Genomic DNA, 57671 nt, shown 5'->3' on the forward strand with positions numbered 1-57671 from the left:
CATGAATTACATTTTCGCCGCTTCGCCGGAGGGCACGATGCGTTGTGCTGGCGTGGCGGTTTGATCGACGGCTGCCGCTGGCTGCTGGCCGATTTTCTCTCCCCTACATCAACCTCTGAAGGTAACCACCATGTCTGAACAACAGAATCCGTTTGATAACGACGCGCTCGATTTTTTTGTGCTGCTTAACGCGCGCCAGCAATACAGCCTGTGGCCGGCTTTTGCCCCGGTTCCGGCAGGTTGGCACAACGTGGCGGGACCGCTGACGCGCAGCGCCGCCATTGAGTTTATCGAAGCAAACTGGCACGACATGCGGCCAGCGACGCAACAGACGTCGTCTACCGCGCATTAAATTTTTTTAACTTTCTCTTTTTTAAATTGTTTTTCTCGACAGGAATTGTCCTTTGGCATCGCTAAACAACTATTCTCCAGCCTATCCACTCGTCGCGGCGCAGCCCGGCATCTGGATCGCTGACAGCATTGCGCAGCAGCGCAATCAATTTACCGTGGCGCACTACAGCGTGCTGCACGGCGACATCAATCGCGCGGCGCTGGACAGCGCCATTCAGCAGGCGATGGCGGAAGCCGATACCGTGCAGGCACGCTTCGGCCTGGACGAACATGGCAATCCGGCGCAGTGGTTTGGTGCACAAGCGCCGGTCGCGCCGGAATGGCATGATTTCAGCCAGCGCGGCGATGCCAGCAGCCATGCTCAGAAACTGATGCAGGCCGATCTCGCTGCCGATCTGCCCGCCGACGGCGACAAACCGCTCTATCGTCACGCGCTGATGCGCATCGGCGACGGCAGCTGGCTGTGGTATCAGCGCTATCACCATTTGCTGGTGGATGGCTTCAGCTTTGAAGCGTTAACTCAACGCGTCGCAGCGATCTACGCCGCCCTTTGCGCCGGCGAAGCGCCCGCGCCCTCGCCGTTTACCCCGTTCACCACGGTGATTGACGAGATTCAGCAGTGGCAGGATTCGCCAGCTTTTGCCCGCTCCGCCAGCCACTGGCAAAGTTACGCGGCGGATTTGCCGGAAACCCTGACGCTTGCCAGTGAAAACGTCAGCGATCCCGGCGATCGCCCGATCAGCTGTCAGGTAACGCTGCCGCAACTGACCACGCTGCGTCAGCAGCATCCACTCGCCGACAGCAGCGAAGGCGATATCGTCAGCGCGCTGTTGGTGGCCTATCTGGCGCGCTTCAGTAATTGCCAACGTTTGTCGATTGGCTTCCCGTTTATGCGCCGCATGGGTTCGGCGGCGATTTCTGCCCTCGGCCCGGTGGTCAACGTGTTGCCGCTGATTTTCAGCATCAGCGATGAGATGACCTTGCCGATGCTGGTGCAGCAGGTGCAAGGCGAAATCCGCAAAGCGCGCCGTCATCAGCGTTATGAAGCGGAACAGCTGCGCCGCGATCTTGGTCTGGTCGGCAGCAGCCAGGCGCTGTATGGTCCGGTGATTAACGTCAAGGTTTACCACGACGATCTGCAGTTCGATGGCCATGCAGCTCCAACGCACACGCTGGCGATGGGCCCGGTCGACGATCTCGAGTTTGAAGTCGGCTTCCGCGCTGGCGCATTGCAGCTGACGCTGGTGGCAAACCCGCGCCGCTACGAGGCAAAAACGCTACAACGTCACGCCGAGCGCATCAGCCACGTGCTCACGCAATTTGCGGCGGATGCCAACACGCAAATCGGCGCGCTGTCACTGCTGGCGCCCCAGGAACTGATCGATCTGCAACGCTGGTCGACCGGACCAACCATCGTGCCGCCCGTCGCCACTCACACCATCGTCGATATCCTGCTGCAAGCCGCTGAGCACTACGGCGAGCAAACCGCGGTGGTGTGCGGCGCGCGCAGCCTGAGCTATCGCCAGTTAGCCGATCGCGCGATGCAACTGGCGCATCTGTTGATCGCGCGCGGCCTGCAGGCTGACGATGTGGTGGCGATTGGCATTCCGCGTTCGGTGGATTCACTGGTAGCGATGTTCGGCGTGCTGGCGAGCGGCGCGGCCTATATGCCACTCGATCTCGACTATCCGCGCGAACGCCTGGCGCTGATGTGCGATGACGCGCAGCCGAAGCTGCTGCTGACGCACTCCAGCACGCTGGCGCAAATGCCGGAGTTAACGCATCTGCTGATCGATCAGATTGCGTTGAGCACCCTTTCCACCGCACGACCCGATACCCAACTGTGCGGCGACGATCTGGCCTACATGATCTACACCTCAGGATCGACCGGCCGCCCGAAAGGCGTGATGAGCACTCATCAAGGTTTGCTCAATCTGTTCCTGTCGCACCGCGAGCATCTGTTTGGCCCGGCGATTGCGCGCTTCAGCGCCAGCAGCCCGCGCCGCATGCGCGCTGGTCACACCGCTTCCTTCTCGTTCGATTCCTCATGGGAACCGCTGTTCTGTATGCTGATGGGCTGCGAGCTGAATATCTTCGACGAAGAGCTGCGCCGCGATGCCTGGGGCCTGATTCAGCAGATGAACGCGGTGCCGGTCGATTTACTGGATATCACGCCGTCATTCTTCTCGCAGATGATCGACAGCGGCCTGCTGGAAGCCGATAACCATCGTCCCTCTTTCGTGATGATTGGCGGTGAAGCGGCCACGCCAACGCTGTGGAAGCTGATGCAGCAACAGCAGCAGATGGAGATCCACAACTATTACGGCCCATCGGAATACACCATCGATACGCTCGGTGCCAGCGTCATGGCGTCACCGCAGCCGGTGATTGGTCGTCCGGTGGGCAACAGCGAAGTCTATTTGCTGGATAACCAGTTGCGTCAGGTGCCAATTGGTTCTGCTGGCGAGCTGTATATCGCCGGAACCGGCATCGCGCGCGGTTATCTGCGTCGTCCCGATCTCACCAGCGGACGCTTTGTCGCTAATCCCTTCCGCGACGGCGATGTGATGTACCGCAGCGGCGACCTGATGCGCTGGCGTCAGGATGGACAGCTGGCGTTTATTGGCCGTACCGATCACCAGATTAAAGTGCGCGGTTTCCGCGTCGAACTCGGTGAAGTGGAAAATGCGCTGGTGGCGCTGCCGGAAGTCAGTACCGCTGTGGTGATCGCCGAAGTAATGGGCGCCACGCATCGCCTGATTGGTTACTGCTCGGTGCAGGATGATGCGCTGCGCGCCGATGCCGATCTCAACGCCCGTTTGCTGGCGCAACTGGCCACGCAGCTGCCGGATTACATGATGCCTGCGGTGCTGATGGTGATGGACGAATTGCCGCTCAACGTTAACGGCAAGATTGATCGTCAGGCGTTGCCGAAGCCGCAACAGGCGCAGCAAAGTCAAAGTCGCGCCGCCAGCACGCCGCAGGAGCAGCTGATTTGCCACGCGATTGCCAGTCTGCTGGGGCTGGAGAGCGTTGGAGCGGAAGATGATTTCTTCGCGCTCGGCGGCGACAGCATCTCAGCAATGGGGCTCAGCACCGCCGCCCGTCGCGCTGGCTATCTCTTGCGTCCACGCGAAATCTTTGCCGAACGTACCGCCGCCCGCATGGCGCGGGGTTTGCAGCCGCTGGCACAACACCACACCGGCACGCGCGTCGCGCAACAGGGCGCGATTGGCGGCTTGCCAATTCTGCACTGGTTCAACGCCCAGGCGGGCATCAATGCGCGCTTTGCTCACGGCGTGCTGCTGTCGGTGCCGCCGCAGTTGCAGCTCGCACAGGTAGAACAGCTGATCGATCAGCTGGCGCAGGCGCATCCGGCGCTCAACGCCTTTACGCGCGGCGATCAGCTGATTGTCGGCGAAGCGCTGACGACCCGCCCTGCCCGCGTGCGTGCGCTGGAGGTGCAGGACCGCGACCGCGCAGCGGAACGGGCGTTTAGCGAAGATGCTGAGGCGCTCGACCCGGCTAAAGGCGCGCTGCTGCACGCCACGCTGCTGCAGCAAGATGGCGCCAGCTGTGGGCTGGTGTTAACGCTGCATCACCTGATTGTCGATGGCGTCTCGTGGCGCGTATTGCTGGAAGAACTGCAACAGGCCGGTGACGCGCTGCTCAATAACACGCCGCTGGTGATCCCCGCCGAGGAAACCTCGCTGCACGACTGGTCTGCCGCGCTGCTGGCGAACCTTGCGGCGCGCGCCAGCGAGTTACCGTTCTGGCAGCAGATGCTGGCCGAGCCGCTGCCGCTTGTCGGTCAACGGGCGATTCAGTCCGGCGATCGCCAACAGCATCAACGCACGCTGCTGGATGCCTCAACCACGCACGCGCTGCTCAACACGCTGCCGCAGTACTATCGCGCCACCAGCGAAGAGCTGCTGCTGACCTTGTTGACCCTCGCTCTGCGCCAGCTCAACGGCAGCGCACAGCAGCGCGTCACGCTGGAATCGCATGGCCGTGCCGAACTACATGCGCAGCAGGATCTGGCGCGCACCGTCGGCTGGCTGACGGCAGAATACCCTTTACTGCTGCCGTTGCCAGAAAATCCACATGCGCCGCTCAATGAGTGCGTACGCGCGGTGAAAGCGGTACTGCGTGCGGTGCCGGATCGCGGCATTGGCTACGGGCAGCTGCGCTGGCTCGATGCACATCGCGGCGTGACGCTGGAAAAACTGGCGGCACAACACGCGCCGCAGGTGCTGTTTAACTACCTCGGGCGCTTTACACCGCGCAGCGGTGACTGGACGCCACAGCGCACCGCGCAACAGTTCCGTGACACTTTCGCGGTATTACAGGATGACGCGCTGCCGCTGCAGCACGCGTTGGAACTCAATGTCTTCGTTGAGGAGCAGCCACATGCGGCGCAGCTGGCGCTGAACTGGAGCTGGGCGGACGGCGTGCTCAACGCCGAAGCGATTGCCGATTTACATCAGGCAATGGCGGCTACCGCGCAGGCGCTGATCGCGCTGGCCCAACAGCAACCGCAGCACGCCGCCCACACGCTGGTGGCCGCCGAGGTGGCGCTGGAAGGCGTTGATGACGCGCTGCTGCAACAGCTGCATGCGCGTCACGGTGCGTTTAGCCATGCGCTGCCGTTGTTACCGCTGCAAAAAGGTTTGCTGTTCCACGCGCAAACCACCGCGCAGCAAGGCAGCTATAACTCATTAACCCGCCTGACGCTGAGCGGCGACATCAGTGCCGCAGCGGTACAAACCGCGCTCGACGCGGTGTTACAGCGTCATCCGCAGCTGGCGGCGCGCTTCGACGCCGAACTCAGCCTGCAACCGCTGCAGCTGATACCGGAAGGCGAATTGCACTGGCCGCTGACGCTGCTTCAGTTGGGCGAGGAAGAGGACATTCAGGCGTTGGAACATCAGGCGCTGGCGCAGGATCTGTTTAGCCAGCCAATCATGCTGCACGCCACGCTGATCGCCCATCGCGATGGCGCGCGCTGGACGCTGCTGCTCAACGCGCATCACTTGGTGGTGGATGGTTGGTCAACGCCGGTGATCCTCAACGATCTGCTCAGCGCGCTGCGCCAGCAAATCTTGCCCGCGCACAGCAGCAGCTACGCCGACATCGTGCGTCAGCTCAGCCAGCGCGACAGCCATGAAGCGCGTCAGCAGTGGCAAGCTTGCCTGAAAGACGTGCGTCCGACGCTGCTTTATCCGCAGGCCGCCGATAGCGCGGTCAACGAAAAGCGCATTACGCTGGATGCCACGCTGGAGCGGGAACTCCATGCCCTGTGCCGGGCGCGCGGCTTAACCCTGAACACCGTGATGCAGGGATTGTGGGGCTTGCTACTGTCGGTCGCCAGCGGCCAGCAAGACGTGGTGTTTGGTGCGCCGGTTTCTGGCCGTTTTGGTCATATTGACGGCATCGATCAGCACGTTGGCCTGTTCAGCAACACGCTGCCGGTGCGCGTGCGTTTCGATCATCAACGTCCGTTACTAGCGCAGCTCGCCGATCATCAGGCGCAGCAAATCCAGCTGATTGAGCAGGATTGCCTCGGCCTCGCCGAGATTCAGCAGTTGGTCGGCGCCGGTACGCTGTTCGATACCTTGCTGGTGGTGGAGAACTATCCTGACAACCAAACGCTGCTGGATGCCAAAGCCGCGGTACGCTGCGAAGCGATCCATAATCGCGGTTACACGCACTATCCGCTGACGCTGCTGGTGCTGCCGGGCGAACAGCTGACGCTGCTGATGGAGTATCGCGACTGCGTTAGCGAGCCGGAACGTCTGGCCGAGCGGCTGTTATTGCTGTTGCAACAGCTGGTCAGCACGCCGGATCTGCCGCTGACGCAGTGGAAGTTGCAAACGCTGGCCGAGCAATCGCTGCTCGCCTGGGTGAATAACACCGGCGTGCAGCTGGAAAATGAAACCCTGCAACAGGCGATTGCCCAGCAGGCGGCGCGCACGCCCGACGCGCTGGCGCTAATGGATGTCGACCACCGTCTGAGCTACGGCGAAATGCAGCGTCAGGCCGCGCTGCTGGCGGATCGCCTGATTGAAGCGGGCGTGATGCCAGGCGATATCGTCGCCGTGGCGCTGCCGCGCTCGGTGCGTCTCAGCATTGCACTCACTGCCATCCTGCAGGCGGGCGCGGCGTACTTGCCGCTGGATATCGGTTATCCCGATGAGCGTCTGGCTTACATGGTGGAAGATGCGCGGCCGTGGGTGCTGATCACCGAATCCGCGCTGGAAACCCGCTTTGCCACGTTTGGCACGCTGATGATGTTTGATGGTTTAGCCGGTGAACACATTCAGCCGCGCCATCCTTTGCCGCAGGCGGACGCCAGTCGCCCGGCTTACGTGCTTTACACCTCGGGCTCGACCGGTAAACCAAAAGGCGTGGTGGTGAATCAGCGCGCCATCGTCAACCGCCTGCGCTGGATGCAGGCCAGCTATCCGCTGCGCGCCGACGATGTAGTGTTGCAGAAGACGCCGTGCAGCTTTGATGTATCGGTGTGGGAGTTTTTCTGGCCGCTGATGACCGGTGCGCAGCTGATGATGGCGCCGCCGGAAGCGCACCGCGATCCGCAGGCGCTGTGGCAGCTGATCGACGATTATCGCGTGACCACCCTGCACTTCGTGCCCTCGATGTTAGCGGCCTTTGTCGGCCATCTCGCCGCGCAAACCGAGCAAGCTTGCCCAACGCTGCGCCGCGTATTCTGCAGCGGTGAAGCGCTGGCGTGCGACCTGGCGCGCAGCTATCAGGAGATGATCGCCGCGCCGCTGCACAATCTGTATGGCCCAACCGAAGCCGCCGTCGATGTCACCTGGCAACCGGCCAGCGGCAGCGCGCTGGATGGCCTCAACGGACCGGGCGTGCCGATTGGCCGTCCGGTGTGGAACACGCAGCTGCATATTCTCGATAGCCTGCTGCGACCGGTACCGGTTGGCGTGCCGGGCGATCTCTATCTCAGCGGCGTGCAGTTGGCCGATGGCTATTTGCATCGCGCCGACCTTACGTCACAGCGCTTTGTCGCCGCGCCGTTTGCCGAAGGCGAGCGCATGTATCGCACCGGCGATATCGCCAGCTGGCGCGCCGACGGCGCGGTGGAGTATCTCGGCCGCAGCGACGATCAGCTAAAAATGCGTGGACAACGTATCGAGCCGGGCGAAATCGAACAGGCGCTAGTGGCGCTGCCGGGCGTGGCGCAGGCGGTGGTGGCGGCGCGCGCGCTGACGCAGCACGCCACGCCGGGCGTCGATAACCGTCAGCTGCTCGGCTGGCTGGTGGCCGAAACGGGCGTGGCGCTGGATATCGACGCGGTGAAGCAGCAGCTCGGCGAACGTCTGCCGGCGCATATGCAGCCGGTCAGCTATCTGCTGCTCGACCATCTGCCGCTCAGCGCCAACGGCAAGCTGGATCGTAAAGCGCTGCCGGTGCCGCAGCTCAGCGCGCGCAGCGGCCGCCTGCCGCACAGCGCCAACGAGCGTTTGCTGGCGGATCTGTTCCAGCAGCTGCTTGGTTGCGACAGCGTGTTTGCCGATGACGACTTCTTCGCGCTCGGTGGGCATTCGCTGCTGGCGATGCGTCTGGCGGCGGAACTGCGTCGTCGTGAGGTGCCGCCGCTCAGCGTCGGGCAGATCATCGCCGCGCGCAGCGTGGATAAGCTGGCGGCGCTGCTTGACGGCGGTGCCAACAGTGAAAGCGGTGGCAACGGCGAACTGCTGCCGCTGCGCGCCGGTCACGGCCCGACGCTGTTCTGCATCCATCCGGCATCCGGCTTCGCCTGGCAGTACAGCGCCCTGCTGCACTATCTCGACGGCGACTTCCCGATTGTCGGCCTGCAATCGCCGCGGCCAAACGGCGTGATTGCTGCCTGTCACAGCGTGGAGGCGATGTGCGAACGCCATCTGCAGGCGATTCGCCAGCAGCAGCCGAGCGGTCCGTATTTCCTGCTCGGCTATTCACTCGGCGGCACGCTGGCGCAAGGCATTGCGTCACGTTTGCAGGCGCAGGGTGAAACGGTGGCATTCCTCGGCCTGCTGGATACCTATCCGGCAGAAGGTCAGGACTGGCGCACGCCGGATGCCGATGAAGCGGAACAGGAAGTGGCGCGTGAGCAAGCCGAGTTTATAGCTGCGACCGAAGATGAGCGCGATCCGCTACTGCGTGAAGAGAAGGCGGCGATGTTTAGCACCATCGTCGCGAACTACAAAGACGCCGTCGCACGCCTGGCTGAAGCGCGAACGCCGCGCTATGCCGGCCACGCCACGCTGTTTATGGCCGAGAAAACGCTGCCGCCGGAGATGGATGTGCGCGCCAGTTGGGCACCGTTCGTTGATGAATTGACGATCTTCCCGCTGGATTGCGAACACGCCGATATTCTTTCAGCAGATTCGTTGCAGGTGCTGGGACCGTTGATAAACCGTTTGTTAGCTCGGCGTTAATTAAGGCACATACCGTAGCGGCGCGATTCATCGCGTTTTGACAAAAAACGCGCAATAAGTTGCGCCGCTACGGGTGATGCAAATGTGATTCACCGTTGGAGATTTATGGCTAAGCCCTCGATATTCCTAGATTTCAGTTTGCTTAAAAACAATGCATCGTTCCGCGCGATATTCTGCGCGCGCATGCTCTCGGTATTCGCCCTTGGCATGCTGGCGGTTGGCGTGCCGGTGCAAATTCAGGCGATGACCGGCTCCACGTTGCAGGTTGGCGTGGCGGTAATGCTCGATGGCATCGGCATGTTCGTCGGCCTGCTGCTCGGCGGCGTGCTGGCCGATCGCTACGATCGCCGCAAACTAATCCTGTTCGCGCGCGGCACCTGTGGCATCGGTTTTGTGCTGCTCAGCCTCAACGCCTTCAGCCCAGCACCTTCGTTGCTGGCGCTCTACTTCCTCGCTTTCTGGGATGGCTTCTTTGGCGCGCTTGGCATGACCGCGCTGATGGCGGTGATCCCGCTAATCGTCGGACGTGAACATCTGGCGGAAGCCGGTGCGCTCAGCATGCTAACGGTGCGCCTCGGCGCGATTTTGTCGCCCGCGCTCGGCGGCATGATCATCGTTGCGGCGGGTGTCGGGTGGGCGTTTGCGGTCGCCGCGATTGGTACGCTAGCAACGCTGATTCCGCTGGTGCGTTTACCGTCGATGAAGCCCGAACAACAGGAGCCGGAGCATCCGCTGCGCGCGCTGGCGAGCGGCATGCAGTTTGTCTGCCAGCATAAAGTGGTGGGCGCGGTGGTGCTGGTTGGCTTGCTGCTCAGCATGGTTGGCGCGGTGCGTATTCTGTTCCCGGCGCTGGCGCTGACCTATCACGCCGATGCATCCGCATTAGGATTGATGTACTCGGCGGTACCGCTGGGTGCGATGATCGGTGCTTTTACCAGCGGCTGGGTGCGGCAGTTAACACGTCCGGGATGGGTGCTGATGGGCTGTGCGCTGCTGGCATTTGCCTGCATCGCCTCGCTCGGTCTTTACAGCCATCTGCTGCCCGCGCTGCTGGCGCTGGTGTGTTACGGCTACAGCAACGCCATCGCCTCGCTATTGCAGTTTATGCTGACGCAGCACCACACGCCGGATGCGCTACTGGGACGCGTCAACAGCCTCGGCACCGCGCAGGATGTGACCGGCGATTCGGTTGGGGCATTGGGTTTGGGGGCGCTGGCACGCGTGCTGGCACCGCTGAGCAGCGTGCTATGGTTTGGTGGACTGGCGGCGGGATTGCTGGTGCTGTTGTCGCTGGCGGCGCGCGGCCTGCGCACGGCGCGCCTGGGTGAACAACCGGACGCTCCGCAACCCGCCACCGCAGATGCTTAACGGGTAAACTGCCGCTCGATGCTGCTGAGCATATTGCTGGCGCTGTAGTAATCGAGACGAAAAGTATCGTTACCTACGGCAAAGATGTCGTGCTGCTGTACCGCCGGCAGATGGGCGAGGAATGGATTCTTCGCCACCTGCGGCACGGTTTTCTCATCAGCGGCGAACAGCAGTAGCGTGTTGCCGGTGATGCCATCGGCCATGTTTTCGCCATTCAGCTGAATAATGTCATTGCGCTTACCCATGCTGGTGCTGCCCTGAAAACTGGCGGGCGGCGCGGCCAGCGTAAAGCCCAAATCCTGTAATAGCGCGCCCTGCGCCGATGCTGGCGTCCACAAGTTCATTCCGCGTCCATCTTCGTAATAGACCAGCGCAGAGGTCGGCTGCGGCGGCAGCGTAATCTTGTGACGCACTGCTTCGACTCGTTGGTCGAATGCTGCGATCACCTTATTGGCATCAGCTTCATGGCCGGTAATCTCGCCCAGCTGCAAGGTCAATGCCTGCCAGCTCTTATCGCCGTAGTCGATCACTAACACCGGCGCGATGGTTTGCAGCTGATCGTAAAGGCGCAGCGCCGAATCGCCGCCGGTGGCGGCAATCACGATCAAATCCGGCGCTTCGGCGGCAATCGCTTCGGCATTCGGCTGTGAGATATAAAGCGGTTTAACCTGACGCGCTTTGGCCACCGCGCTCCATTGCGTAAAAAAGCCCTGCGCATCCGATACGCTGCTATTGCGACTGGTGGCGCCGGAGCCAACCAGCGGCGCGTTAATTGCCAGCAAAGTGCCACTCAGCGTAACGCTGGTCGAGACAATGCGCTGCGGCGGCTGTTGCAGCGTGAAGGGGCCTTTCGGTGTGGCGATAGTGCGCGGCCAGGCGGCGTCGGCTTGTACATGGGTGCAGATGAAAAACAGGCTAAGCAGCAGAGAAAGAGCGGGGAAACGCATCAGGTTGTCCATCACTTGATAGTTGAGAATAAATATCATTATCAAAAATAAGTGCGGGTGCAAGGGAAATTGTGCGTGGTTTCCCCTCTCCCGCAAGCGGGAGAGGGAATAATTAGGTGGAGAGAATGGTTAGGTGGGCGCGGCCGGCTCCTTTTCCCGCGCGCGGGAGAGGGCTGGGGTGAGGAGCAAACCGCACCAACTTACAACGAATAACGCGCCATCGGCGCCACAGCCTTAATCACGCCATTAGCTTGCATATATTCACCAAACGCCTGATAGCGCGTCCGATCAAACGCCGCACTGTGCGCGGCGAAATATGGCAGCGTGGCCTGCCACGCCTCGTGATTGAGCGGCGTATTCAGCTCGGGATATTTTTCGATAAACGCCTGCCATGCTTCCTGCGGATGCGCGCGTAGCCACGCCACGCCGGCATCCAGGCCACGTAAAAACGCCGGAATGCGTTTGTCCTGCGCGGCAGTTTTCTGGTTTGCCAGGATGATCAACTCATCATAAGCAGGCACGCCGTAATCTTCCGGCTTGAACATCGTTGGCTTCGCGCCTTTGTCTTTCAGATCCAGCAGCTCATAGTTGCGAAAGATGGTCATCGCGCCATCAATCTTGTGCGTTAGCAACGCGGAGGTGCCATCCATATTCAGGTTGATAAGCTTCACCGAGTCGGCATCAACGCCCTGCGCTTTTAGCATATTGCGGATCGCCACGTCTTCGGTGCCCGGCACCGCGTAGCCGATGGTTTTGCCAGCGAAATCCTTCAGCGAGTGAATATCGTCTGACACCGTGGTCAGCGTATTCAGCGGCTGATTAATCAACGTGCCGACGCGAATCACCGGCACCTCTTTATCCACCAGCGTGTAGAGCTGCGGCTGGTAGCTGACGGCGAGATCGACTTTGCCCGCCGCCAGCAGCAGCGGCACGGACGCCGAATCGGCGGGCGCGATCATCTCGACATCCAGCCCCTCTTTCTTAAACGCGCCGCTGTGCTGGGCAGCAAAAATCGCCGCGTGATTGGGGTTGATAAACCAGTCAAGCAGCAGGCGAACTTTCTCCGCCGCCTGCACGTTAGCGGTCGCCAGCAGCAGCAACGCGGTCAATGCCATTCGTAGGGTTTTCACGGTATTTCCTTATGTAGATTGCCAGAGGATTTTCTTGCGCATCAACGCCACGCTGCCCGAAAGCAGCAGCGCCAGAATCAGTAACAGCAGCAGCGCCGCGAAGCTGGTGGCGGTTTCCAGTCGCGCGTTGGATTGCATCATCAGATAGCCGAGCCCTTCGCTGGCGCCGACCCATTCACCAATCACCACGCCAATCGGGGCCAACACCACCGCCATCTGCAGGCCGGAGAAAAACTGCGGTAACGCGGCAGGCCAGCGCACGCGCCAGAAGATGCGGAAACGCGACGACGTGGAGGTTTGCGCCAGCTCCAGCCAACCGACCGGCGTACGGCACAGCCCATCAAACAGTGACAAGCACAGCGGGAAGAAAAGGATCAAAGCCGCCACCACCACTTTTGAGGCGATGCCAAAGCCGAGCCACAGCACCAGCAGCGGCGCGAGGGCAAACACCGGGATTGCCTGGCTGGCGGTGACCAGCGGAAACAGCACGCGACGCAGCAGCGTACTGGCGGCCATCAGCACCGCCAGCGTCACGCCCGCGCCGACGCCCAGCAACAGCGCCAGCACAATTTCCGCCAGCGTATAGAGCGCGTGATGCCACAGCAGTTGACGATGCAGCCACAGCGCCTCCAGCACCGCCTGTGGCGCGGGCAGCAGGAAACTCGGCACGCCGCTGTGACGCGCCAGTAACCAGCCGCACAGCAGCACCACGATCAGGTAGATCGCGCTAAACACTGTTTTCATGGGTATTCAGTCGGGAGAAGAGTTGCGCCTGCGCCTGCAGGACGTCGGGATGATCAAACGGACGCGGCGCGTCACCGCCGGGAACCGGCCAGCTTTCGATAGCCAGCGGCTGGCCTTGCAGCAGCAGAATGTCATCGGCCATGCGGCACGCTTCCAGCGGATCGTGCGTCACCAGCAGCACAGTTTTGCCCCGCAGTAATCCGGCGGTCAGCGTTTGCAAACTGAGTTTGGTCATCACATCCAGCGTGGCGAAGGGTTCATCCATCAGCACCACGTCGCGCTGCGCATAAAGCGTGCGTGCCAGCGCCACGCGTTGCCGCATGCCGCCGGAGAGTTGATGCGGGGGTGCATGCGCCACGTCGCTGAGTTTTACCTGCTCGAGCAGCGCTAGCGCACGTGGGCGATCCGGCTTGTCGCCGCTGAGCCGCGCCGACAGCATCACGTTGTCGAGCACCGTCAGCCACGGATACAGCAGATCCTGCTGGCCCATCCACGCCACGTTGCCGGTTAAGCCCTGCACCGTGCCCTGCTGCGGCTGAAGTAAACCGGCCACCAGCCGCAGCAGCGTACTTTTGCCGATGCCGCTGCGTCCCAGCATTACCGTGGTTTTGCCACCGCGCAGGTGCAGATTCAGCCGCTGACACAGCGGTTTATCGCCCCAGCTAAAGCTCACATCGTTGAACAGAATGTCCTGATTCATGGGCGATTGGCCGCCAGAATCGCCAGCTGATGAAATCCGCGCTGCGCCAGCGCGTTAGCGGCCTGCGCGGCGCGGATGCCGCTGGCGCACACCAGCACGATGCGCTGTTGGGCGGGGGGCTGCCACGCGGCGATCGCCTGCGGCAAGATGCGCTCAACGCCATCCGCCACGCTGACCGGCGCTTCTTCATAGCTGCGCAGTTCGACAATGCAGTCATCGGCGGCCAACTGTTGCGGATCGATAAACGGCACCGCATGTTCCGGCTCGTCAGCATCATCAAAGCGGAACTGGCGGAAGTGCCAGTTCACAAAATCGCAGTTCACCAGACAACCGAGCGGTGAAGGCTGTAATTCCAGCAGTACGCTGAGCACCATCTGCGCCTGCATCGCGCCAAGCGTTGCCACCGCCGGGCCCATCACGCCTGCGGTGTTGCAGTTCGCTGCCGATGACGGCAAGCGCGGGAACAGCGCGCGATAGCTCGGCGCGCCGCCACAGAATCCGCCGACGTAACCTTGCCGGCCCAGCACCGAGGCGCTGATCAGCGGCATGCCCGCCTGCATGCAAGCATCGGAAAGTTGGTAGGTGACGGCAAAGTTATCGGCGGCGTCGATCACCAGATTGCATCCCGCCAGCGCCTGCTGCAGATTACTGGCGCTCAGCGACTGTTGCAGCGCCTCGATTTGCACCTGCGGATTGCGCTGCTGCAAGGCGTGCTGCGCGCGCAGCACTTTGGGCTGGTCGATATCCTGCTGCGTAAACAGCGTTTGGCGATGCAGGTTATGCAGCGCCACCACATCGTCGTCATACAGCCGAATATGGCCGACGCCCGCGCCCACCAGCTGCGGCAGGAGCGTGGCGCCCAATCCGCCCGCGCCCGCCACCAGCACGCGCGCGTTAAGCAGCTTCTGCTGCCCTGCTTCGCCGATTTCCGCCAGCATCATCTGGCGTTGATAACGTTGCATGTTTGCCTGCCTCAAGTAAGATTTGCCAGGCCGAAGATCGGCGTGGACGCGGCGGCCATATCGCGCTTCTCCATCAGTCCGGCAGCGCGCGCGGCTTGTCCGGCCTCAATCGCCAGCCGGAAGGCGTGGGCCATGCCGATTGGATCGCCGGCTTTGGCGACGGCGGTGTTGAGCAGAATGCCATCGAAGCCCATCTCCATCGCCTGCGCCGCCTGCGACGGCGCGCCAATGCCCGCATCAATGATCAGCGGGATGTCGCTGAACCACGCACGCATGGCGCGCAGGCCGTCGATGTTACGCAAACCCTGGCCGGAACCAATCGGCGCGCCCCACGGCATCAACAGTTCGCAACCTGCTGCCAACAGTTTTTCGCCAACGATCAGATCTTCGGTGGTGTACGGAAATACCTGAAAACCCTCTGCGCTGAGGATGCGCGCGGCTTCCACCAGCGCGAAAGGATCGGGTTGCAGCGTGTCAGCGTGACCAATCACTTCCAGTTTGATCCATGCGGTGTTGAACAGTTCGCGCGCCATGTGCGCGGTGGTGACGGCCTCTTTTACCGTGTGACAACCGGCGGTATTCGGTAACACGCGGAGGTTAAGGCCGGTTAGCAGTTCGCGGAATGCTGCGCCAGCCGCACCTTCGCGCCGCAAACTGACGGTGATGATGTCGGTGCCGGAGGCGGCAATCGCCTGCTGCAAAATAGCGGGCGAAGGATAGCCAGCGGTGCCGAGCAGGAAGCGTGATTGCGGTTCAAAATCGTAAAACATCGCTTAACCTCCCTGCATCGGTGACAGCACTTCGAGCTGGCAACCTTCATCCAGCCGCTGCGTGTCGTACTGACTTTTTGGCACAAACGCACCGTTGTAGGCGGTGGCGACGCAGGCCACATCAATTTGCTGCTCGATCAGCAATTCGCTCAGGCTTGTTGCCTGGGTGTTGATGAGGCGGCCGTTAAGCTGAATATTCATTGTTGAGCTCCCCAGAAATGCGTTGCATTAGCTGCTCTGCCAGCATTGGCGCCAGCAGAAAACCGTGGCGATACATGCCGTTGAGATAAAAGGTGTGATTGTGATAGTCGATTTCCGGCAGATTCGTCGGATAGGCCGGACGCAGCCCGCTGCCGCTCTCAATCACGCGCGCTTCGGCTAACGCGGGATGGATGGCATAGGCGGCGCTGAGTAACTCCATCATGGCGCGCGCGCTGATGGCGCTGGCATCGTCGCTCTCGATCATGGTGGCGCCGAGCATAAAATGGCCGCCGCGACGCGGCACCAGATAGCAGGGAAAACGCGGATGCAGCAGACGAATCGGGCGGGAAAACTGTACTTCATCGCTGTGTAAAATCAGCATTTCGCCGCGCACCGCACGCAGACGCGGCAGTTGCGGCGCGGCGTGGATGCCGCGACAATCGATAATTTGGCCGCTCGGCGCGTGATTGCTGAATGACACGCCGCGCGCGATCAGCGCGTCACGCATCTCCTGCAACGCCAGACGCGGATCGAGATGCGCTTCACCGGCGAAAAACAGACCGCGCGCAAAGCGCCCTTCCAGCGCCGGTTCAATGTCGGCGGGGTCGACCCATTGATGCTGCTCGGTCATGCGGGCGAAACGGTTGAGTTCCTGGCTATCGCGCGGCGGCGCAACCACCAACGTGCCCTGATGCTCGACGCTGCTGACGCGCTGTTGCCACCACGCGGCGGCGTGTTGCCCAAGAGTGATAACATCGCGCGGCGCGCTTTCGGCTTCACACCAGGGCGCCAGCATGCCGCCAGCAAACCACGATGCCGGGCGGCGCGCGTCATCGCCAATCACCTCAACGTCTTCACCGCGTTCCGCCAGCAAAGTGGCTACGCATAGGCCCGCCACGCCGCAGCCAAGCACGCTCCAGCGGCTCACAGCGCCGGCTCCAGGATGTTCAAACAGGGGGAATTCACATCGGCCTCTCAGTGTTAGCTGAGACCCGCAGATACAGGAGAAGGGAAATGGCGCATCCATCGAGCTGGTTTGAGCGCCAGACAGCCCAATGATAAAGACTGTCAGTCTTCCTACGCCAGTATCAACTGGGTCAGGTTCAAAGGGTCGCTAAACCGCGCAGTGCGCTATTAGCCTCTCAGTCTCTTTGGTGAGACTCCCCCGACGCGTCTATTTGTATTGCAGCCGATGGTCGCCGTCAAGCGCGGAATAACCGGATGCTTTACGTGGCATTTAGCATCACGGCATTTATCGCTACTTAGGCTTTGTGGATCACAAACGTAACATATGGTATACAAACACATTATTTTATGCGCAAGAACAGATTACAGGTGATGTCGGAATAACCATGAACAATATTAAAATTGCATTTATTAAAGCCGGCTGGCACAAAGAAATTGTCCATAATGCCCTGGTGGGTTTTGAAAAAGAATTAGCCGATCAATCCGTAGAAGCGGAATTAAAAGTGCTGGAAGTGCCTGGCGCATTTGAAATGCCGCTGCTGGCTAAGCGTCTGGCCGAAACCGGCAAATACGATGCGATTGTCTGCGCTGCGCTGGTGGTTGACGGCGGTATCTATCGCCATGATTTCGTTGCCGCTGCGGTGGTTGATGGCTTGATGAATGTGCAGCTGACCACCAACGTACCGGTGTTCTCCGTTTCATTGACGCCACATAATTTCCAGCCGGTTGATGTGATTGAAAACTTCTATACCGAGCATTTCATTAAGAAAGGCAAAGAAGCGGCACGCGCGGTGTTAGCGATCCATAATTTGTCGATTGATTGATGCATTAAAAAGGGAGCACCTCTTCAGGCGCTCCCTTTTTATTTATGATGACCTTCAACGGCTCATTTTCAGAATAGTGCTAATCATCTCGTAAAATAGTCTTACGAATAAAGTATCAGCTATTCGTCATTAACGCTGTGGATGATTCACTTCCAGCGGACGCAAATCAAACACCAGCACTTCCGCATCATCACCGTTAGCAAACTGCAGCGCGCTTTCGTTGCGAACGCGTGCACCGTCGCCCTCTTTGAACTTCACGCCGTTCACTTCGATGCTGCCGCGAGCCACGTGAATATAGGCGTAACGATCGGCATCCAACGCGAAGGTTTGCTGCTCGACACCGTCGAACAGTCCGGCATAAACGCGAATATCCTGACGCACGCTGAGTGAACCGTTATCCCCTGCCGGCGAAATAATCAGGCGCAGCTGACCGCGTTTGTCACGTTCCGCCACTGAAATCTGCTGATAACCGGGAGGCGAATTACGTTCGCCAGGCACAATCCAGATCTGCAGGAAGTGCACGTTGTCCGTTTTCGAGTGGTTAAACTCGCTGTGCGTGACGCCGCTGCCGGCGCTCATTAGCTGCACATCACCCGGCACAATCACCGAACCGGTGCCCATGGAATCTTTATGCTCCAGCGCGCCTTCCAGCACGTAGGAGATAATCTCCATGTTGTTGTGCGGATGCGCACCAAAACCGCGACCCGGTGCAACGCGGTCATCATTGATCACCAGCAAGTCTGAGAAGCCGGTTTGTTTTGGATCCCAGTAACTGGCAAACGAGAACGTATGATGCGAATTCAACCAACCGTGGTCACCCACTCCGCGTTGTTCTGACAGGCGTTGTTCAATCATGGTCTGCTCCTCAAATTTGCTGTTGGGGGGCGATTGCCCTTCCCGTTGCAAACAAGTATACGTAAACTGATTTGCCTAACAATGCGTCAAAATGACAATGACTGTCACCGATAAGTGGACAATATGCAGATTGAAGATCTCCGTATTTATGTAGCCGTCATCAAAGCCGGCAACTTCACCGCTGCCGCCGAACAGCTGATGCTGTCGAAGCAGTATGTCAGCCGCCGCATCGCCGCGCTGGAGGAGTCGCTTGGCGCGCGGCTGCTGAATCGCAACACGCGTAAGTTGTCGGTAACCGATAACGGCCAGCTGTTTGCGCAGCACGCGCAGCGCATTCTGGATGATGTGCAGGAAGCCGAGCTAGCGGTATCGGGGCGTCGTCAGGTGCTGCAGGGCAGCTTCCGCCTGAGCGTGCCGATGTCGTTTGGTATCAGCCATTTGTCGCCGTTTATTGCCGAGTTTCTCAGCCAGCATCCGGGTTTGCAGTTTCAGGTTGAACTGGCGGATCGGCATGTCGATATGGTGGGTGAAGGATTTGATATGGCGATTCGCATCGGTACGCTGCCAGATTCGAGTTTGATCGCCAGGCGACTGGGCGAGTTCCGCCGCGTGATCTGCGGCAGCCCGTCCTACCTGCAGGGCGCAGGCGCACCGCGAACGCCGGAGGAGCTGAGCGAGCATTTGTGTCTGCGCTACGGGCGCGAAAGCCAGACCGGCTGGGAACTGTTTAACGGCGACCAGCGCAAAGTGATTAGCGTGCATGGGCCGATGGTGAGTAATAACGGGGAAATGCTGCGCGACGCAGCAGTGGCCGGATTGGGTCTGATTATGCTGCCAGAGTTTATTGTGGCGCCAGCGCTGGCGAGCGGTGAGCTGGTGAAGGTGCTGGAAGAGTGGCAGCCGACCTCGCTCCATCTCAATGCGCTCTATCCGCAGCACCGTCAGCGCAGTGAGATCAATCGGGTGTTTATGACATTTTTGCAGCAGAAGTTGGCGTAAAAATTAAGTCCCCGTTGCGGCGCGATCTAATGCGCATATCAAGGGCGGCAATGTGCCCATCCCGGCAATACGTAATATATCGCGCCGCTACGGTAGGTAGGGTGTTAATGACTTTCGTGTGCAAAGGTAATCGATTTACGGCGCGCATCGCGCATCGCCACCGCATGGATCAGCAGACCCAACACCGCCAGAATCGCGCCTACCCAACCGGTGGATTGCCATCCCAGACCAGCGGAAATGGTCACGCCGCCCAGCCATGCACCGAGCGCGTTAGCGAGGTTAAACGCCGAATGGTTCATTGCCGCCGCCATGGTTTGCGCATCACCGGCAACATCCATCAAACGGATCTGCAACACCGCCGCCAGCGCTACCATGGTGCCCACCAGCATGACGTTGATGGCACCTGCCAGCGCATAATGCGCGGCAAACACGAAGGCGCTGAGCACCAAAAATGACCAGATCAGCAAAATGCGGATGGTCTTTTCAATGCCGCGATCGGCCAGACGACCGCCAGCGATGTTACCGATGATCATGCCTAAACCAAACAACGCCAGCACCGCCGGGATCCAGCTCACCGGCATCTGCGCCAGTTCGGTCATGGTCGGCTTCACGTAGCTAAACACCGAAAACAAACCGCCGCTGCCCACCGCGCCAATCGCCAGCGTCAGCAGTACCTGTTTGCGCGTCAGCGCCGACAATTCGCGCAGCGGGCTGGCATTTTTGTCGCCCGCTACGTTTGGCACCCACAGCCAGATCAGCAGCAAGGTCACCAGCGCCAGACCGCCGACAATGGCGAAGGCATCGCGCCAACCAAACCATTGGCCGATAGCGGTGACGGCGGGCACGCCGAGTAAGTTGGCGATGGTCAGGCCGAACAGCACCATCGAGACCGCTTGCGCGCGTTTGCGCCGTTCAACCAAACCGGCTGCGACCAGCGCCGCCACGCCGAAGAAGGTGCCATGTGGGAAACCGGCGAGGAAACGCGCCAGCAGCATCGAGTAGTATCCCGGCGCTATGGCGCTCAGCAGGTTGCCGGCGGCAAACAGGCCCATCAGCGTCATCAGGAAATTACGACGTGAGGCGCGCGCGCCCAGCACCGCCAGCAGCGGCGCACCAATCACCACGCCCAGCGCGTAGATACTGATGAGATGCCCGGCCGAGGGGATCGATACGTTGAGACCTTTGGCTGCATCGGGCAGCAGTCCCATGATGACGAATTCGCCGGTACCAATGGCAAAGCCGCCGGTGCCGAGCGCGAACAAAGCTTTTAGCACGCTCTGACGCGGCAGCGATGCCTCATCCGGCAGCTGAGTAAGTTGGGGTTGTACTGATGACATGAGTTTTCCGAACCGCAAGTGAAGAACTCAGTCAGGATCGTGATTGCCTGAAACAATCATCGTCAGGACTGAGCAGAGTGAGCGGCTTATGATAGCGCAAAATCCCGCTTCCGTAGCGGCGCAATTCATTGCGCGATAAATCGCGCCGCTAAGGAGTATGCGTATTCTGCAGCGCCAACAGCGCTGCGCCCATCATGCCGCCGTGATGCGCGAACTCACCTGGCACCACCAGACGATGTGCGGTGCGGCGTAATACGTAACCCTGCACCACCTCATCTAACGCCGCGATCAGCGGAGCCACCGACGCCAATCCGCCGCCCACCGCCACGCGCGACGCGCCGGTGATATTGATGGTGTATGCCAGCGGCTGACCGACAATTTGCAGCCATGCCTGAACGGTTTGCTGCGCCAGCGCATCCTGCTGCTGCCAGCATTCGATGATCTCAATGCTGCTCGCCGTGCGGTCATGCAACGTCTGATGCAGATTTTCCAGCCCCCGCGCACCGCCGTAGCTGTCAAGACAGCCCTTTTGCCCGCATGGACACGCCTTTCGCGGCAGTCGCCGCGTGACGCCATCAATCTCCACTTCGGTTAACGTGATCGGCCCATGTCCCCATTCGCCGGTCAATCCGTTTTGCCCGGTAATGATGCGGCCATCTGCCACCAATCCGCCGCCAACGCCCGAACCCAGAATCGCGCCAAACACCACTTTGTGACCTTTTCCCGCGCCCGCCAGCGCTTCCGCCAGCGTGAAGCAGTCGGCATCGTTATGCACAATCACCTGGCGTTGCAGCAGCGCGCCCAGCTCGTTCGCCAAACTGCGCTGGTGAAACGCGGGAATATTGCTGGCAAATATCTCGCCAGAGTCGGGTGCCACAATGCCTGCGGTGGAGATCGCTACTGCACTGCTGGCGGTAAACTGCAGGTGATGCTGGGCTAACATGCGACTCACCAGCGCGGTAAAATCGTCCCAGCTGCTAGCCGGAATTTTGTGCTGATCGAGCAGGATTAATTGATCCTGCGCATTCATCACGCCTAGCTTGATAAAAGAGCCGCCCAGATCGAGGCAAATCACCGCAGATTGTCTTCTCATAAACGTTTATCCATCACATCACGCAAACCGTCGCCCAGCACATTGAAGCCCAGCACGGTAATCAAAATCGCCAATCCGGGGAAGAGTGACACATAAATATTCAGGCCGAGGAAGTTGCGCCCATCGCTCATCATGGTGCCCCACTCCGGCATCGGTGGCTGCACGCCTAAACCGAGGAAGGACAAACTGGCGGCGGACAGCACCACCGCGCCCGCCGTCAGTGTGGATTGCACAATCAGCGGTCCAATTGAGTTGCGCAGAATGTAGTGCGTAATGATGCGCGGATAGCGCACCCCGAGCATATGCGCCGCTTCGATGTACTCCATGTTTTTCAGCCCCAGCGTCAGGTTGCGGCTCAGACGCGCATACACCGGAATCGAAAACAGTGAAATGGCGATCAGCATATTGGTCAGTCCTTCGCCGAGCACGCTAACGATCAAAATCGCCAGCACGATGCCGGGAAAGGCGAAGATGATATCCATTACCCACATGATCAGCGCATCCATCTTGCGTCCCGCTAAGCCGGAAATGATGCCGAGCGGAATACCGATCACCATGGAGATCGCGACGCTGAGGCTCACTTCAAACAGCGTGATACGCGCGCCGTAAATCACGCGCGAAAAAATATCGCGGCCATAATCGTCGGTGCCAAACCAGTGCGCGGCCGATGGCGCTTGCAAGGTGTTGAGCAGATCCTGCTCCACCGGATCCCAATGGGTAATCAGCGGAGCCAGCGCAGCAGCGAGCACCACCAGCAGCACTAACGCACCGCCGATGGCAATGGACGGATTTGCCAGTAAAGTGCTGATCAGGTGTCGGCTGCGCGAACGCGGCGGCAGCACGGAAGTATCAATGCTGTTCATCAGTCGAACCTTATTTTTGGATTGAGCAAGCCAATCAGGATTTCGCCCACCAGATTCATCAGCACCACGCCAGTCACGGCCACCAGCGTCACGCCCTGAATCACCGGATAATCGCGGTAGCGCACCGAATCCACCAGCAAGCGGCCAATGCCCGGCCAATTGAACACCGATTCAGTGACCACCGCGCCGCCAATCAAGCTGCCGAAGTTGAGCGCCACAATGGTGACAATCGGGATCAGTGCATTTCGCAGCGCATGCTTCCAGTTAATGCTGGCGGAGGATAATCCCTTGGCTTTGGCGGTACGGATGTAATCCTGACTCAGCACATCCAGCATGCTGGAACGCGTCATGCGGGCGATCATCGCCATCGGCAGGATTGCCAGCGTAACCGTGGGCATGATGTAGTTTTTCCACGAATCGGCGCCCAGCAGCGGTAACCAGCCCAACTCGACCGCGAAGTAATTCATCGCCAGTAGCGCCAGCCAGAAGTTGGCAATCGACGCACCGGCAATGGTCAACACCATCACGATTTGATCCGGAATCCGCTGGCGATAAATGGCGCCAGTCATGCCCGCCGGAACACCTATCGCAATCGCCAGCAGATACGCCAGCGCCGCCAGCGATAAGGTGTACGGCAAACGCTCGCTGATCTCCGTCATCACCGGACGCTGCGACTGCAACGACAAGCCAAGGTTGCCGTGCAGCGCTTCCGCCGCGAACCTGACGTATTGCAGCGGCAGCGGCTGATCGAGCCCCAGCCGCACGCGCATACTGTCCACCGCTTCCTGCGGCGCTTCCGGTCCCGCCATCAGCCGCGCCGGATCGCCCGGCAGCGCGCGGATGGCGATAAACACGATAATCGACACGCCGAAAATGATTAACGGCAGCGAAAGCACCTTTTTTGCGACATACGCTTTCATATCACATCAGCCATGAGGTTATTGCTTCACTGCGTCGCGCACGACGATTTGTCCGCCCGGCTGCATAACCACGCCGCTGATATTTTTACGTGCGGCATAGAGATCGTCCTGATAGAACAGCAGCACCTGCGGCGCTAATCCGCTGATCTGTTTTTGCGCCTGGAAATAGAGATCTTTGCGTTTGGCATCGTCGAGTGTGGATGCGGCGGTATCGATCAGATCATCGGTTTGCTTGTCGCTGAAGAAGCCCAGATTGGCCCCGCCCGGCGCAAAGCTGCTGGTGTGATACAGCGGACGGAGCTGCAGATCCGAGCCATATAAACCGGAAGACCAGGACGCCAGCACCGCATCGGTGCCCTGCGCGGCTTTCTCTTTGCCATCAGCAAATGCCGCTTTGGTCCACACGCCGCTCTCCATCTGGCGCACGTTAAGTTTCACGCCGATTTTGCCCCACATGCCCTGCAGCACTTGTGCGGTACGCGCATCCGGCGCCTGCACCGCAATCGACATCGGGAAACCGTCGGCGTAGCCCGCCGCTTTCAGCAAATCTTTGGCTTTTTGCAGATCGTAGGGATAGTCATGCAAGCTTTTGTCGTAGTTGGGATCGACCGGTGCCAACGCGGAGTTTGCCGGTTGCGCATAACCAAACATGATGGCTTTCACCAGCGCCTGCTGGTCGGTGGCGAAATTCAGCGCCTGACGCACGCGCACATCGCTCAGCGCTTTGCTTTGGGTATTGAGATCGACCCAGAACACCGCCGCGCCCGGCGACTGTTTAAGATTTACGTTGGCGTTGTTTTTCAACATGCCGGCAAACTGCGGCGGCACCGGGTTAATAATATCAACCTGACCCGATTGCAGCGCCATATTCATCACCGAAGGCTCGCTGCTCCACGTCCATTTAATTTCATCCGGCCCGGAAGATTTTCCCCAATAGTCGGGATTCTTTTGTTCAAGTACATATTCACCGGATTTGTACTGCACCAGTTTATAAGGCCCGGTGCCGTCGGCTTTATTGTTAATACTGCCCGCCTTGTCCGCTTTTGGGCTCACCATTAATCCTGGGCCGGAGGCTAAAACAGTTAAAAAAGCCGGATTGATTTTTTTCAGCTGAAACGTGACGGTAAGATCGTCTTTTTTCTTCACGTCCTGAATAAAGGTGCGAATTTTCCCACTACCCGCTAAACCGCGCTGCGTATTCAAATGACGCTGGAAGTTTTCCACTACCGCATCGGCATTAAAGGGCGTGCCGTCGTGGAATTTCACATTGGGTCGCAGGGTAAAGGTCCAGTTAAGTCCGCTGTCATCGGATGTCCAGGATAATGCCAATGCCGGAATGATTTTGCCGTCATCACCGAGACGCGTCAGGCCTTCGTACATTGGGTCCAGCACCGTGCCGGTAAAGGTCGCGGTTTGGTTGCCAGGATCCATGCTGCGCGGTGGTTCGTTCTGCATGATCACCAGCTGGCTGGCAAAAACGGAGGCGCTCGCCATCGACGCCAGTAAACAGCCAGCCAGCGTCAGTACCTTGAAATGCTTATTTTTGCTTTCCATGAAGGCCCTCAATGAATCATTGAAACTATCGGTGAAATATCCACGCTATATAAGCCACACTCACCAAACAAAAGCCAATAGGTTGGTTCATATAATTTACTTATAATCAGATCTGCATTCAGAAATTTAACTAAATAGCGTTGTATTTGTTTTCTGTCCTTATTATTGTCAGCGCATAGTGCTAACGCTGTGAGAACCTTAATGCTCAATGCCCACCAGCAACAAATTCTGCGCTTGCTTATTGCGTCGCATGGCATGAGCCGCACCGTGCTTGCGGAAAAAATGAAATTAAGCAAAGCCGCAATTAGCACGCTGGTGAAAGAGATGCTGCAGGCCGGATTGCTGGAAGAGAGTATTCCGGAATCCAGCGGCCAGGGTCGCCCATCGGTGTTATTAAAAATGCGTGCCGACAGCGCCTATTTTCTCGGTGCCTCGCTGCTGGACGAACGCGTGGTATTGGTGCTGATTGATATGCACGGCCGCACGCTGGCCGCCACCCAGATGCCGTTGAATCTCGATCCGCCGCAGCTGGCCAAAACCATTGCAGCGGCGATCCCGGACCTGATTGCGCAGAAATCAATTACGCAGGATCAGCTGATTGGCCTGGGCGTGACGCTTTCCGGCTTTGTCGATGAGCATCAGGCGATTTGCGTGCAGTCGGCGCTGCTGGGCTGGAAGAACGTGCCGCTGGCGGAACTGCTGAAACAGCAAACCGGGCTGGAAGTGTCGTTAGAAAACGATGCCAAAGCGCTGGCGGTAAGCGAGAAGATTTTCGGCGTGGCAAAAAAGGCGCGCAACTTCACCCTGATCTCGCACGGTGACGGCATTGGGTCGGCGCACTTCTTTCAGGGCCAACTACATCGGGGCGCACACGGCGCTGCCGGTGAAATCGCCCACTGCACCATCGAGCCCGGCGGACGTCCCTGCCGCTGCGGCAAACGCGGCTGCCTCGATACGCTGGCCTCGTTAACCGCCATCCGCGAAAGCGTGCGTGATAAAGCGCTGGAGAGTGAATCGATTACCGAACTGGAAGCGCTGGCGGTGAAAGGTAACAGCGCGGCGATTGCCATTTTGCATCAGGCCGGTCATGCGCTGGGCTTATCCATCGCCAATATTATCCAGATGAACGATCCCGAGTTGATTGTGATTGCGCATCAGCCCAATGCGTTTGATGGCTTACTGAAAACCGTGGTGATGCAGGCCATCGACAGCCATGTGCTGCCGTCGATTATCGGCAAAACACCGATCGCCAGCATGGTGATCAACGAAGAGAGCTGGGCCAGAGCCGCAGCCAGTGTGGCGGCGTATCGTTTTATCATTCACTTACCCGACTAGCGGAGGCTGCTATGCGCATTGCTTTTGGTGGCATTCATACTGAGTGCAGTACTTATAATCCGGTGCTGAATTATGCCGACGACTTCCGCATCGTGCGCGGGGATGAACTGACCACCAATCCTTATTTCGCCTTTTTGCAGGATTATGATGCCGAGTTTCTGCCGACCTTCCACGCGCGCGCCATCGCTGGTGGTCCGGTGGCGCGCGTCACCTACGACGATTTTAAGCAGGATTTCCTGACGCGCCTCGCGGCACATTTGCCGGTGGATGGCGTTTATCTCGCGATGCACGGTGCGGTTTATGTTGAAGGCATGGAAGATGCCGAAGGCGACTGGATCAGCGCCACGCGCGAGCTGGTCGGCGCGGAGTGCCCGATCACCGTCAGCTACGATCTGCACGGCAACGTTACGCAACGCATCATCGATGCCATTGACATGTTCTCGACCTATCGCACTGCGCCGCACATTGATGTGGAAGAGACCATGCGCCGCTCGGTATCGATGCTGGTGAAAAGCCTGCAAACCGGCGTCAAACCCGGCGTGGTGTGGGCGCCGATTCCGGTGGTGTTACCCGGTGAACGCACCAGCACCGAAGATGAACCGGCGAAAAGTTTGTATGCGCGTTTGCCCGCGATAAACCAGCTGGAGCACATCTGGGATGCGTCGCTGATGGTCGGTTACGTCTGGGCCGATGAACCGCGCGCTACCGCCGCCGCGATCATGACCGGCACCGATGCCGATGTGCTGGCGGAACAGGCGGCTAAACTGGCGCTGGCTTACTGGCAGGCGCGCGATGAATTCAGTTTTGGCTGCGTCACCGGCAGCATTGAAGAGTGCGTCAGCATGGCCATCGCCAGCGAAACTGCGCCGGTGATTCTGGCTGATTCTGGGGATAATCCCACCGGCGGTGGCGTCGGCGATCGCGCGGATGTGTTGGCGGAACTGATTCGCCAGGGTGCGCAGCAGGTGATCGTGGCTGGTATCACCGATAAACCGGCCACTGACGCGGCCTTTGCTGCTGGCGTTGGCGCAAGCTTAACGCTGAATGTCGGCGCATCACTCGATCCGGCCGGCGGCAAAGTGCAGGCCGAATTTGTGGTGAAACATCTCAGCGATGATGCGCGTTCGCTGGCGAAACAGGCGCTGCTGCAAACCGACGGCATCACGCTGGTGGTCGCCGACCGTCGCCGTCCCTATCACAACCTGGCGGATTTCGCCCTGCTCGGCCTCAATCCTGCAGCGGCTAAAATCGTGGTAGTGAAGTCCGGTTATTTGTCGCCGGAGCTGGCCCCGCTGGCCAATCCCAACCTGATGGCGCTGTCGGAAGGCGTAGTCGATCAATATGTGGAACGCTTAACTCGCCAGCGCAAATTGCAGCCCGCCTATCCGTTCGATACCGATTTCACTTATCTGCCGGTTAGCCACTTATCGGCACGCTTTATGGCAGCGAAATGAACGCGCCCGCTTCAGCAGTCGAACCGGTGCTGCGCATCGAAAATCTGACCGTCGCCTTTCGCGTTGAGGATCACTGGCGCGAGGTGGTAAAGAACCTGTCGCTCACCGTTAATGCCGGTGAAACGCTGGCGATTGTCGGTGAATCCGGTTCGGGGAAAAGCGTCACCTCGATGGCGATCATGCGCTTACTCAACATGCGCCACGCGCGCGTCAGCGGCAAAGTGCTGCTGAACGGCGTCGATCTGCTGACGCTGAGCGAATCCGCCATGCGTGACATTCGCGGCAATGCGGTGGCGATGATTTTTCAGGAGCCGATGACCAGCCTGAATCCGTCGTTCACCATCGGCAATCAAATTGCTGAGGCGCTGATCAATCACCGCAAAATCAGTAAACGCGTCGCGCGTGAAGAGACCATTCGGCTGCTGGAGAAAGTGCGTATTCCCAACGCGGCGAAACGCTTCAATGATTATCCGCACCACTTTTCCGGCGGCATGCGCCAGCGCGTGATGATTGCGATGGCGCTGGCGCTGCGGCCAAAACTGCTGATTGCCGATGAACCGACCACCGCGCTGGACGTCACCATTCAGGGGCAGATTCTTGACCTGATCAAGACGTTGCAGGAAGAGGAAGGCACGGCGGTGCTGTTTATCACCCACGATATGGGCGTGGTGGCAGAAGTGTCGGATCGCACGCTGGTGATGTATCAAGGCGATGTGATGGAAACCGGCACCACCGCCGCGATTTTTTCCGCGCCCGCTGCCGATTACACCCGCACGCTGATTGCGACCGTGCCGCAGCTTGGTGCAATGCGCGGCATTGCTGGGCCGCGTAAGTTTTCCTTTGACCCGCGCGACGCATCTGAGACCAACCCTGTATCGACATCGCAGCAGCCGCTGCTGTCGGTGAAAAATCTCAGCACCCGCTTCAGCATCCACGAAGGCGTATTCAGCCGCAAAACCGGCGCGGTACATGCGGTGGAGAACATCTCGTTTGATCTAATGCCGGGCGAAACCTTGTCGCTGGTTGGTGAATCGGGCTGTGGAAAATCCACCACCGGACGTTCACTGACGCGCCTCGTCACACCCGACGCGGGTGAAGTGGCCTTTGATGGTTACGACGTACTGAATCTTTCTGTTCATGAGCTGCGCACTTTGCGCCGCGCCATGCAGATGATTTTTCAGGATCCATTTGCCAGCCTCAATCCGCGCATGTCGGTGCTGGAAGCGCTTACCGAGCCTTTTCTGCAACATCGTTTAGGCAGCAAAACCGAGGCGCGCACGAAAGCCGCCTCGCTGATGGAGCGTGTCGGGTTATCCGCTGACATGATGAAACGCTATCCGCACGAATTTTCCGGCGGCCAGCGCCAGCGTATCTGCATCGCTCGCGCGCTGATGCTCGATCCGAAAATAATCATCGCCGATGAATCGGTATCGGCGCTGGATGTCACGGTGAAAGCGCAAATCATCAATCTGCTGCTCGACCTGCAACAAGGCCTCGGCTTGTCGTATCTGTTTATTTCCCACGATATGGCGGTGGTTGAGCGCATCAGTCATCGCGTGGCGGTGATGCTGCTGGGTGAAATCGTCGAGATCGGCCCGCGCGCGGCAATATTTGAAAATCCGCAGCATGATTACACGCGCAAATTACTGTCGTCGGTGCCGGTGCCCGATCCGGCGCGACGTCATGTGAAGCGCCAGATTGACATCAGCGAGCTGAAAAGCCCGGTGCGTGCATTGGGATTTGTGCCCGAAGCGCGACGTTACCGTGAGGTGAGTGAGGGGCATTGGGTAATGGAGTAAGCGCTTTTTAGGGTGCGTATTAATGCGCACATGGAAGCAGGTCGCCATGAATGGCGACCCTGCGACAATCTGTGATTACCTATCGATCCGTGCAGAATGTTTCCCGCATTATTGTTTCATACACAACAGGCAAAATACCGCTCGGCAGTCGGGATAATGCGTATGGAAATATTGCCAGGCATGGTCAGGAGAATAAAACGATCCCATGAACACACGATTATCATAGGCAGGAGCCAGGCGGCAACTATCGCGGTGCAGATTGCAGCACCCTTCTGTATCTGCCTGACTAAAGACATAAAAATCCGTGATGCTTAAGTTCATCCGCTACTCCTCATGGGCAGAGATAAATACTAATTAATAAAAATCTTTAAAATCGCCCGTTGCGGATACTATTTGTACATTTTTTAGTAATCAGCTCAAAATGAGCCATAAAATAATTATAGTCTGCGTGGAGTCGGCTGTCTTTAATTAAAAATAAACTTATTTAAGCCGAACGTAATAAAAGAGTAATTTAATAACTATTATTTAGCCCCCTTTTGTCGCTGCGCTTAATAGGGCCAACATTTACTGTTAACGGCGGTCATCACTTATAAATTCCCGCTAAGATTTATCTTAAAAAAATGAAATTCATTTCTGGTCAATTAAACTTAAGTAAACTTAAATTAAGCCACCGGAGATAATATCATGCTCAGTTATACTATCCGTATCGAATTGAAAGAACCCACCGCTGGCGCGCAAATTGAATTGCTCTATGCGATGCTTGAGAATGGTTTCGCGCGTAGCTTGGTGTGCGAGAAAGGCTACACTTATGTGTTACCCACCAATGAATACGTTTATGTAGGCAGCGAGAATATAAGGAGTTTAACCGACCGGGTGGTCACTTTGGTGAGCGAGTTCAGTGAGGATCCTTCGGTGATGATTACTCAATCCGCCGCAAGGTGCTGGTCAGGTTTACGCGGCGTAAACCTCGCTTAATAGCGAAGATAAACGCCCTCTGCCCACTACGAAGGCGTTTATCCTTTAATTTAAATAAACTTAAAATATAATTAATTAGCCCGGATAAATACCGCGATCTTTACGTGCCAGTAAAATACGTTCGCAGGCAACGATATAAGCGGCAGTGCGCAGCGAGCAGCGCTTTTCGGCGGCCTTGTCCCAAACGTGAACCATGGCTTCGGTCATGATGCGGTCCATACGCTGGTTAATCTCATCTTCGCTCCAGAAGAAACTCGCCATATCCTGCACCCATTCGAAGTAACTCACCGTTACCCCGCCAGCGTTACAGATTACGTCTGGCACCACCTGCACGCCGCGACTCGCGAGCATATCATCTGCATCCGGATAAGTTGGGCCGTTTGCCCCTTCCAGTACCAGTTTGGCACTAATAACTTCTGCGCGCTCGCGGGTAATTTGTCCTTCCAGCGCCGCCGGGATCAGAATATCCATGGCGGTGGTCCAGAACTGCTCTCTGTCGATCTCTCGCGCGCCAGGGAAGCCAGCAATCTGTTTATGTTCGATCTGCCATGCAGTCAACGCGGCTAAGTCAATACCGCCTTCGTTGAGTAAGGTTGCGGTGTGATCCTGAATCACCACCACACGCGCACCGGCTTCGGCGAACAGACGCGCGGCTTCGCTACCGACATTACCAAAGCCCTGCAGCGCCACGCGTGCGCCTTCAATGGTGATATTGGAGCGTTGTGCCACTTCCCGACCGGTAATAAATACGCCACGCCCCGTCGCTTTCTCACGCCCTAACGAGCCGCCAAGATGGATCGGTTTACCGGTGACCACACCGGTAATGGTGGTGCCGTGATTCATGGAGTAGGTATCCATCATCCACGCCATCACTTTGCCATTGGTGCCGACATCGGGTGCGGGAATATCTTTCTGCGGGCCAATAATCAGGCCGATTTCACTGGTGTAGCGGCGGGTTAATCGCTCCAGTTCACCTTCAGACAGCGAGTGCGGATCGACACGGATGCCGCCTTTGGCGCCGCCATAAGGCAGGTTAACCGCCGCACACTTGATGGTCATCCAGGCGGATAGCGCCATCACTTCATTCAAATCGACAGCAGGATGGTAACGCACGCCCCCTTTGCCCGGCCCGCGTGAGAGATTGTGCTGTACGCGATAGCCTTCGAAGTGGCGAATCGAGCCGTCATCCATCTGCACCGGGATGTCGACAATCAGTGCTCTTTTGGGGTGACGCAGGGTTTCTATCCAGCGAGACAATTCACCAAGATGAGGCGCAACACGGTCAATTTGGCTCAGGTAGGTAGTCCAGGGAGATGTACTGCTTTCAGAAGCGTAAGATAACTTTTCCATGAGAAGCCTGTAGGTTCAGAGTTATTTATATTGAAAAGACGTGGAAAGGTAATGCATTGCACTAGACGGAAAGTAATTTAACACCTTTTCAGACAAGCGGGTCAGGCCAAATAAGAGGGGTTTAACTTTTTCGACACAAAAATGCCTGAATAAATGAATAACTAAGCATTAAAAAAGAGCCACATACGGCGCATATCCATGCATTAATTATGCACTTAATTGCATAAATTTTGATTTTATCCCTATTTTTCAGTTCTTTGATGGTCATCAAAAAGTGAATAAACTGTTATTTTTCCGCATTGACTTTGTTAACACTCGCCACCACGATGAGTAAAACCCAGCTGGAAACCTCCATCATGAATTAGCGTTTTATTAATTTCGTTTTTCTTTCATCTATTTAAACGTGCCTCTTTAAGGTTCAACCCATATTTGCCATTGATGCTTGCGGGCAGGCATCGTCATGCGTCTTTTCGCCAGACTGAAGGAATCATTGTGTCTAACAAACCTACACAAGGGCAGATTCAGCCTGCTCGGGCTCACGACGCCCCGCAAAAACTGCAGCGAGGGCTGAGCGAACGCCATATTCAGATGATCGCGCTGGGCGGATCGATCGGTACCGGGCTGTTTATGGGCGCGGGACGCAATATTGCGGTAGCCGGAACCTCGATATTAATCATCTACCTATTGGTGGGTTTTTTTAGCTATATGGTGATGCGGGCAATGGGGGAAGTGCTGCTTAGTCGGCTCGACTATCGCTCGTTTGCCGATTTTGTCAGTGATTATCTCGGCCCCAAAGCCAGCTTCTTTCTCGGTTGGTCGTACTGGCTAAGTTGGGTGGTAACCTGCATCGCCGATGTGGTGGTATGCGGCGCGTATATGCAGTATTGGTTCCCGGAAATGTCGGCGTGGATACCCGCGTTATTTACCCTCGGTATTTTGTGTCTGTTTAACATGTTGTCGGTGAAGGCTTTTGGTGAAGCTGAATTCTGGTTTGCGCTGATCAAAGTGATCACCATCATCGCGCTGATCATCACCGGCGGATGGATGGTATTTACCGGCTGGACCTCGCCGGATGGCGTTAAAGCCTCGGTGCACAACCTCACCGATCCTGCGGTGTTCATGCCGCATGGCATCACCGGTTTTCTGGCTGGTTTTCAGATCGCGATTTTCTCTTACACCGGCATTGAGCTGCTCGGCACCATGACGGCAGAAACGCGCGATCCCGAGAAAATTTTGCCGCGCGCGATCAACTCTCTGCCGCTGCGGATTGTGATTTTCTACTTGCTCTCGATGATGGTGATCATCGCGGTGACGTCCTGGCAAGGGGTATCGCCGGATACCAGCCCGTTCGTGACGCTGTTTGCCAAAGCCGGCTTGCCTGCGGCGGCAGCGATCATTAATTTCGTCGCACTCACCTCGGCGATGTCTTCCGCCAATAGCGGCGTCTACTCCAGCACCCGCATGTTATACGGCTTATCGATCGAGAAGCATGCGCACTGGCAGTTTCGTATTCTTTCACGCACCACGCGTATCCCGCTGCGCAGCCTGCTGTTCTCCTGCTTCTGCATGCTGAGCGGCACCTTGCTGCTGTTCCTGGTGCCGAATGTGACAACACTGTTCACCATCGTTTCGACGCTGGCCGCCATTCTGGTGATCTATTGCTGGGGTATGATTCTGGTCTCTTATCTGGTGTACCGCCGGCAGCGTCCGGATCTGCATCAAAAATCCAAATTTAAGATGCCCGGCGGCAGGATGATGGCGTGGGCGACGCTGATGTTCTTCCTGTTTTCGGTAGTGATCATGATATTTGATTCCGACACGCTCGCCGCGCTAGCCGCTTCGCCGGTGTGGTTCATTGCGCTGTGGCTTTGCTGGAAGATGAAGGAGAAGCGGAAAACGGCAGTGAAGGTAGCGGCATGATTAGGCCGCTACTTCATCAACACGTTAAACTGTGGATTGAACTCGTCGAAAATCGGCAGCGCGGCGGCACCCAGCGCGGCGGTATCGCTGCCGGTCATACCGATCTTTACGCGTGTTCCGGTGAGGTAGCGACCGCGCACTGACTGATAGAGCGGCGGCAGTCGACGCATGATTTTATCCAGCAGCACCGCAGGCATCATGCCGCCGATTATCACGCTTTCGGCATCGAAGATGCATTCCAGCAGGTTAATCGCCTGACGCAGCGGCGTTAACACGCTATCGATCCATTTATCGAACAGCGCCGGATCGACTTCCAGCAAATCTTCCGGCAAAGCGGTCATCGGATCGAGCCCGCAAAACTCGTACGCCGCCTGCAGTGAAACATAGCGTTCTAAACAGCCGTGGTTGCCGCAGTAACATTCGCGTCCGCCCGGCTCCACCACCACATGCCCGACTTCGCCGGCGTTATGCGCATGGCCGCTATAGACGTGCCCATCCATGATGATGCCAGCGCCCAAACCGGTGCCGATGTAGAGATAGACAAACGAATTGAGCTGACGCGCGACGCCATGAAAGCGCTCACCAATTGCTGCCACCGTGGCATCGTTTTCCAACGTCACCGGCACGCCGCTCATCGCGGCGAGTTTGGCTTCGATATTCACCTGTTCCCAGCCGTGCAGCGTGGTCGGCCCCATTGACGAGATGCCCTCAACACCAAACGGACCGGGCATCACCACGCCAATGCCCAGCACTTTCTGCCAGCGATCGCCCAGCTGCGTTTTAATTTCGCTGAGCACGTCGGCGATGCGCGCTAATGTGGCATCCGGCTGGGGCTTTTGTACCAGAATCAGGCGGCGAAAATGAATTTCGCCGGTGAGATCCACCAGCACAATCAGCAGCGTTTGGTGATCAAGATGGATGCCGATCGAAAAGGCGCTGGCGGGATTAAGCGTCACCGGAATTGCCGGTTGCCCGCGTCCTTGTTTGCGCGGCGCTCGGCTGGTGAGCAGTTCGGCCTGCTCCAGCTCCGCCACAATATTCGACACGGTTTGCGGCGTCAGGGCGGTGAGACGAGCCAGCTCGGCGCGGGTCAATTCGCCGTGCAGGCGAATGGCTTCAATGATCACGCGGCGATTGTGCGCCCGTGCGTGTTCCAGATTGGTTCCCGACGTTTTCACCTTGCTCCCTTCCCTTTCGTCACCTGCGCTGCGAATAGCCGCATCAATATCTCTGATCGCACACACATTTTACAACCCTTTCGGGCAGGTGAATGGTTGAGGCAGGGATGTCGATAATTTTAACTCTTGGTGACCATCCCAACGGTTATTTGATAAAAAGCCAACCTGCCACGGCTACCAGGCCGGTTAACAACGATGCGAAAACCGCGCCTGTTACGAATGAATGAGTTGTCGTCTGAAATAAATGATGAACGGGCATGGCTCTGCATTTGTATTTGGTTAGCCCCAGCAGTGGATGTTGCTAGTAGAGCTTTTTCCCGTTTTATAGCCCACTTCATAATTTAAACATATTCATCCGGGGGGCTTGCAGGAGACAGAGTTGAAGCAAAACGCTTCTGCCGCCCCTAAGTCTTGACCGCTCCACCCTTGCAGTTCAGGGCCGTCACGCTAAATTAATGTTTTATCAGCATGTCAGTATGTTTCTATGGATAAAATCGTCGATATCTTCCTTCGCCTGCTCTACTAAGCCTTTAGATGGCAGGGTTAAAATCTGCTCACTATAACCAAACAGCATTGCATCCAACTGGCGCGCTACGCGGTGCACATCAACAATTCGGAACGACTGCTCGTCCATGCCTGTCTGTATAATGTTTGCCAGCACCTCATGCCACTCATCCAGAAAGGTTTGCATCAGACTCGCGTAAGCTTCGTCATGAGTAGAGAGTAACCATAAGGAACCATATAATTTACGGGTCGGGTCGGGGGCATCGGTAATCATCCCGTTAATAAATTCCTGCAATTTTTGCCTGGCGGATAAAGGCTGAATGATGAAACGAAATTCCTTAATTTCTGCATTGATAAAACTTGTTACTGCCGCGAGACTCAGCGACTGCCAGTCTTTAAAATAATGGTAAATATGGCTTCGTGATAGGCCCAGATACTCTGTTACATCTCGCGTTTTAACCTTATCAATACCCTTCTCTGTAAATAACTCAATAACCGCATTAAGAATTTTCTCTTTCATTAGCTCAGATTTAGCGTTCATCTCTTACCTCAGTTGACTTTGAGCGGTTGCTCAAATAACATATACCATTATTGAGCACTTGCTCTATTTTAACAGAAGTACCACTCATGAACACTGAAAATATAAAGGCTATCTCCCCGACCACAAGCGCCTCCGGCACGCTGAAATCACTGGCTAACCGCTACCGCAAAAAGCTTTTCTTTACTTTTTTATTGGTCGTTGCCGAAAACTTCACTTATCTGTTGTATCCGATTCTGGCTGGCGTCTCCATTAACGCCATCATGTCCGGGCAGACGATAAATGCGATGCTCTATGGCGTATTGATCTTATTTATCTGGTGTCTGGGTGCAGCGCGCAGAAGCGTTGATACCCGCACTTTTGCCAGGATTTATGCGGCCCTGGCGGTATCCGTGATTAAGACTCAACGTAAAAATAACTTTAATCATTCAACCGTTGCAGCACGGGTTGTGTTGTCGAGAGAGTTTGTTGATTTTTTTGAACTGCACTTTCCTATGCTCATCACTTCGCTGTTTTCGATGATGGGTGCCGCAGTAATGTTGCTGATTATCGAATTCTGGGCGGGTATTGCCTGTTTGGTCATCCTGGCTTTACTGGCCTGTTTCCTGCCTGGTTTTGCCCGTAAAAATGAAGTGCTCTATAACAAACTCAATAATCGGCTGGAAAAAGAGGTTGATTTTGTTAGCAGGGCGACATCGTTATCTTTACAGCGACATTACTCCACGCTCGCCAGATTACGCATACGCCTCTCCGATCGCGAAGCAATGGGATATCTGTCAATCGGCGTGCTTGTCGCCATGCTATTTAGTCTGACCATTATCTGGATGACGCAGACAACGGGGATCAGTGCCGGGCACATTTATTCGGTCATGACCTATATGTGGATGTTCGCTACCAGCCTGGATAATGGCCCTCAACTGCTGGAGAAATACTCCCAGCTGAGTGATATCGGCCGCCGCGTCCATACGGAACAAATCTGATCCTAACGCACACTGCAAATTTTACTGCTTATTCCCGGATATTCCGATGCCGCAATTTTTTATTGAAAGGCCTGTTTTTGCATGGGTTATCGCCCTGTTTATTGTACTGGCAGGCATAATTGCCATTCCGCAGTTGCCCGTGGCGCAGTACCCCGCTGTGGCTCCTCCGAGCGTCAGCATTACGGTGACCTATCCCGGCGCCACGCCAGAAACGATGAATGAGTCGGTCATCTCGTTGATCGAGAGAGAAATCTCCAGCGTTGACGACATCCTCTACTTCGAGTCTTCAAGTGATACGTCAGGCACTGCCAGCATTACAGTGACCTTTAACCCCGGAACGGACATCAAGCTCGCTCAGGTTGATGTGCAGAACAAAATCAAGGTGGTTGAATCCCGGCTGCCTCAGACCGTACGTCAGAACGGTCTGAACGTGGAGGCGGCCAACGCGGGATTTCTGATGATCGTCGGGTTGCGCTCGCCCTCGGGTCGATTCAGCGAACAGGACCTAAGCGACTATTTTGCGCGTAACGTTTCTGAGGAACTACGTCGCGTGCCAGGCGTTGGCAAAGTACAGCTGTTCGGCGCTGAGAAAGCAATGCGCGTATGGCTGGACCCGGTCAAACTATTTAACTATAAGCTCTCGGTCAGCGACGTTACCACCGCGCTGAGCCAGCAGAACGCCCAGGTCTCGCCGGGCAGAATCGGCGATGAACCGGCGCAGCCCGGACAAGCGGTGACCTACCCGCTTAACGTACGCGGGCAGCTCAGTTCTGAGGAAGAGTTCCGCAACATTACGCTTAAGGCGCTAAGTAACGGTTCGCGCGTCCGGCTGGCTGACGTGGCGCGCGTGGAACAGGGTCTGCAGAGCTACGCGTACGCGATTCGTGAAAACGGCCATCCGGCTACTGCCGCAGCGATCCAGCTGATGCCGGGTGCCAATGCCGTCAGCACGGCAGAGGGCGTGCGTTCTCGGCTAAATGAACTCTCAACGGTGCTGCCGCAGGGCATGGCGTTCTCGGTGCCGTTTGATACCGCGCCGTTTGTGAAGCTGTCGATTGAGAAAGTCATCCACACTTTTATTGAAGCCATGGTGCTGGTATTCCTGGTGATGCTGCTATTTCTGCAGAATCTGCGCTATACCTTTATTCCGGCAATTGTCGCGCCGGTGGCGCTGCTCGGCACTTTTACTGTAATGCTGATGAGCGGGTTTTCCATTAATGTGCTGACCATGTTTGGCATGGTGCTGGCTATCGGCATCATTGTTGACGATGCGATTGTGGTAGTGGAGAGCGTTGAGCGCCTGATGGCTGAAAAAGGCCTGTCGCCAAAAGAAGCAACACGTAAGTCAATGCGCGAGATTACGCCAGCGATTATCGGTATTACGCTGGTGCTTACCGCCGTATTTATTCCCATGGGATTCGCCACCGGCTCGGTTGGCGTCATCTATCGGCAGTTCACACTTTCGATGGCTGTTTCCATTTTGGTCTCGGCTTTTCTTGCGCTGACGATGACCCCTGCACTGTGTGCTTCCCTGCTGAAGCCGATTGCGCAGCACGGCGTAGAAAAGAAAGGCTTTGCAGGCGTGTTTAACCGCCGCTTCAGTGCCCTAACGACAAGCTATGAGCGGGCATTGCACGCCACGCTACGCCGTGGCGGCCGCGTCATGCTGATTTATGCCATGCTGAGTGCGGTGATTTTTGCTGCCTATCTGGCGCTGCCTTCATCCTTTATCCCTGAAGACGATCAGGGCTACTTTATGACGTCGATCCAGTTGCCGTCAGATGCCACACAAGAAAGAACCCGTCATGTGGTTGATCGGCTTGAAAAAACGATCATGGAAAGGCCCGGCATTGCCAGTAATATCTCCATCTTTGGCTTTGGTTTTTCCGGATCCGGTCCGAACACCGCGATGGCCTTTACCACCCTGAAAGAATGGGGCGAACGGCAAGGCGCAACCGCTGATGGTGAAGCAAAATTTGTCCAGACGAAGATGAATGACGATCCCGCCGCCACGGTAATGAGCCTGATGCCGCCCGCGATTTCTGATATGGGGACTTCATCGGGTTTTGATCTCTACCTCGAAGATCGTGCCGGCCGCGGTTTTGCAGCATTGTTGCAGACAGCCTCAGAGCTAACGGAGAAAGCCAATAACAGTGGCGTGGTCAGTGATGTCTACATTGAGGGTTTACCTGCGGGTGTAAGTGCCACTCTTGAGGTAGACAGAGAAAAAGCGCAGGCAATGGGCGTCAGCTTTGACGACATTAATCAGATGCTGTCAGTCGCGATTGGCTCAAACTACGTCAATGACTACGTAGATAACGGGCGAGTACAACAGGTTATTGTGCAGGCGGACTCCCGTTACCGTATGCAACTGGCAGATTTACTTAAGCTTTACGTCAGGAATGCCTCGGGTGAGATGGTGCCGCTGTCGGCCTTTATCTCGACGGACTGGACCCAGTCGCCGCAGCAGCTCAGTCGTTATCAGGGCTATCCGGCGATTAAAATCACTGGCAGCGCCGCTGCTGGCTACTCCAGCGGGGCAGCGATGGCTGAAATGGACCGACTTGCCGCTTCTCTTCCAGCAGGCTATTACGCCGAGTGGACTGGCACCTCGCTGCAGGAACGTAGCTCAGCGGCTCAAATGCCGCTGCTGATCGCCTTATCCGTTCTTGTTGTTTTCCTGGTGCTTGCCGCGCTGTATGAGAGCTGGTCAGTACCGCTTTCAGTAATACTTGTCGTTCCGCTGGGTATGGCTGGCGCTCTACTGGCAGTATTTCTCGCAGGTATGTCTAACGATGTTTTTTTCAAGGTCGGTATGATCACACTAATCGGACTTTCAACCAAAAACGCCATCCTCATTGTAGAGTTTGCGCGACAACTTTATGCGCAGGGTGAACCGCTGCTTGAGGCAACCAAGCAAGCAGCCCGACTACGCCTGCGGCCAATTATCATGACGTCACTGGCTTTTACTCTTGGTGTGGTTCCCCTGATGATGGCAAACGGTGCCAGTAAGAGCACCCAGAATGCGATTGGCACAGGCGTGTTCGGCGGGATGCTTAGCGGTACGCTGCTGGCCATCTTCTTTGTGCCCGTATTTTTTGTGATTATCACATCGGCTGTGCAAAAGCTTAGCGGCTTGCTGAAAAGGGTAAATAAAGGCTGAATGCTAAGCCCAGACAATCCTGAATTGATTGTATTGCCATCCATCGACAATGTTAATAAACCCTGCTTTAAACGCGAAGACCCACTTTTCGCTCATAGGGGACGCTGTCATGCACAGCGTCCACTTTGGCAGGAGCGGACATTGTTGGCATCGTGTTTATTGTTAACTGAGCAGTTCATATTGCGGTAATACCCGGCCATCGTCACTGACGAGGTATTTAGCGCCATCTCAGCGACCCATCCTTAACAGGAAGAGCCACAGAGTAAGCATGCCTGAGGCTGTTTTTACACGGAGTCGAACGAAAGAAATCAAACAATGCGGGGCCCAGATTAAATAAGAGCCCCCATGTAAATGAAAATATTAAACCTGGAACGCTTCAACCATGCCTCGTAAAGCATGTGCCTGAGCAGAAAGCTCTTGCGACGCAGAGGAGGACTCTTCAACCAATGCAGCATTGTTCTGTGTTACGCCATCCATTTGGCTGACGGCAATGCTGACCTGTGAAATTCCCTGCATTTGTTCGGAAGAAGCCAGAGATATCTCGTCCATCGCATCCGCGAGTTCACCTACCATGCTGACGATTTTCATGATGCTCTGCCCGGTTCCAGTCGCCACGTTCACACCACTTTCCACCTGCCCTACGGCCTGCTCAATGAGTTGTTTGATATCCCGTGCAGCAGTCGCACTTCGTTGTGCTAACGTTCTGACTTCACCGGCAACCACGGCAAATCCCCTTCCTTCTTCACCGGCGCGAGCAGCTTCAACGGCGGCATTGAGTGCAAGAATATTGGTCTGGAAGGCAATGCTTTCAATGACGGAAGTAATATCCCTCACTTTTGTCGCGCTGAGAGAAATCTCGTTCATCGTATCCGACATTTTCTGCACATCCGCCTCGCCAGCTCGCGCCAGCTCTGCTGTCCCACGTGCAACTTGTGCCGTCTGCTGTGCACCTGCAGTATTACTTTTCACCGTTGCCGTGAGTTGCTCCATACTCGCGGCCGTTTCCTGAAGCGCAGCGGCCTGCTGTTCAGTACGCGATGAAAGTTCAGTGTTGCCTTTTGATATCTCATCAGCGGCTAAAGCAACGGATCCAGCCGAGTCTTTAATTTGTGATACCAGTCCACGTAGACTCTCCTGCATACGATCTAACGATGCCAGTAGGCTGTGCTTATCGTTACGGCGCAAGGTTATTGAGGTTGTCAGATTCCCCGCGGCGATGGCTGCCGCCAGTGCCTGTGCCTGGGCGGGCTCGCCGCCTAGCTGACGCATCAGTACACGTACGATTAAATAACCGGTCACCACAGAAATAATCACCGAGAGCGCCGCCATTATTAATAAAATAAACGCTGTACGTGTCGTGGATGCACTATTCTCAGCCATCGTATCCTTGCTGAGTGTCATTTCGATGTTCGTTAGCGCATCCAGCGATCCCATTAATGCCTGTTGCGCCGGTCGCGCAGTTTTCATGAGGTAAACCGTTGCTTCTTGCTGACGGTTATCGAGTCCCATTTGACCTGCGATCATTAACGTCTCCATCGCGGCGCTCTCAGAGGCAACGACTTTTTCAAGAGCCTCCTTCCCGTGAGAGGAAACATTGATCCTCATGCTATCCACCAGCTCACGGCGCTTCTCGATATAATTTTTCTGCTGCGAGATTAATCTTTGCCATTCAGGCTGCATTTCTACGGGATCGCTCAGTAAAGCCAGGTTGCGCACGGCAATGGCCATATCTCGAGCAATTCCTCGCATATCCTGAACCAGCGTAAAGCGCTTCATCTTGTTATTGACCGTATCTTCCATCCCATCCCGCGCCTGCCATAATGCGTTCAGAGCAATCCCCGTGCACAATACGAAAAGAATAATGAGCAGACTGAAACCCGCAGCCAGACGTGTAGATATTTTCATTTATAATTCTCTTAAAGTTCAAGATGCTTTGCCGAAGAAGAGGAATTATAGACAGTGAAATTAACCCTGCCTGGGCGAAAAATCTATAAGGGCTTCACTCAAATTTATCACGCACGGAAAATATAAGAACTACTTGAGTTATCACGGATTACTTAAGTTAAATTTGGCATTTTTAAATGCTTTGGTTTAATTTAACTCCGTAAATAACTAAATTTAAATTAACCTTTATTCTAGGGGAAATATTTTAGATTTTTTTAGTTACATTATTTTAAAAAAGAAGCGTGTTTTAAAAACACGCTGACTTCAAGAAAAATTTAACTTATGTTGCGCTCTTACCATTACTCAGATTGGATTGAAAAGGAAACGACAGCTTCCTGTAATACCAGTAAATGCCATAATCATACTGAAAGTCTGGCCTATTTGCCCTCACCGTGGTAACGGCGACCGGCATGCCCTCCTCTGGCCAACTTCATCACATACTTGAAGAACATGCTAAATGGAAAAGAAGTTGAGCGCCGGAGAGAGCATGTGAAACGGGCTGGCTTAATCTCACATTGGCAGCGTATCAGGTTGGAAAAATTGATATGACCCATCACGTCGTGCTTTAGCCTGATACATCGCTGTATCGGCATTTTCAAATAACGTATTTACCGTTTTTGTCCCAAATCGTGCCAGGCTGATGCCAATCGATGCGCCGATCTTTACTTCTACGCCATTGATAGCAAAAGGACCCTTCAGGCCGTCTATGAGGCGCAGTGCAATAGCGGCTGCAGCATCATGACTACTGCACTTTGCTGCCACGACAAACTCGTCTCCTCCCTGGCGTGCTAACGAGTCGCCCTGGCGCATGCAACTTTGTAGCCGTTCGCTTACCTGCTGCAGCAACATATCCCCTATTGCGTGCCCCATCGAATCGTTAACTGCTTTGAATCCATTCAGATCGATAAACAGGACAGTCGTATACGCAGGATCTTCTACGTGCGTAAGCATGGATTGCACTTTGTCGTTGATCCAGGCTCGGTTTGGCAGTCCGGTTAAGGTGTCGCGGGTCGCTAGCAGCTCAAGCATCAACATCTTTTCTTTATCCCGGGTGATGTCACGCGAAACCAGCACTGCTCCGATATTTTTACCTGTAGAGGGATCGCTAACGCCGCAGGCCTTAGTGCCAAGTGTAATGTAGTGACCGTTACGATGTCGCTTGCGCACCTCGACGACGTCTGGTAACTCAGCACCGTTGAAGATATTTGCCAGAACTGCGGCAGCAGGCTTTTGATCTTCGATATGCAGGAAGTCCACCACCAACTGGCCCACCATTTCATCGGCTGACCAGCCTATCATTTCGCTATACGAAGGAGAGATCGAAACGTACCGACCATCCGCATCACAGTGGGCGATCAGATCAGTACTGTTTTCAATCAACAAACGATATTCTGTCGCCGTGCGCAGCGCGTCCTGAAGGGCTTTGCGCTGTCCGGTAACATCTAAAACGAAGCCGCTAAACTGTGTATGAGAATCACCTGGTTGGCATGCCGGCAGACCTGAAACAATCACATGGCGCATCGTTCCATCCAGACACTTGATCGGCACCTCTATATTAAATGGCGTCTTAAACTCTAATGCCGCTGTCAGCTGCATCGCGATTTTTGCATCTTCCTCTACCAGCGCAAGGCTAAGCCACTCACAAAGCGTTATGCCTTTAAGTAGGGGCAATAAGCCTTCAGGGCTTTCCTGGCTGGCAATGCAAATGCCCCGTGCATCCGTCGACCAAACGGCAGAAAGTGTGGGTTTGATCGCGATATTCATGCTGGTGATTCCGTTGTTTGCCGATGATGCTGAACACATTTATTTCTGCTGCTAAAACCCATCAGGTGCTGAAAAAGTGCCTGATAATGATAACGTCATGCTTTCCATCGCAGCACTGCCAGAGCCTGTTATCAGGCATCTTAGGGCTGCAAAAGCTGATCTCTCTTTATCGGCTGATGAGTTCAGGATCTTTAGTGCCCCGCATTAAACATCGCCGACCTCGACACGGCGTTTCGCTTCGTGCTTTTTATCGAGCAGGTATTATCCAGCGACATCTGATGCTCATGCCATACGCGTGAGCGCGACTGAAAATGCCTGGGCAATATTCACCGCTCCGTCTTCAGTCGGGCAATTATAGGTGAGTATTGAGTCATCATACTTTGCTTTCTTCTCATCGCTCTCCGAGCTGTTAACACGTGACCCGCTTCGCGGTTAAAGTGGATCGTGCAGTATGAATGTCGGCTTTGTGCTGTGAGTTCAACTGATAGATGCAACACATTGGTTAAAACGCTCTGCGGGTGATTCATAGTCTAGCGTTTTTCTTGGCCTCTCGTTGAGCTGCCTGGCAACACTGTCTAGTCTTTGCTGGCTGTGAACCGATAAGTCAGTTCCTTTTGGAAAATACTGCCTGAGCAATCTGTTTGTATTTTCATTGGAGCCGCGTTGCCAGGGAGATTGAGGATCGCAGAAGTAAACCTGGATATCTGTGGCTACAGTAAACCGGGTGTGGCTGGTCATTTCAGCGCCCCGGTCCCATGTTAATGTTTTATAAAGCTCAGCAGGTAATTCCCGGGCTTGTTTGATGAGTGCAGATATAACCGTTATGGTCTTGTTGTCCCTGATCCTGGCCAGCATAACAAAACGGGAATGACGTTCTACGAGGGTGACGATATAGGAGTTTTTAGAGCCCTGGATCAGGTCACCTTCCCAGTGACCGGGTATGGCTCTGTCAGCGGCTTCAGGCGGTCTTTCGCTGATAGAGATCGTATCCCGGATTGACCCTAATCCTTTCCCTTTAAGCGATGATGTTCTGGATCTACGCACGACTCTTCCGCTTCTGAGGCATTGCTGCAGTTCTTTTTTTAATGCACCCCGGGTTTGTATAAAAAGCGTTTTATATATCGTTTCGCGTGACACATGCATTTCCTGATTATCCGGATAACAGCGTTTCAGCCAACCGGCGATTTGTTCCGGCGACCAGTCCTGATGCATCTTCTCTGCGATGATTTTACACAGTGTGGGTCTTTCAATTAGCTTGCAAGGTTTTGGTCTCAGAGCATTTTCCCACGCAGCAGTATCCGCTTTTGATGCACGGTATTGATTTGCACCACCGTGCCTCTTTATCTCCCGGCTAATCGTTGGGGGGGCTCTCGATAGTTTGTTTGCGATCGCCCTGATGCTGATTTTTGCTACCAGCGCTCTGGATATTTCCTCTCTTTCATCAAGTGAAAGCGCTAACGGATGCCGCTTTCGGACAGGGGGGCGGTATCCACCAGTCTGGTGGATAGTGGGCATAATAGAAGAATGATATCTGTCGAACATTCTGGCGATATCATGCAGGGAATCACCTTGCTTATATCTGTCCCAGATAATCGTCTTCTGCTCTGGCGTGTAGTTAATCCGAGTTCTTCGTTTCATGGCAACGCCCCCCCCCTTGATTAAGGATAGCGTTGCATCGACCCGTTGAACTCACAGCTCATAGCGGACCTGACATACCGGTCCGCTTAATGCCAGAAACCGACACAACTATTATTTTAGGGCCCACGCCTAAAACTATCTTTTGGCTACAATCCGCATTTCCACAAGGGCATTTTCAGGAATGAACTCTGACACGCCTATAGCTGACCAAGCTGGATATGGCGCCTTTACATACTCATCTTTTACTCTGGAAAAAACGTCGATATGTTTTTTGAGGTCAATGTGAAAAGTGGTCATCTCAAGTATGTGTTCATAGTTTAAACCAGCGGCATTTAAATAAACGCCAAGCTTATAAAAGGCATCATGAAATTGTTCTTCAGGATGCTTACTTATAGGTTTATCTCTTCGTGCTGCGGTAACACCGGAAAGATATACTGTGCCATCTGCTTCGATAACGGGGGAAAAGTGCCAATCATCGAAATAGTGTTGAAATTCCTCAGGGACGATAGATTTTTTCATAATTTCATCACAAGTTGATGAGTTAATAAATGTCAGCATTTACAACATTAAATGCTCTCAGCGCTCAGGATGTTCAACCTATCCACCCATTGCTCATTGAGCATAGAAGATATTGCCATGCGCGCATATCCTTATTGTGCCAGTAGCGGACGACTCTTATGTCACGATTCATTCATGAATACCGAATGAATCCCTGATACGATAAAATAAATAATCTGCCTGAAGTACGTGCAAAACGAAGAATTATCGTTGTGCATATTAACTGCAGAAACTGAACAGCCTGTCAGGAAACTAAAAATAAAAAAATTTCTCAGCTTGCTGCCTAATTATATGGCGCTTACCGTCAGCTGAGAACTGTCGCGTTATCTTTGAGATAAGCCATCCGCAGTCATGGAGCGATCAAAGGAGCGCCGAATTAGCCTGATACTTAACCCTGCCCCTATAGCCAGACAGATAGCCATCGTCAGAAGCGCGACGATAAAAGCATGGGTAATGATTGCGACGCTGTTACCGTTCCCCAGCATGCTGTAAAAAATGCCGCCGATAACCGCGACACTTAGCGCTGTGCTAATTTGTAATGTCGAGCTGGTTACGCCAGCAATCATACCTGAAAACTGTGGCGCGACCCGGCCTGTCACCATCCGCACCAGAGTTGGCATCGCCAGCCCTTGCCCCAGCCCAGTCAGGAAAAGCAGCATGGCGAGCGGCAGCATCGCGGGAGAGTGACCGGGCATCGTCGTAGCGATCAATCCTGCCATACCTGCCAAACCTGCGGTTTCACATCCCATTCCGATGGCGCTAAGGTAATTCCCGGCATACTGCCTCAGGTACGGAGTCAGTAACGGACCAATGAGAAAGCCGACACCAAAGGGTAGAAAAAGCGTGCCTGAAACCAAGGCATTTAAATGTAAGGCACTCTGCAGATAGACAGAAAACAGAAGAAAGAACGCGCCGATTGAATAAAACAATAAAACAATCATAAGTCCCTGTCCCAGCCCTGGCGCACGTAATACGCTCGGGTTGAGCAGTGGCGATCCCCCTTTGCGACTGAGGTGGTGCTCATATCGCCATAACAGTGAGGCCAGCAGCGGGAAAGCAAAAAATAACAGCCACGTCCACCAGGGCCACCCCGCCTCACGCCCTTCTATTAGCGGCACAATCAGTGTACTCAGCGTTAATGTGGCCAGCAGTGTGCCAACGGGGTCAAGTCGCTGAGCTGCTCGCGGCCGTTTTTCTTGCAGCAGTGGCAGGCCAAAGAGAATCACCAGCAGCGTCACAGGCAGATTAACGAGAAAAATTGTCCGCCATCCAAGGTGGAAGAGATCGGCTGATATCAGAATGCCGCCCAGAACCTGTCCAATAACGGAGGCCAGACCAAACACGGCTCCATATATACTGAGCGCTAAGGGTCGCTCCGCTTCGGGGAAAATGGCCTGCACGGCGGCGAGCGCCTGAGGAGCCATAATGGCGGCCGTGGCGCCCTGTAATATGCGTCCAGCAATCAGTATCCAGGATGACCAGGCAAAACCACACAGCAATGATGCCGCGGTAAAACCTATCAGCCCAAGAAAGAACATTTTTCCCCGACCATAAATATCGCCCAAGCGACCTCCGGTGATTAATGTCACGGCATACACAGCGGCGTACGATGAAATGACCAGCTGTTCCGCTGAGGAAGATGTGCTCAATTCATTATGAATAGCAGGCAGTGCCACATTAACGATAAAAAAATCGAGCGGCGGCAAAAATGCACCTACCAATAAAATGACAAACATAGCCCAACGGCGTGGCTCGGCTTGCAGGATGCTATGTGCCGACATAGATCACTCCTTATGGAACGGTACGGTCCCTGTTAGGGATGTGTGGTCATCGCAGAATGCGCAGTTGACCAATCAGTGAAGGTGAGGCCGCCTCCGGGAAGCGCAACACCGCTCCGATCAGCGCATGCCGCCGGAAGCCAAAATAATCTCCCCAGTGATCCATCTGGCCTCATCGGAGGCGAGAAATGAGACGATTGGGGCGACGTCCTCCACCTGACCTACACGGCCAAGCGGCGTTTGCTCTTCATTCCAGGTTTGGAAGTCCGAGCCTATTGCGCCTGCGCTATGGCTTCCTTCCGTTTCGATCAGGCCCGGATTGACCGCATTCACGCGAATTCCCCGGGGACCGAGCTCAAGTGAAAGCACACCGGTAATGGCATCAATCGCCCCCTTAGCACCGCTGTAGATGGCACTTTCAGCAATAAAGACTCGGGTGACGAATGAACTGATATTGATGATGCTGCTGCCGTGACCCAGGTGCGGTGCGGCCGCGGCGCTTACTAACAAGGGTCCAAGCACATTGATATCAAATTGCCTGCGGTACAGCGCTTCAGTGCTCTCTTCAATTTTGGCGAACTGGTAAACACCGGCGTTGTTCACCACGATGTCGAGCCGCCCGAAAAGAGCAATGCTGGTATTAATTAGTGCCTCGACCTCAGTCTGACTGGTGACATCCGCTGCGACTGCCACAGCCTCACCCTTGGTGGCTTTAATATCGACAACAACCTTTTCAGCAGCGTCTCTATCTGAGACGTAATTGACGATAACCCTGGCGCCATCAGCTGCCAGCTGACGGGCTATACCTGCTCCGATACCTTTTGAACCTCCGGTAACCAGAGCAACTTTGTCTTTTAATTTATGCATAATCTCAGCTTCCTGTTCGTGTCACCTGAGGCGACGAATTAAAGAAGCCATGGTGATGCCTGCAAAGTTGTTTGAGAACTGACACTTTTGTATATTGGATGTTCATTTTTGAACGGTGGAATCGAAGCATGGATTGGGGGGATGTTCAGGTATTGCTTGCGGTCATGCGTAACGGCTCTTTCGGGAAAGCAGCCCTGAGTCTGGGCGTAAGTCATCCTACAGTAGGACGCCGTATCAAGGCGCTTGAGGATGAAGCGCAGCAGGCGCTGTTTCGCCGGACAACGGAGGGATTGGTGCTGACAGATGCCGGAGACGGGATCATGAAGCTAGCAGAAGCGATGGAAAATTCCGCGCTTGCCATGGAACGTCGTCTGGCAGGCAATCACGATCGCCTTGAAGGAATACTGAGAATATCATCAGCAGAATGGTTCACTAACTATGTGCTGGCCCCCGTGCTGAGTGAATTGACACGTCGTCATCCGGCGATTGTGCCGGAAATTATTGCAGGTTACCGCCTGCTCGATCTGTCGCGCCGTGATGCCGACATCGCGTTTCGCATCGTACCTTTTACCGATCCGAATATTGTTCAGCGCCGTTTGATGCGTGTGCCCTACGCACTTTATGGCACGCCACAGAATGCACAGGCACTGCTCACAGCCCCCTCTTCGGTGGGGCTGATCCTGATGAATACTGGGCAGTCACACTTTCCTGACGTCTCATGGCTTCTTGATCATTTCCCGCAGTCAAAACCTGCCTTTAAAAGCACAAGCCGTGCGGTTCAGGCGCAGATGTGTCTGCGGGGGATGGGCGTAGCCGTGCTGCCACGGCCTTTGGGTGATGCCACCACCGGGCTGCAGCGTATTGAAATGCCTGACATTCCGCCTTCAAGAGACATCTGGGTCGGCTACCATCAGGATCTTCGTCATATGGATCGCTTGCGCGCATTGCTGGATATCGCAGATAGTATGCTGGCTTCACAACAGGAATAGCCTGACGTGGCGGGGCATCCTGGTGAAACCAGCGTGCAAAAGCGCTTCAGGTATGTTTGTGCGTTTCCTCACGAACACTCATCTGAGCAAAGACATGGGCTAACTTACGACGAATTGATAATAATCAAAATGTCGACCAGATGGATTATCCTACATGCCGGGTTATCAAGTTCGCCCTAAGCCGCCCATTAAATACTAACAGTCGCACCATTTTTCTGAACACTCAGCAGGCAGCTTTGTCTTTACGCCCATTCTTAATGGTCAGCGTGATGGCTGAAATCAGGAAATAGAGAACACCAAAAGCGGCGTAGGGTGCAACCGTGGTGACATCCAGAGCAGCATTACTACTCGCCTGTTTAAACATAAACACACCCGCCAACGCAGATTGCGCTCCACTCAAGACCATAGCCCATTGTCCATTTGAATTTTTCCAGCGACGGATGGAAGCAGAAAGCTGCAGTACACCAGAAAAAATCGCCCATATTCCAAAGACTTTAATGGTTGTATTCATGCTGACAGAAAGAGCCCAGATAATAGCTGCTGCGACCACCAGACTAACAATAAAGTTGAATTTTTGGGGTGGGTTTAGTGCTAAGCCCCCTGACTGTCTTGCATCAAGATAATTGGCGAATGCGTCCCATGTAGGATACAAAACAAGCAGAATGCCACCAACTGTGGGATTATGTTTGCCAATGAATAGCGCAAGTGCAATCCAGATAATTGAACCCGCAGCACGGATGTGATAATAAGATTGAAGCCATTGATTTTGAATGTAGGTAGATGTAGCGAAATTGGATTTCATGATGATTCTCCGAAATAGGTTGGACTTCACAGAATATTCCAGACGAATGATGGCCGAATTAGAGTCGGCAATTATTCAGTCGCAGGATTAAGAAAATGTGTAAAACTTATAACAACCAACTTTTAAGGAAAAACAGAGCGTATAAAAATGGTTGTTCGATAAAAAAGACGACACTGTGTCAAAAAATTAATCTTAATTTTTTATACAGTCTTGGATTAACGATATAGGTTTAGGTCGCAAGCATTCTGGCGGTAACCTGTTCTGTCTAACCTACGCAGTCTGCGTATACGCAAGGGCTGCTTTATGTAACCTGACACAGAGATCTGGACTAAATCAGGAAAAACTCCGATAAAAAAGTAGGTTAAAGGCGCCATCACAGCAACCGGGATCGTTTGCTGACATTCATATTTGAAATCGGTATTTAGTGAATAATTGCAGGAATCCCTGCGTACTTCAGGATGTTTTTTGTTCATTATCACACACGAACCAGAAACGGATTCAGGAACATATTCCGTCTTAATGACGTCAGCTATCTCCCTGCAAAAACCGCCAGTTACGCTACGTTGTCTAAGGTGTTCACAATACTGTTTTCCTGAAAAAGAAACTGACCTGAATGGCTGTAATAACATCTTCCTGCTAGCGAGTAGTTGAGCAACCAGCGAGTCGATGTCTGCCAGGTGAGGTGGCATACTGATCGATTGCTTTAATACGGCTGGCTCATTCAATCCAGAATTCCCGGAAAGTTTGAGCTGAGTCTGTAAAAAGGGCTGAAAACCTGACGCAGTGGTAACAGAAGATCGGGAATTCATTCTTTCGATGTTTAATGCTGCCAGGCCCGGCATTGAATGCAAAGCACGGATAGTGTTCATTAATAATTTCTCCATCAAAGTAAAGTCACATTGAAATAGCCTCAATTAAAGTCCTCGCTGGCTATATCACTTCCTCCAAATCATGCTTACGTCGGTACGAACAAACACTGCGCCATAAACCTACTAGAAGGTAGGTTGAATTACTACAATGCCACGTGCAGTTATTCTTTCTATCACCCGGATATTTCATTCAACGTCACGAAATAGTCACGAATTCCAGTCAAATATCTAACCGACATAAAGGCTGCTCATCAACTATTTCAGCCCGAGTAGCCGAACACGTGAAGAGTTCGGCTAGTAACGTTTTATTGTCTGAGTTACTTCAGCTGGTTTTCGTTAATCTTTTAATCACTGGCTCGACAATTTGCTGAAATACATCAGCGTTATTAAAGGCACGCGAAGATATAATTGCACCATGCACCGTAGCCATTAGCGATTTGGCCTCTGTGGCTGCACTTTCCCGCAGAATAAAAACGCCATTTTTTTCACCTCTGCTCAGTACATCAGTGAGCCAGTTAGTGAGATCGTTGAAATGCCCACTGACTTCCTTAGCCACTTCTTTAGGTAAAATCGTTAATTCAACAGCCAGCATCACGCAAATGCAGAAAGGAGAATTGTTCTCACGTATGCAGGTCGCCCAGAAATTCACGTAGCTGTTAATTTCACCTAATGCATCACCGGAGAAATGCTGGCTGGTTGCCGCCATTCCTGCTTGTGCCTGCTGTCGATAATCACTCACGACTGCCTGAACCAGATCCGCTTTGCCAGGGAAATGGTGGTGAATACTCGACTTACGAATCTGCACCCGCTCGGCTAAATCAGCATAACTGAAGCTGTTATAACCGCCCGCTGTCAGCAGAATTCTGGTGTGGTGCATAATCTCTTCGGCTTTCTGTGAACGTTCTGTACTCATGCTTGCTCCAGCAGCAACGGTAAAATAACTGCAAATCGATAAACGGCCACGAACCTACTCAGCGTCAGTCGGATTGTCAAGCGCACCGCGCGTCAAGCGTTTGCGTTTATAGGCACCCGCCATACTGCTAAATACGCCGTCGCGCAGAATCAAAGCGTGGTACAAAGCTGCGGCAAGATGCAACATAACAGTGATGAAAAGCGCCATTGCTACCAGGCTGTGAAGCGGACGTAAAATGGCATAAGCGTTGTTGCTGATCGGAACAATGGGCGGCAGCACAACATGACCCAGTGTGACGGGATACCCCGCCGCCGACAGCATCGCCCAACCGATCAGGGGCTGAGCCAGCATCATGGCATACAGTGCCCAATGAGACAGATGCGCTAAGAATTTCTGCCAGGCAGGCAGCGTGGCTGGAAGTGCTGGCTTAGCAGTGCTGAATCTCAGCCAAAGCCGCACAATGACCAGCATTAAAATCATCAAACCCAGCGGCTTATGAATCGCAACCAGCAGGCCGTGCAATGATGAAACCGTGGACACCATTGCGACACCAATAAATAACATGGCCATAATAGCCGCAGCCATCACCCAGTGAAGTACGCGCAGTGCCGGGTGAAAAGTGTTGTTATGTTTCATCAGTGGGCTCCGGCCTGTTCATGAGTGCGTGCATTATAGGATTTAGCGTAAGCGGATGAGCGGGCATTAAGAAGCGGGTCATCCGAAGCCGTAATACCCTCAGGTAAAATCAGCGGGTCATAGTTAATGTCGTTACAAACGCCCTGCTGTTGTGCCGTTGTCTTATTAATTGTCAGCGTTCCGGCATTGATCACCTGACGATCGGCAGGCCAGCCAATCGATGCGTCATTGCCTTTATCACCAGAGCCCGCCACTGTAACCATCAGATCCCATTTCTGGGGCCCGTTCGCTAGCCGCTGCTGTAAATCACGCTGCAAGAAATTGGCGTCGTTTTTCTCATTTTCATCCATCGCCTGATAATCAGCGTGCGGCACCATACTCCAGCGCACCAGGTGGGAATGGCCCTCTTTATCAATGAAATTAAAGGCATTCAAACTGTTAAATTGATCGCGGACCCAGCTGGAAGAGGGAACATATTGCTTTGCCCAGGCAAAGAAAGGTTTGATCTCTGGATGCTGTCGTACAAAAGCCTGCATTCTGGCTGGATCAGGTTTACCGGTTTTTGCATCTGGTAGCGTGGCGGTTTGCAGGTCATAGAAGCCCTGCACGCTTTGTACCGGAAAAAAAGGCATTGCATTCATGCCTGTGCGCCACTGTTCACCATTTTTCTGATAGAAAGCCAGCGCCATACTGCGTATAGGCACTGCATAATCAGGCGCATTGGGATTTCCGCCTGCGATAGCTAAACGGCCCACCACAGGCGTAACGCCTGAGGCAAACAGTGCCGCACGTGACAAGGCGCTGGCGTTACCGTTGGCAGAAAAATCCCCCAGTATACAGACGCCCTTTGCATGATTACGGCGATAACCCGGGTGATTGCCATTAGGTTTTTCTAAGGCAGTAATCAGCTTATTCGATGTCAGCCTGCCAGTATCCAGCCACCCGCCCGCCCACACGAACAAGGCGATCACCAGTAATGGGATCACAATTATTATCGCCAGGCGCACTATTTTATGACCGACAGAAAGAAAAGGTTTATTCATGAAAACACTCAACATTGCAGAATTTAGTTCACTGTTCATCCGGCGTAATCATTAAGATTTTGCTTTTAATAACTGGATGACATTCAGAAGTCATGTAAGACGCTCGATAAATCTACTAGTAGGTAGGCTGCACTGTCAAACAATTATTCCTCCTTTTATAAGTTGCTGTCCCCTCCATGTCATACCGGCTTGTTCACATTCTGGAGTGCCCCCGTTCCCGCAAACAATTGCAGTCCTTACGATGAGGGCTCAGCTCCTCGCTCATAGCAGACCTCAAGACATTGCAAACTGGCGCCTCTTTTGCCACGGTTGTGGCAATCAGAAGGCAGGCAAGCCTGCCTTATTTTCACTTTAATGGGATTCAACAGCCTGCGGAGTGACAACGTCGCGTGACCGCAGCGTGATACGTACCGGCGCAGATTTATACGATGGCGTACCGCTCTCCTTGTCGATGTAATCCAGCGGGATCAGGACGTTAGCCTCCGGATAATAGGCTCCAATCGATCCTTGTGAAATGGCATAGCGAATCACCGTCATGGATTCCAGACGCATACGGTATCCCGGCACTGCTGACTCCAGATCCACAACATCCCCGTGCTCAAGCCCCAGACGTTCCAGATCAAAGTCACACATAAACAGGACGTCACGGCGGCCAAATACTCCGCGGTAGCGATCATCCATGGCGTAAATCGTCGTGTTGTATTGATCGTGACTGCGAAGCGTAATCAGACGTAGCACGTCGTCGCCCGGCACCGTCAAGTCTTCATGCGTGCCTTGATAAAGCGAAAACATCGCTTTACCGCTCGGGGTCGGCCAGATGCGATCCCGCGGCGGCAGTGGCATCTGAAAACCACCGGGTTGGCGAATACGGGCATTGTAATCATCGAATCCGGGTATGGTTTTTTCGATCAGGTCGCGGATGAGATCGTAATCGGCTATCAACTCATTCCAGTTAACCCGCGTTCTCGGCAGAGCCGCGCTGGCCATCCCGGCAACAATGGCCGGTTCAGAACGCAGCAGCGGCGACGCTGGCTTCAACTTTCCGGAAGAGGCGTGCACCATCGACATGGAATCTTCAACAGTGACCGACTGGCGATTGCCAGACTGCTCATCCAGTTCGGTACGGCCAAGGCACGGCAGCAGTAGTGTCTCTTTCCCGGTCAGAAGATGAGTACGGTTCAACTTGGTCGCGATGTGAACACTGAGTTCAAGTTCACGCATCGCCGGAAAGGTCACGTCTGAATCGGGCAGCGCCACGGCAAAATTTCCTCCGAGGCAAATGAGCGCCTTCGACTGCTTATCGACTATCGCTTTCATCGCCTGCACCGCATCATGACCATGATGCGACGGTGGTGTAAATCCAAACACGTTTTCCAGCTTATTGAGAAAATCGGACGACGGTTTCTCAGTGATCCCCACGGTACGGTTACCCTGCACGTTGGAGTGGCCTCGTAACGGACAAACGCCTGCGCCGGGTTTACCTATATTGCCTCGCATTAGCAGCAGATTGACCAACAGGCGCACATTATCCGTACCGCGGTTGTGCTGTGTAATGCCCATACCATACGTCAGGATAGTGGCATTCGATTTGACGTAAGCTTCAGCGACGCGCCTGAGATCTGCCTGTTTCAGGCCAGAGTCTTGCTCGATTAATGCCCAGGATGTGGCTTCGATGTCCGCCGCGAAGCGCTCAAACCCTTCTGTATGCTCGCGGATAAAGGCATGATCCAGTGCCGTACCGGTTTCAGCCTCAATCGCCAGCACCGCTTTGGCGATACCCTTAAGCGCAGCCGAATCGCCACCGGCACGGACCAAATAATACGTTGACGCGATATCGGTTGAGCTGTTGGTCGCCATCTCCATGACATTCTGCGGGTCGGCAAAACGCTCAAGCGCGCGTTCGCGCAGCGGATTAAACACGATAATCGGTACGTCACGGCGCGCCAGCTCGTGCAGCGTTCCCATCATGCGAGGATGATTGGTCCCTGGGTTATGACCCATTGAGAGAATAAGCTCTGCACTATCGAAATCGTCCAGAGATACGGTGCCCTTACCGATCCCAATCGACTGAGGCAAACCTACGCTGGTTGCCTCGTGGCACATATTTGAACAATCAGGAAAATTGTTAGTGCCATACTCCCGGGCAAAAAGCTGAAACAAATAGGCCGCCTCGTTTGATGCGCGACCGGAGGTATAGAACTCAACCTCATCTGGCGGCAGTGCAGCTAACTTATTGGCAATACGCGTAAAAGCCTCTTCCCAGCTCACTTCGATGAAGGTGTCGCTTGCTGCATCATAGCGCAGCGGCGTGGTTAACCTGCCGTATCCCTCCAGCTCATAATCGGAACGCTGTAGCAGCGACGTGATAGTGTTTTCGGCAAGAAATGCCGGCGTAACGCGCTTGGTGGTCGCTTCCCATGTGACCGCCTTAGCGCCATTTTCACAGAACTGGAAGGTTGAGCCATGATCCTTATCCGGCCAGGCACATCCGGGGCAATCAAACCCATCGGGCTGATTAGTGCGCATCAGCGTAGGCGGCGCTTTTAAGGTATCCATTTGGTTTTTAACAGCTATTGCGGTTGCCTTAAGTGCTCCCCAGCCGCCTGCCGGGCCATCATAGGGGTGTACACCTGGTACTGTGCGATGATTTTTTTTGCTCATACAAACTCGGCTCACGTGAATGTAATTTATGATGCTGCAGCCCCTGCGGAGGTTGCTTAACGTAACAGCGATATGTGCAGGTGTTACCTGAGCCTGAATATCCCTTCATCCACTGGTGTTATGGATAGTTTGAAGGTAGCAAAAAAAAACAGATCTCCCGCGCTGGTTATCAATTGGTTACTTTTTAAATTCATTCCTTTATCTGGCTAGCCAAGAGCAACGACCGGAATTTCAATTTATCTACTCAGTGGAAGTGTATTGCCGCTTAGGGAAGGCGTGCCTGAATGATTATTCTGGAACATAAAGAGTGTCCCGTCGGGAAAGCAGCCATTTGTACTTTCTTTAACGAAATAATTATCTAATGACGATACATTTATTTCATCGTGCAAACGTTTTACTTTTTCCAGCTAACTGTCACAATAAAAAAGCTACATAAATAGCGCGCTATTATAAAGCACGCAATATATATAAATGATAAAAATTCTTATTTATAGTGACAACACCGGGGAAAACCTTATGCACACACGCTTTTGTTGGGCAGGTTTACGACGCGCCGCAAGTTATCGCGGGCATGTATAAGCAGCACTTCGCTACCACAAGGTCCGCTCGCCACCCTCACGGGGGTGGTTTACGGTTGACCGGCACTAACGTTTTGGGCGAGAAGTGGGGGTTGTCTCAAGCCACGCGCGCACGCTCTCCAGATCTGGCCCGACTTCGCGCAGGGCCTGACTCAGTCGGTCTTGTGTGGTGCCTAACTTTAGAGTCCAGAACGTGATTTGCCACTGCTCGCGTATCTCTACCTGACTGAGGTCTGCGGGAATACGCCGCTGAATGTATTCACGGTTTTTCATTATTTTTATCCTTTTTGTTTTATGTAGGAACGCCCGGCGTGACGCTTGCCAGCGCAATACATTCCCTATATTGAACAATCATCCTGGATAAAATAGAGGAATATTCCTGCTGTTGAGGTGGG

At 54.8% G+C, this 57671-nt stretch carries 45 protein-coding genes and 1 riboswitch (1 of these 46 running past the window's edge); of the genes, 14 read left to right on the forward strand and 31 right to left on the reverse strand.

Annotation, left to right across the window (positions count from 1 at the left end; genetic code table 11):
- The 4 genes from fes to entS all read left to right on the forward strand — a co-directional run.
- Positions 1 to 138 carry the final stretch of an enterochelin esterase gene (gene fes, locus P6287_RS22525; RefSeq protein ID WP_277975091.1) on the forward strand. Its footprint begins 1221 nt before the window's first position, so 138 of the gene's 1359 nt are visible here — the last part of the coding sequence; the start codon falls outside the window, past its left edge; it ends in the stop codon at positions 136 to 138.
- Complete coding sequence (locus P6287_RS22530) at positions 131 to 352, forward strand: MbtH family protein (protein WP_110866731.1); 222 nt, start codon at positions 131 to 133, stop codon at positions 350 to 352. Before fes ends, P6287_RS22530 begins: the two co-directional genes overlap by 8 nt.
- Before the next feature lie 52 nt (positions 353 to 404).
- Positions 405 to 8807 (forward strand): non-ribosomal peptide synthetase, encoded by an 8403-nt coding sequence (locus P6287_RS22535; RefSeq protein WP_277975092.1) that lies wholly within the window; start codon positions 405 to 407, stop codon positions 8805 to 8807.
- A 105-nt stretch (positions 8808 to 8912) separates the two neighbouring features.
- Positions 8913 to 10175: an enterobactin transporter EntS gene (gene entS / locus P6287_RS22540; protein ID WP_277975093.1), complete on the forward strand. Its 1263-nt coding sequence runs from the start codon at positions 8913 to 8915 to the stop codon at positions 10173 to 10175.
- On the opposite strand, the gene fepB is transcribed toward entS, so the two are convergent.
- The 8 genes from fepB to P6287_RS22580 all read right to left on the reverse strand — a co-directional run bounded on the left by fepB (position 10172) and on the right by P6287_RS22580 (position 16557).
- Positions 10172 to 11122 (reverse strand): Fe2+-enterobactin ABC transporter substrate-binding protein, encoded by a 951-nt coding sequence (fepB, locus tag P6287_RS22545; protein ID WP_277975094.1) that lies wholly within the window; start codon positions 11120 to 11122, stop codon positions 10172 to 10174. The two genes, entS and fepB, sit on opposite strands and share 4 nt — an antisense overlap.
- A gap of 200 nt (positions 11123 to 11322) precedes the next feature.
- On the reverse strand, positions 11323 to 12252 hold the full coding sequence (locus P6287_RS22550) for an ABC transporter substrate-binding protein (RefSeq protein ID WP_277975095.1): 930 nt from the start codon (positions 12250 to 12252) through the stop codon (positions 11323 to 11325).
- Positions 12253 to 12261: 9 nt separating this feature from the next.
- Entirely contained in the window at positions 12262 to 12996 is a 735-nt protein-coding gene (locus P6287_RS22555) for an ABC transporter permease (RefSeq protein WP_277975096.1), read from the reverse strand.
- Complete coding sequence (locus P6287_RS22560; RefSeq protein ID WP_277975097.1) at positions 12980 to 13696, reverse strand: ABC transporter ATP-binding protein; 717 nt, start codon at positions 13694 to 13696, stop codon at positions 12980 to 12982. The genes P6287_RS22555 and P6287_RS22560 overlap by 17 nt, the downstream gene beginning before the upstream one ends.
- A complete protein-coding gene (locus P6287_RS22565) occupies positions 13693 to 14658 on the reverse strand; it encodes a HesA/MoeB/ThiF family protein (protein ID WP_277975098.1) in 966 nt (321 codons plus the stop codon). The genes P6287_RS22560 and P6287_RS22565 overlap by 4 nt, the downstream gene beginning before the upstream one ends.
- 11 nt (positions 14659 to 14669) lie before the next feature.
- Entirely contained in the window at positions 14670 to 15428 is a 759-nt protein-coding gene (locus P6287_RS22570; RefSeq protein ID WP_277975099.1) for a thiazole synthase, read from the reverse strand.
- Between the two features lie 3 nt (positions 15429 to 15431).
- On the reverse strand, positions 15432 to 15629 hold the full coding sequence (gene thiS / locus P6287_RS22575) for a sulfur carrier protein ThiS (RefSeq protein ID WP_101761748.1): 198 nt from the start codon (positions 15627 to 15629) through the stop codon (positions 15432 to 15434).
- The gene (locus P6287_RS22580) at positions 15613 to 16557 is read right to left on the reverse strand and encodes an FAD-dependent oxidoreductase (RefSeq protein WP_277975100.1); all 945 of its coding nucleotides are present in this window, start codon (positions 16555 to 16557) and stop codon (positions 15613 to 15615) included. Before P6287_RS22580 ends, thiS begins: the two co-directional genes overlap by 17 nt.
- A gap of 129 nt (positions 16558 to 16686) precedes the next feature.
- Positions 16687 to 16806: riboswitch (TPP riboswitch) on the reverse strand.
- 175 nt (positions 16807 to 16981) lie between these two features.
- Between P6287_RS22580 and P6287_RS22585 the strand changes: the two genes are divergently transcribed.
- Positions 16982 to 17419 (forward strand): 6,7-dimethyl-8-ribityllumazine synthase, encoded by a 438-nt coding sequence (locus P6287_RS22585; RefSeq protein ID WP_101761750.1) that lies wholly within the window; start codon positions 16982 to 16984, stop codon positions 17417 to 17419.
- Between the two features lie 129 nt (positions 17420 to 17548).
- Here the strand turns inward: P6287_RS22585 and P6287_RS22590 are convergent, their stop codons facing one another.
- Positions 17549 to 18274: a pirin family protein gene (locus tag P6287_RS22590; protein WP_101761049.1), complete on the reverse strand. Its 726-nt coding sequence runs from the start codon at positions 18272 to 18274 to the stop codon at positions 17549 to 17551.
- Positions 18275 to 18397: 123 nt separating this feature from the next.
- Between P6287_RS22590 and P6287_RS22595 the strand changes: the two genes are divergently transcribed.
- Positions 18398 to 19273, forward strand: a complete 876-nt coding sequence (locus P6287_RS22595) for a LysR family transcriptional regulator (protein ID WP_192234573.1) — start codon at positions 18398 to 18400, stop codon at positions 19271 to 19273.
- Positions 19274 to 19377: 104 nt separating this feature from the next.
- Here P6287_RS22595 and P6287_RS22600 read toward each other — a convergent pair whose 3' ends face one another.
- The 5 genes from P6287_RS22600 to P6287_RS22620 all read right to left on the reverse strand — a co-directional run bounded on the left by P6287_RS22600 (position 19378) and on the right by P6287_RS22620 (position 25040).
- Entirely contained in the window at positions 19378 to 20610 is a 1233-nt protein-coding gene (locus P6287_RS22600) for an MFS transporter (RefSeq protein WP_101761051.1), read from the reverse strand.
- Positions 20611 to 20758: 148 nt separating this feature from the next.
- A complete protein-coding gene (locus P6287_RS22605; RefSeq protein WP_277975101.1) occupies positions 20759 to 21703 on the reverse strand; it encodes an ROK family protein in 945 nt (314 codons plus the stop codon).
- On the reverse strand, positions 21700 to 22566 hold the full coding sequence (locus P6287_RS22610; protein ID WP_137387230.1) for an ABC transporter permease: 867 nt from the start codon (positions 22564 to 22566) through the stop codon (positions 21700 to 21702). The genes P6287_RS22605 and P6287_RS22610 overlap by 4 nt, the downstream gene beginning before the upstream one ends.
- Positions 22566 to 23486: an ABC transporter permease gene (locus P6287_RS22615; RefSeq protein ID WP_101761054.1), complete on the reverse strand. Its 921-nt coding sequence runs from the start codon at positions 23484 to 23486 to the stop codon at positions 22566 to 22568. Before P6287_RS22615 ends, P6287_RS22610 begins: the two co-directional genes overlap by 1 nt.
- Before the next feature lie 18 nt (positions 23487 to 23504).
- Positions 23505 to 25040 carry an ABC transporter substrate-binding protein gene (locus tag P6287_RS22620; RefSeq protein WP_110866715.1) on the reverse strand — a complete coding sequence of 512 codons (1536 nt, stop codon included), beginning with the start codon at positions 25038 to 25040 and terminating at the stop codon, positions 23505 to 23507.
- A 201-nt stretch (positions 25041 to 25241) separates the two neighbouring features.
- Here P6287_RS22620 and P6287_RS22625 point away from each other — a divergent pair, with 201 nt between their 5' ends.
- The 3 genes from P6287_RS22625 to P6287_RS22635 are packed head-to-tail and all read left to right on the forward strand — an operon-like array spanning position 25242 to position 29628.
- Entirely contained in the window at positions 25242 to 26375 is a 1134-nt protein-coding gene (locus P6287_RS22625; protein WP_277975102.1) for an ROK family transcriptional regulator, read from the forward strand.
- An 11-nt stretch (positions 26376 to 26386) separates the two neighbouring features.
- Complete coding sequence (locus P6287_RS22630; protein WP_277975103.1) at positions 26387 to 27829, forward strand: M81 family metallopeptidase; 1443 nt, start codon at positions 26387 to 26389, stop codon at positions 27827 to 27829.
- Positions 27826 to 29628 carry an ABC transporter ATP-binding protein gene (locus P6287_RS22635; RefSeq protein WP_277975104.1) on the forward strand — a complete coding sequence of 601 codons (1803 nt, stop codon included), beginning with the start codon at positions 27826 to 27828 and terminating at the stop codon, positions 29626 to 29628. Before P6287_RS22630 ends, P6287_RS22635 begins: the two co-directional genes overlap by 4 nt.
- Before the next feature lie 108 nt (positions 29629 to 29736).
- On the opposite strand, the gene P6287_RS22640 is transcribed toward P6287_RS22635, so the two are convergent.
- Positions 29737 to 29949 carry a hypothetical protein gene (locus P6287_RS22640; protein ID WP_192413270.1) on the reverse strand — a complete coding sequence of 71 codons (213 nt, stop codon included), beginning with the start codon at positions 29947 to 29949 and terminating at the stop codon, positions 29737 to 29739.
- Between the two features lie 363 nt (positions 29950 to 30312).
- Here P6287_RS22640 and P6287_RS22645 point away from each other — a divergent pair, with 363 nt between their 5' ends.
- On the forward strand, positions 30313 to 30603 hold the full coding sequence (locus P6287_RS22645) for a hypothetical protein (protein ID WP_101761060.1): 291 nt from the start codon (positions 30313 to 30315) through the stop codon (positions 30601 to 30603).
- A gap of 75 nt (positions 30604 to 30678) precedes the next feature.
- Here the strand turns inward: P6287_RS22645 and P6287_RS22650 are convergent, their stop codons facing one another.
- Entirely contained in the window at positions 30679 to 31953 is a 1275-nt protein-coding gene (locus P6287_RS22650; RefSeq protein ID WP_110866711.1) for a Glu/Leu/Phe/Val dehydrogenase, read from the reverse strand.
- 492 nt (positions 31954 to 32445) lie between these two features.
- Here P6287_RS22650 and P6287_RS22655 point away from each other — a divergent pair, with 492 nt between their 5' ends.
- On the forward strand, positions 32446 to 33873 hold the full coding sequence (locus P6287_RS22655) for an amino acid permease (RefSeq protein ID WP_277975105.1): 1428 nt from the start codon (positions 32446 to 32448) through the stop codon (positions 33871 to 33873).
- 8 nt (positions 33874 to 33881) lie between these two features.
- Here P6287_RS22655 and P6287_RS22660 read toward each other — a convergent pair whose 3' ends face one another.
- Both P6287_RS22660 and P6287_RS22665 read right to left on the reverse strand, forming a co-directional pair.
- The gene (locus P6287_RS22660) at positions 33882 to 35051 is read right to left on the reverse strand and encodes an ROK family transcriptional regulator (protein ID WP_277975106.1); all 1170 of its coding nucleotides are present in this window, start codon (positions 35049 to 35051) and stop codon (positions 33882 to 33884) included.
- Between the two features lie 463 nt (positions 35052 to 35514).
- Positions 35515 to 36096, reverse strand: a complete 582-nt coding sequence (locus P6287_RS22665) for a TetR/AcrR family transcriptional regulator (protein WP_101761064.1) — start codon at positions 36094 to 36096, stop codon at positions 35515 to 35517.
- A gap of 86 nt (positions 36097 to 36182) precedes the next feature.
- On the opposite strand from P6287_RS22665, the gene P6287_RS22670 reads away from it, so the two are divergent.
- The gene (locus tag P6287_RS22670) at positions 36183 to 37073 is read left to right on the forward strand and encodes an ABC transporter six-transmembrane domain-containing protein (protein ID WP_277975107.1); all 891 of its coding nucleotides are present in this window, start codon (positions 36183 to 36185) and stop codon (positions 37071 to 37073) included.
- A 46-nt stretch (positions 37074 to 37119) separates the two neighbouring features.
- Positions 37120 to 40236 (forward strand): multidrug efflux RND transporter permease subunit, encoded by a 3117-nt coding sequence (locus P6287_RS22675; RefSeq protein WP_277975108.1) that lies wholly within the window; start codon positions 37120 to 37122, stop codon positions 40234 to 40236.
- Positions 40237 to 40596: 360 nt separating this feature from the next.
- Here the strand turns inward: P6287_RS22675 and P6287_RS22680 are convergent, their stop codons facing one another.
- The 6 genes from P6287_RS22680 to P6287_RS22705 form a co-directional block, all read right to left on the reverse strand.
- Entirely contained in the window at positions 40597 to 42141 is a 1545-nt protein-coding gene (locus P6287_RS22680) for a methyl-accepting chemotaxis protein (protein ID WP_110866706.1), read from the reverse strand.
- Positions 42142 to 42690: 549 nt separating this feature from the next.
- Complete coding sequence (locus P6287_RS22685) at positions 42691 to 43944, reverse strand: sensor domain-containing diguanylate cyclase (RefSeq protein ID WP_277975109.1); 1254 nt, start codon at positions 43942 to 43944, stop codon at positions 42691 to 42693.
- A gap of 477 nt (positions 43945 to 44421) precedes the next feature.
- On the reverse strand, positions 44422 to 45582 hold the full coding sequence (locus tag P6287_RS22690; protein WP_277975110.1) for an IS30 family transposase: 1161 nt from the start codon (positions 45580 to 45582) through the stop codon (positions 44422 to 44424).
- Positions 45583 to 45717: 135 nt separating this feature from the next.
- A complete protein-coding gene (locus P6287_RS22695) occupies positions 45718 to 46101 on the reverse strand; it encodes a Rid family hydrolase (protein ID WP_101761070.1) in 384 nt (127 codons plus the stop codon).
- 362 nt (positions 46102 to 46463) lie between these two features.
- A complete protein-coding gene (locus P6287_RS22700) occupies positions 46464 to 47921 on the reverse strand; it encodes an MFS transporter (RefSeq protein ID WP_277975111.1) in 1458 nt (485 codons plus the stop codon).
- Positions 47922 to 48038: 117 nt separating this feature from the next.
- A complete protein-coding gene (locus tag P6287_RS22705) occupies positions 48039 to 48785 on the reverse strand; it encodes a glucose 1-dehydrogenase (RefSeq protein ID WP_217547626.1) in 747 nt (248 codons plus the stop codon).
- A 128-nt stretch (positions 48786 to 48913) separates the two neighbouring features.
- Between P6287_RS22705 and P6287_RS22710 the strand changes: the two genes are divergently transcribed.
- Positions 48914 to 49774, forward strand: coding sequence for a LysR family transcriptional regulator (locus P6287_RS22710; protein WP_271460547.1), 861 nt, complete (start codon positions 48914 to 48916; stop codon positions 49772 to 49774).
- A gap of 223 nt (positions 49775 to 49997) precedes the next feature.
- On the opposite strand, the gene P6287_RS22715 is transcribed toward P6287_RS22710, so the two are convergent.
- From P6287_RS22715 to P6287_RS22745, 7 genes are all read right to left on the reverse strand, one after another.
- Positions 49998 to 50576, reverse strand: coding sequence for a DUF308 domain-containing protein (locus tag P6287_RS22715; RefSeq protein WP_277975112.1), 579 nt, complete (start codon positions 50574 to 50576; stop codon positions 49998 to 50000).
- 215 nt (positions 50577 to 50791) lie between these two features.
- Positions 50792 to 51445: a hypothetical protein gene (locus tag P6287_RS22720; protein WP_192413380.1), complete on the reverse strand. Its 654-nt coding sequence runs from the start codon at positions 51443 to 51445 to the stop codon at positions 50792 to 50794.
- A 322-nt stretch (positions 51446 to 51767) separates the two neighbouring features.
- Positions 51768 to 52358: a TetR/AcrR family transcriptional regulator gene (locus P6287_RS22725; RefSeq protein WP_101761074.1), complete on the reverse strand. Its 591-nt coding sequence runs from the start codon at positions 52356 to 52358 to the stop codon at positions 51768 to 51770.
- A 54-nt stretch (positions 52359 to 52412) separates the two neighbouring features.
- Positions 52413 to 52994 (reverse strand): cytochrome b, encoded by a 582-nt coding sequence (locus P6287_RS22730; RefSeq protein WP_277975113.1) that lies wholly within the window; start codon positions 52992 to 52994, stop codon positions 52413 to 52415.
- Positions 52994 to 54037, reverse strand: coding sequence for a catalase family peroxidase (locus P6287_RS22735; RefSeq protein WP_277975350.1), 1044 nt, complete (start codon positions 54035 to 54037; stop codon positions 52994 to 52996). The genes P6287_RS22730 and P6287_RS22735 overlap by 1 nt, the downstream gene beginning before the upstream one ends.
- Before the next feature lie 351 nt (positions 54038 to 54388).
- Entirely contained in the window at positions 54389 to 56698 is a 2310-nt protein-coding gene (locus P6287_RS22740; RefSeq protein ID WP_277975114.1) for an FdhF/YdeP family oxidoreductase, read from the reverse strand.
- Between the two features lie 644 nt (positions 56699 to 57342).
- A complete protein-coding gene (locus P6287_RS22745) occupies positions 57343 to 57549 on the reverse strand; it encodes a DUF3606 domain-containing protein (RefSeq protein ID WP_277975115.1) in 207 nt (68 codons plus the stop codon).
- Positions 57550 to 57671 lie beyond the last annotated feature (122 nt).

This window comes from Pantoea sp. X85 (assembly GCF_029623675.1).
Lineage (GTDB): Bacteria > Pseudomonadota > Gammaproteobacteria > Enterobacterales > Enterobacteriaceae > Pantoea > Pantoea leporis.

Bases quoted from the DNA above. Each gene is read 5' to 3' on its own strand.
- P6287_RS22530 (WP_110866731.1), top strand. From the start codon at position 131: ATGTCTGAACAACAGAATCCGTTTGATAACGACGCGCTCGATTTTTTT.
- entS (WP_277975093.1), top strand. From the start codon at position 8,913: ATGGCTAAGCCCTCGATATTCCTAGATTTCAGTTTGCTTAAAAACAAT.
- fepB (WP_277975094.1), bottom strand. From the start codon at position 11,122: ATGCGTTTCCCCGCTCTTTCTCTGCTGCTTAGCCTGTTTTTCATCTGC.
- P6287_RS22555 (WP_277975096.1), bottom strand. From the start codon at position 12,996: ATGAAAACAGTGTTTAGCGCGATCTACCTGATCGTGGTGCTGCTGTGC.
- P6287_RS22560 (WP_277975097.1), bottom strand. From the start codon at position 13,696: ATGAATCAGGACATTCTGTTCAACGATGTGAGCTTTAGCTGGGGCGAT.
- P6287_RS22565 (WP_277975098.1), bottom strand. From the start codon at position 14,658: ATGCAACGTTATCAACGCCAGATGATGCTGGCGGAAATCGGCGAAGCA.
- P6287_RS22570 (WP_277975099.1), bottom strand. From the start codon at position 15,428: ATGTTTTACGATTTTGAACCGCAATCACGCTTCCTGCTCGGCACCGCT.
- thiS (WP_101761748.1), bottom strand. From the start codon at position 15,629: ATGAATATTCAGCTTAACGGCCGCCTCATCAACACCCAGGCAACAAGC.
- P6287_RS22585 (WP_101761750.1), top strand. From the start codon at position 16,982: ATGAACAATATTAAAATTGCATTTATTAAAGCCGGCTGGCACAAAGAA.
- P6287_RS22590 (WP_101761049.1), bottom strand. From the start codon at position 18,274: ATGATTGAACAACGCCTGTCAGAACAACGCGGAGTGGGTGACCACGGT.
- P6287_RS22595 (WP_192234573.1), top strand. From the start codon at position 18,398: ATGCAGATTGAAGATCTCCGTATTTATGTAGCCGTCATCAAAGCCGGC.
- P6287_RS22600 (WP_101761051.1), bottom strand. From the start codon at position 20,610: ATGTCATCAGTACAACCCCAACTTACTCAGCTGCCGGATGAGGCATCG.
- P6287_RS22605 (WP_277975101.1), bottom strand. From the start codon at position 21,703: ATGAGAAGACAATCTGCGGTGATTTGCCTCGATCTGGGCGGCTCTTTT.
- P6287_RS22610 (WP_137387230.1), bottom strand. From the start codon at position 22,566: ATGAACAGCATTGATACTTCCGTGCTGCCGCCGCGTTCGCGCAGCCGA.
- P6287_RS22615 (WP_101761054.1), bottom strand. From the start codon at position 23,486: ATGAAAGCGTATGTCGCAAAAAAGGTGCTTTCGCTGCCGTTAATCATT.
- P6287_RS22620 (WP_110866715.1), bottom strand. From the start codon at position 25,040: ATGGAAAGCAAAAATAAGCATTTCAAGGTACTGACGCTGGCTGGCTGT.
- P6287_RS22625 (WP_277975102.1), top strand. From the start codon at position 25,242: ATGCTCAATGCCCACCAGCAACAAATTCTGCGCTTGCTTATTGCGTCG.
- P6287_RS22630 (WP_277975103.1), top strand. From the start codon at position 26,387: ATGCGCATTGCTTTTGGTGGCATTCATACTGAGTGCAGTACTTATAAT.
- P6287_RS22635 (WP_277975104.1), top strand. From the start codon at position 27,826: ATGAACGCGCCCGCTTCAGCAGTCGAACCGGTGCTGCGCATCGAAAAT.
- P6287_RS22640 (WP_192413270.1), bottom strand. From the start codon at position 29,949: ATGAACTTAAGCATCACGGATTTTTATGTCTTTAGTCAGGCAGATACA.
- P6287_RS22645 (WP_101761060.1), top strand. From the start codon at position 30,313: ATGCTCAGTTATACTATCCGTATCGAATTGAAAGAACCCACCGCTGGC.
- P6287_RS22650 (WP_110866711.1), bottom strand. From the start codon at position 31,953: ATGGAAAAGTTATCTTACGCTTCTGAAAGCAGTACATCTCCCTGGACT.
- P6287_RS22665 (WP_101761064.1), bottom strand. From the start codon at position 36,096: ATGAACGCTAAATCTGAGCTAATGAAAGAGAAAATTCTTAATGCGGTT.
- P6287_RS22670 (WP_277975107.1), top strand. From the start codon at position 36,183: ATGAACACTGAAAATATAAAGGCTATCTCCCCGACCACAAGCGCCTCC.
- P6287_RS22675 (WP_277975108.1), top strand. From the start codon at position 37,120: ATGCCGCAATTTTTTATTGAAAGGCCTGTTTTTGCATGGGTTATCGCC.
- P6287_RS22680 (WP_110866706.1), bottom strand. From the start codon at position 42,141: ATGAAAATATCTACACGTCTGGCTGCGGGTTTCAGTCTGCTCATTATT.
- P6287_RS22685 (WP_277975109.1), bottom strand. From the start codon at position 43,944: ATGAATATCGCGATCAAACCCACACTTTCTGCCGTTTGGTCGACGGAT.
- P6287_RS22690 (WP_277975110.1), bottom strand. From the start codon at position 45,582: ATGAAACGAAGAACTCGGATTAACTACACGCCAGAGCAGAAGACGATT.
- P6287_RS22695 (WP_101761070.1), bottom strand. From the start codon at position 46,101: ATGAAAAAATCTATCGTCCCTGAGGAATTTCAACACTATTTCGATGAT.
- P6287_RS22700 (WP_277975111.1), bottom strand. From the start codon at position 47,921: ATGTCGGCACATAGCATCCTGCAAGCCGAGCCACGCCGTTGGGCTATG.
- P6287_RS22705 (WP_217547626.1), bottom strand. From the start codon at position 48,785: ATGCATAAATTAAAAGACAAAGTTGCTCTGGTTACCGGAGGTTCAAAA.
- P6287_RS22710 (WP_271460547.1), top strand. From the start codon at position 48,914: ATGGATTGGGGGGATGTTCAGGTATTGCTTGCGGTCATGCGTAACGGC.
- P6287_RS22715 (WP_277975112.1), bottom strand. From the start codon at position 50,576: ATGAAATCCAATTTCGCTACATCTACCTACATTCAAAATCAATGGCTT.
- P6287_RS22720 (WP_192413380.1), bottom strand. From the start codon at position 51,445: ATGAACACTATCCGTGCTTTGCATTCAATGCCGGGCCTGGCAGCATTA.
- P6287_RS22725 (WP_101761074.1), bottom strand. From the start codon at position 52,358: ATGAGTACAGAACGTTCACAGAAAGCCGAAGAGATTATGCACCACACC.
- P6287_RS22730 (WP_277975113.1), bottom strand. From the start codon at position 52,994: ATGAAACATAACAACACTTTTCACCCGGCACTGCGCGTACTTCACTGG.
- P6287_RS22735 (WP_277975350.1), bottom strand. From the start codon at position 54,037: ATGAATAAACCTTTTCTTTCTGTCGGTCATAAAATAGTGCGCCTGGCG.
- P6287_RS22740 (WP_277975114.1), bottom strand. From the start codon at position 56,698: ATGAGCAAAAAAAATCATCGCACAGTACCAGGTGTACACCCCTATGAT.
- P6287_RS22745 (WP_277975115.1), bottom strand. From the start codon at position 57,549: ATGAAAAACCGTGAATACATTCAGCGGCGTATTCCCGCAGACCTCAGT.